At 45.7% G+C, this 51143-nt stretch carries 47 protein-coding genes and 10 tRNA genes; 31 read left to right on the plus strand and 26 right to left on the minus strand.

The window, feature by feature from the left end; all coding sequences use genetic code 11:
- Positions 1-23: 23 nt before the first annotated feature.
- The 14 genes from ACF8CV_RS07735 to lolB all read right to left on the minus strand — a co-directional run bounded on the left by ACF8CV_RS07735 (position 24) and on the right by lolB (position 5613).
- A tRNA-Leu gene (locus tag ACF8CV_RS07735) sits at positions 24-108 on the minus strand.
- A gap of 35 nt (positions 109-143) precedes the next feature.
- A tRNA-Gln gene (locus ACF8CV_RS07740) sits at positions 144-218 on the minus strand.
- Between the two features lie 48 nt (positions 219-266).
- Positions 267-351, minus strand: a tRNA-Leu gene (locus tag ACF8CV_RS07745).
- A 30-nt stretch (positions 352-381) separates the two neighbouring features.
- Positions 382-466: transfer RNA gene (locus tag ACF8CV_RS07750), tRNA-Leu, on the minus strand.
- A gap of 76 nt (positions 467-542) precedes the next feature.
- Positions 543-619 (minus strand) — tRNA-Met (locus ACF8CV_RS07755).
- Positions 620-696: 77 nt separating this feature from the next.
- Positions 697-771: transfer RNA gene (locus tag ACF8CV_RS07760), tRNA-Gln, on the minus strand.
- Between the two features lie 31 nt (positions 772-802).
- Positions 803-887, minus strand: a tRNA-Leu gene (locus ACF8CV_RS07765).
- A 40-nt stretch (positions 888-927) separates the two neighbouring features.
- A tRNA-Met gene (locus tag ACF8CV_RS07770) sits at positions 928-1004 on the minus strand.
- A gap of 19 nt (positions 1005-1023) precedes the next feature.
- Positions 1024-1284 (minus strand): hypothetical protein, encoded by a 261-nt coding sequence (locus tag ACF8CV_RS07775; protein ID WP_011105709.1) that lies wholly within the window; start codon positions 1282-1284, stop codon positions 1024-1026.
- 4 nt (positions 1285-1288) lie between these two features.
- Positions 1289-2380, minus strand: a complete 1092-nt coding sequence (gene ychF, locus ACF8CV_RS07780; protein ID WP_005496175.1) for a redox-regulated ATPase YchF — start codon at positions 2378-2380, stop codon at positions 1289-1291.
- A gap of 10 nt (positions 2381-2390) precedes the next feature.
- The gene (gene pth, locus ACF8CV_RS07785) at positions 2391-2981 is read right to left on the minus strand and encodes an aminoacyl-tRNA hydrolase (protein WP_005496173.1); all 591 of its coding nucleotides are present in this window, start codon (positions 2979-2981) and stop codon (positions 2391-2393) included.
- Between the two features lie 151 nt (positions 2982-3132).
- Positions 3133-4077 (minus strand): ribose-phosphate pyrophosphokinase, encoded by a 945-nt coding sequence (locus ACF8CV_RS07790; protein ID WP_005496171.1) that lies wholly within the window; start codon positions 4075-4077, stop codon positions 3133-3135.
- Positions 4078-4105: 28 nt separating this feature from the next.
- Complete coding sequence (gene ispE, locus ACF8CV_RS07795) at positions 4106-4978, minus strand: 4-(cytidine 5'-diphospho)-2-C-methyl-D-erythritol kinase (protein ID WP_025627146.1); 873 nt, start codon at positions 4976-4978, stop codon at positions 4106-4108.
- The gene (gene lolB / locus ACF8CV_RS07800; RefSeq protein WP_025510284.1) at positions 4975-5613 is read right to left on the minus strand and encodes a lipoprotein insertase outer membrane protein LolB; all 639 of its coding nucleotides are present in this window, start codon (positions 5611-5613) and stop codon (positions 4975-4977) included. Before lolB ends, ispE begins: the two co-directional genes overlap by 4 nt.
- A gap of 134 nt (positions 5614-5747) precedes the next feature.
- Here lolB and hemA point away from each other — a divergent pair, with 134 nt between their 5' ends.
- From hemA to ybaK, 8 genes are all read left to right on the plus strand, one after another.
- Positions 5748-7004, plus strand: a complete 1257-nt coding sequence (gene hemA / locus ACF8CV_RS07805; RefSeq protein WP_015296356.1) for a glutamyl-tRNA reductase — start codon at positions 5748-5750, stop codon at positions 7002-7004.
- Between the two features lie 29 nt (positions 7005-7033).
- Complete coding sequence (gene prfA, locus ACF8CV_RS07810; RefSeq protein WP_005456867.1) at positions 7034-8122, plus strand: peptide chain release factor 1; 1089 nt, start codon at positions 7034-7036, stop codon at positions 8120-8122.
- Positions 8123-8125: 3 nt separating this feature from the next.
- A complete protein-coding gene (gene prmC / locus ACF8CV_RS07815; protein ID WP_025526595.1) occupies positions 8126-8983 on the plus strand; it encodes a peptide chain release factor N(5)-glutamine methyltransferase in 858 nt (285 codons plus the stop codon).
- Between the two features lie 41 nt (positions 8984-9024).
- Positions 9025-9408, plus strand: coding sequence for a SirB2 family protein (locus ACF8CV_RS07820; RefSeq protein WP_005468486.1), 384 nt, complete (start codon positions 9025-9027; stop codon positions 9406-9408).
- 5 nt (positions 9409-9413) lie between these two features.
- A complete protein-coding gene (locus ACF8CV_RS07825; protein WP_005481357.1) occupies positions 9414-10223 on the plus strand; it encodes a SirB1 family protein in 810 nt (269 codons plus the stop codon).
- Between the two features lie 54 nt (positions 10224-10277).
- Entirely contained in the window at positions 10278-11129 is an 852-nt protein-coding gene (kdsA, locus tag ACF8CV_RS07830; protein ID WP_005457350.1) for a 3-deoxy-8-phosphooctulonate synthase, read from the plus strand.
- Between the two features lie 223 nt (positions 11130-11352).
- Positions 11353-13035 carry a bifunctional UDP-sugar hydrolase/5'-nucleotidase UshA gene (gene ushA / locus ACF8CV_RS07835; protein WP_005457348.1) on the plus strand — a complete coding sequence of 561 codons (1683 nt, stop codon included), beginning with the start codon at positions 11353-11355 and terminating at the stop codon, positions 13033-13035.
- A gap of 108 nt (positions 13036-13143) precedes the next feature.
- Positions 13144-13617 carry a Cys-tRNA(Pro) deacylase gene (gene ybaK / locus ACF8CV_RS07840; RefSeq protein WP_005481362.1) on the plus strand — a complete coding sequence of 158 codons (474 nt, stop codon included), beginning with the start codon at positions 13144-13146 and terminating at the stop codon, positions 13615-13617.
- A gap of 56 nt (positions 13618-13673) precedes the next feature.
- On the opposite strand, the gene rluF is transcribed toward ybaK, so the two are convergent.
- The 3 genes from rluF to ACF8CV_RS07855 form a co-directional block, all read right to left on the minus strand.
- The gene (rluF, locus tag ACF8CV_RS07845) at positions 13674-14789 is read right to left on the minus strand and encodes a 23S rRNA pseudouridine(2604) synthase RluF (protein ID WP_005496155.1); all 1116 of its coding nucleotides are present in this window, start codon (positions 14787-14789) and stop codon (positions 13674-13676) included.
- Between the two features lie 99 nt (positions 14790-14888).
- A complete protein-coding gene (gene smrA / locus ACF8CV_RS07850) occupies positions 14889-15470 on the minus strand; it encodes a DNA endonuclease SmrA (RefSeq protein ID WP_005481355.1) in 582 nt (193 codons plus the stop codon).
- Between the two features lie 131 nt (positions 15471-15601).
- Positions 15602-15742, minus strand: a complete 141-nt coding sequence (locus tag ACF8CV_RS07855) for a DUF3149 domain-containing protein (protein ID WP_005489851.1) — start codon at positions 15740-15742, stop codon at positions 15602-15604.
- A 259-nt stretch (positions 15743-16001) separates the two neighbouring features.
- Between ACF8CV_RS07855 and ACF8CV_RS07860 the strand changes: the two genes are divergently transcribed.
- Positions 16002-16078: transfer RNA gene (locus ACF8CV_RS07860), tRNA-Pro, on the plus strand.
- A 290-nt stretch (positions 16079-16368) separates the two neighbouring features.
- Here the strand turns inward: ACF8CV_RS07860 and ACF8CV_RS07865 are convergent.
- Positions 16369-17241: a TraB/GumN family protein gene (locus ACF8CV_RS07865; protein WP_138938605.1), complete on the minus strand. Its 873-nt coding sequence runs from the start codon at positions 17239-17241 to the stop codon at positions 16369-16371.
- Positions 17242-17801: 560 nt separating this feature from the next.
- On the opposite strand from ACF8CV_RS07865, the gene ACF8CV_RS07870 reads away from it, so the two are divergent.
- Positions 17802-20453 carry a beta-N-acetylhexosaminidase gene (locus ACF8CV_RS07870; protein ID WP_138938604.1) on the plus strand — a complete coding sequence of 884 codons (2652 nt, stop codon included), beginning with the start codon at positions 17802-17804 and terminating at the stop codon, positions 20451-20453.
- Positions 20454-20889: 436 nt separating this feature from the next.
- The gene (locus tag ACF8CV_RS07875; RefSeq protein WP_005453980.1) at positions 20890-21582 is read left to right on the plus strand and encodes an oligogalacturonate-specific porin KdgM family protein; all 693 of its coding nucleotides are present in this window, start codon (positions 20890-20892) and stop codon (positions 21580-21582) included.
- 64 nt (positions 21583-21646) lie between these two features.
- On the opposite strand, the gene ACF8CV_RS07880 is transcribed toward ACF8CV_RS07875, so the two are convergent.
- Both ACF8CV_RS07880 and ACF8CV_RS07885 read right to left on the minus strand, forming a co-directional pair.
- The gene (locus ACF8CV_RS07880) at positions 21647-22096 is read right to left on the minus strand and encodes a DUF411 domain-containing protein (RefSeq protein ID WP_005454003.1); all 450 of its coding nucleotides are present in this window, start codon (positions 22094-22096) and stop codon (positions 21647-21649) included.
- A 21-nt stretch (positions 22097-22117) separates the two neighbouring features.
- Entirely contained in the window at positions 22118-24853 is a 2736-nt protein-coding gene (locus ACF8CV_RS07885; RefSeq protein ID WP_155007045.1) for a heavy metal translocating P-type ATPase, read from the minus strand.
- 475 nt (positions 24854-25328) lie between these two features.
- On the opposite strand from ACF8CV_RS07885, the gene chiP reads away from it, so the two are divergent.
- The 4 genes from chiP to ACF8CV_RS07905 all read left to right on the plus strand — a co-directional run bounded on the left by chiP (position 25329) and on the right by ACF8CV_RS07905 (position 30369).
- Positions 25329-26450: a chitoporin gene (gene chiP / locus ACF8CV_RS07890; protein ID WP_005454008.1), complete on the plus strand. Its 1122-nt coding sequence runs from the start codon at positions 25329-25331 to the stop codon at positions 26448-26450.
- Positions 26451-26572: 122 nt separating this feature from the next.
- Complete coding sequence (locus ACF8CV_RS07895; RefSeq protein ID WP_020840215.1) at positions 26573-27169, plus strand: DUF2057 domain-containing protein; 597 nt, start codon at positions 26573-26575, stop codon at positions 27167-27169.
- 178 nt (positions 27170-27347) lie between these two features.
- Positions 27348-28772 (plus strand): glutamate--tRNA ligase, encoded by a 1425-nt coding sequence (gene gltX / locus ACF8CV_RS07900; RefSeq protein ID WP_005482241.1) that lies wholly within the window; start codon positions 27348-27350, stop codon positions 28770-28772.
- 637 nt (positions 28773-29409) lie between these two features.
- The gene (locus tag ACF8CV_RS07905; RefSeq protein WP_025500673.1) at positions 29410-30369 is read left to right on the plus strand and encodes an OmpA family protein; all 960 of its coding nucleotides are present in this window, start codon (positions 29410-29412) and stop codon (positions 30367-30369) included.
- A gap of 245 nt (positions 30370-30614) precedes the next feature.
- Here the strand turns inward: ACF8CV_RS07905 and ACF8CV_RS07910 are convergent, their stop codons facing one another.
- The 3 genes from ACF8CV_RS07910 to ACF8CV_RS07920 form a co-directional block, all read right to left on the minus strand.
- Entirely contained in the window at positions 30615-31121 is a 507-nt protein-coding gene (locus tag ACF8CV_RS07910; protein WP_005482262.1) for a hypothetical protein, read from the minus strand.
- A gap of 269 nt (positions 31122-31390) precedes the next feature.
- Positions 31391-31467: transfer RNA gene (locus ACF8CV_RS07915), tRNA-Arg, on the minus strand.
- Between the two features lie 179 nt (positions 31468-31646).
- The gene (locus ACF8CV_RS07920) at positions 31647-32780 is read right to left on the minus strand and encodes a flagellar assembly protein FlgT (protein WP_005496141.1); all 1134 of its coding nucleotides are present in this window, start codon (positions 32778-32780) and stop codon (positions 31647-31649) included.
- 170 nt (positions 32781-32950) lie between these two features.
- On the opposite strand from ACF8CV_RS07920, the gene ACF8CV_RS07925 reads away from it, so the two are divergent.
- Both ACF8CV_RS07925 and flgP read left to right on the plus strand, forming a co-directional pair.
- On the plus strand, positions 32951-33589 hold the full coding sequence (locus ACF8CV_RS07925; protein WP_005382013.1) for a FlgO family outer membrane protein: 639 nt from the start codon (positions 32951-32953) through the stop codon (positions 33587-33589).
- 9 nt (positions 33590-33598) lie between these two features.
- On the plus strand, positions 33599-34030 hold the full coding sequence (flgP, locus tag ACF8CV_RS07930; RefSeq protein ID WP_005453982.1) for a flagellar assembly lipoprotein FlgP: 432 nt from the start codon (positions 33599-33601) through the stop codon (positions 34028-34030).
- 117 nt (positions 34031-34147) lie between these two features.
- On the opposite strand, the gene ACF8CV_RS07935 is transcribed toward flgP, so the two are convergent.
- The 3 genes from ACF8CV_RS07935 to flgA all read right to left on the minus strand — a co-directional run bounded on the left by ACF8CV_RS07935 (position 34148) and on the right by flgA (position 35791).
- Entirely contained in the window at positions 34148-34573 is a 426-nt protein-coding gene (locus ACF8CV_RS07935; RefSeq protein ID WP_005454011.1) for a flagella synthesis protein FlgN, read from the minus strand.
- A gap of 26 nt (positions 34574-34599) precedes the next feature.
- A complete protein-coding gene (gene flgM, locus ACF8CV_RS07940; RefSeq protein ID WP_005453996.1) occupies positions 34600-34917 on the minus strand; it encodes a flagellar biosynthesis anti-sigma factor FlgM in 318 nt (105 codons plus the stop codon).
- 127 nt (positions 34918-35044) lie between these two features.
- Positions 35045-35791 carry a flagellar basal body P-ring formation chaperone FlgA gene (gene flgA / locus ACF8CV_RS07945; protein WP_005486752.1) on the minus strand — a complete coding sequence of 249 codons (747 nt, stop codon included), beginning with the start codon at positions 35789-35791 and terminating at the stop codon, positions 35045-35047.
- Positions 35792-35867: 76 nt separating this feature from the next.
- Between flgA and ACF8CV_RS07950 the strand changes: the two genes are divergently transcribed.
- From ACF8CV_RS07950 to ACF8CV_RS08015, 14 genes are all read left to right on the plus strand, one after another.
- Positions 35868-36794, plus strand: coding sequence for a chemotaxis protein CheV (locus ACF8CV_RS07950; protein ID WP_208870986.1), 927 nt, complete (start codon positions 35868-35870; stop codon positions 36792-36794).
- A gap of 11 nt (positions 36795-36805) precedes the next feature.
- On the plus strand, positions 36806-37633 hold the full coding sequence (locus ACF8CV_RS07955; RefSeq protein ID WP_208870985.1) for a protein-glutamate O-methyltransferase: 828 nt from the start codon (positions 36806-36808) through the stop codon (positions 37631-37633).
- Between the two features lie 367 nt (positions 37634-38000).
- Complete coding sequence (gene flgB, locus ACF8CV_RS07960; RefSeq protein ID WP_005425594.1) at positions 38001-38396, plus strand: flagellar basal body rod protein FlgB; 396 nt, start codon at positions 38001-38003, stop codon at positions 38394-38396.
- 5 nt (positions 38397-38401) lie between these two features.
- Entirely contained in the window at positions 38402-38815 is a 414-nt protein-coding gene (flgC, locus tag ACF8CV_RS07965; protein WP_005425613.1) for a flagellar basal body rod protein FlgC, read from the plus strand.
- 17 nt (positions 38816-38832) lie between these two features.
- Positions 38833-39540, plus strand: a complete 708-nt coding sequence (flgD, locus tag ACF8CV_RS07970) for a flagellar hook assembly protein FlgD (protein WP_005425626.1) — start codon at positions 38833-38835, stop codon at positions 39538-39540.
- Positions 39541-39572: 32 nt separating this feature from the next.
- Positions 39573-40886 (plus strand): flagellar hook protein FlgE, encoded by a 1314-nt coding sequence (flgE, locus tag ACF8CV_RS07975; protein ID WP_009705674.1) that lies wholly within the window; start codon positions 39573-39575, stop codon positions 40884-40886.
- 315 nt (positions 40887-41201) lie between these two features.
- On the plus strand, positions 41202-41951 hold the full coding sequence (locus ACF8CV_RS07980) for a flagellar basal body rod protein FlgF (RefSeq protein ID WP_005425588.1): 750 nt from the start codon (positions 41202-41204) through the stop codon (positions 41949-41951).
- Between the two features lie 18 nt (positions 41952-41969).
- Positions 41970-42758 carry a flagellar basal-body rod protein FlgG gene (gene flgG / locus ACF8CV_RS07985; RefSeq protein WP_005425600.1) on the plus strand — a complete coding sequence of 263 codons (789 nt, stop codon included), beginning with the start codon at positions 41970-41972 and terminating at the stop codon, positions 42756-42758.
- A 30-nt stretch (positions 42759-42788) separates the two neighbouring features.
- Complete coding sequence (gene flgH / locus ACF8CV_RS07990) at positions 42789-43568, plus strand: flagellar basal body L-ring protein FlgH (RefSeq protein WP_208870984.1); 780 nt, start codon at positions 42789-42791, stop codon at positions 43566-43568.
- Positions 43569-43612: 44 nt separating this feature from the next.
- Positions 43613-44704 carry a flagellar basal body P-ring protein FlgI gene (locus ACF8CV_RS07995; RefSeq protein ID WP_005454020.1) on the plus strand — a complete coding sequence of 364 codons (1092 nt, stop codon included), beginning with the start codon at positions 43613-43615 and terminating at the stop codon, positions 44702-44704.
- Positions 44705-44720: 16 nt separating this feature from the next.
- A complete protein-coding gene (gene flgJ / locus ACF8CV_RS08000) occupies positions 44721-45647 on the plus strand; it encodes a flagellar assembly peptidoglycan hydrolase FlgJ (protein ID WP_005454015.1) in 927 nt (308 codons plus the stop codon).
- Between the two features lie 161 nt (positions 45648-45808).
- Positions 45809-47749, plus strand: coding sequence for a flagellar hook-associated protein FlgK (gene flgK / locus ACF8CV_RS08005; protein ID WP_005482264.1), 1941 nt, complete (start codon positions 45809-45811; stop codon positions 47747-47749).
- A 13-nt stretch (positions 47750-47762) separates the two neighbouring features.
- Positions 47763-48956 (plus strand): flagellar hook-associated protein FlgL, encoded by a 1194-nt coding sequence (gene flgL, locus ACF8CV_RS08010; RefSeq protein ID WP_017448764.1) that lies wholly within the window; start codon positions 47763-47765, stop codon positions 48954-48956.
- A gap of 440 nt (positions 48957-49396) precedes the next feature.
- The gene (locus tag ACF8CV_RS08015; RefSeq protein WP_005462278.1) at positions 49397-50551 is read left to right on the plus strand and encodes a flagellin; all 1155 of its coding nucleotides are present in this window, start codon (positions 49397-49399) and stop codon (positions 50549-50551) included.
- Positions 50552-51143 lie beyond the last annotated feature (592 nt).

A 51143-nucleotide genomic window follows, 5' to 3' on the forward strand; every position in this document is an offset into this window, starting at 1 on the left:
AGTAGTTTTCACTACTTGAAATATGGTGCGGAAGGAGAGACTTGAACTCTCACACCTTACGGCGCCAGAACCTAAATCTGGTGCGTCTACCAATTCCGCCACTTCCGCATAGTTACTGAGTAAAACTCAATAACGTTAAATAATGGCAGGTCTACCTGGATTCGAACCAGGGAATGGCGGCATCAAAAGCCGCTGCCTTACCGCTTGGCGATAGACCTGCAGACAATAGTCATGAGACTATATCATCTCTATTTCTAGAGAAAGAATGGTGCGGAAAGAGAGACTTGAACTCTCACACCTTGCGGCGCCAGAACCTAAATCTGGTGCGTCTACCAATTCCGCCATTTCCGCATATATTCTTTATATAGAGTTGAATCAAGATGGTGCGGAAGGAGAGACTTGAACTCTCACACCTTGCGGCGCCAGAACCTAAATCTGGTGCGTCTACCAATTCCGCCACTTCCGCGTCTTGAACTCTATAAACTATCAGTTAATTGGTAAAAACTAACAGTTATATTTTTGCTTCTTTCATTAAGAAAGAATGGTGGCTACGACGGGATTCGAACCTGTGACCCCATCATTATGAGTGATGTGCTCTAACCAGCTGAGCTACGTAGCCATCTTTTGGAGCGAGACAATATAAACCTTCGCGCTCTCAGTGACAACCCTTTTATCAAGGAATCTCACTTTGAATAATGGCAGGTCTACCTGGATTCGAACCAGGGAATGGCGGCATCAAAAGCCGCTGCCTTACCGCTTGGCGATAGACCTGCAGGCAGTAGTTTTTCAACTACTTAAAATATGGTGCGGAAGGAGAGACTTGAACTCTCACACCTTGCGGCGCCAGAACCTAAATCTGGTGCGTCTACCAATTCCGCCACTTCCGCATCTATTCCTAAGTGCTCTTAATTAAAGAACGTTTAGGAATGGTGGCTACGACGGGATTCGAACCTGTGACCCCATCATTATGAGTGATGTGCTCTAACCAGCTGAGCTACGTAGCCAAAACCATATTTTTTGCTCTCAACGCTTTGTTGCCTTGTCGTTGGGAACGGCGCGCATTATGCGAAGTTGAGTGAGATCCGTCAATAGTTTTTTTAAATAAATCCCCCAAAAAACATCGTTCGCTTTCTTTTTAAACAAAGAGGCGTGTTTATGATCTAAAACTGGAAATAAATTAGCTTGAAGCAAGGAACTTAACTTTGTGGCGTTTATTGCAGACATAAAAAAAGCCAGCATTACTGCTGGCTTTTTATGTAAATGAAGTGTTTGAATTTCATTCACTTAATTATACGTTGAAGCGGAAGTGTACAACGTCACCATCTTTTACGATGTAGTCTTTACCTTCTAGACGCCATTTACCTGCGTCTTTTGCTCCGTTTTCACCGTTGTATTGGATGAAGTCTTCGTAACCAACGACTTCTGCACGGATGAAGCCTTTTTCAAAGTCAGTGTGGATCTTCGCTGCTGCCTTTGGTGCTGTTGCGCCAACAGGAATTGTCCATGCACGAACTTCTTTAACGCCAGCTGTGAAGTACGTCTGTAGACTTAGCAGTTCGTAACCAGCACGAATTACGCGGTTTAGACCAGGTTCTTCGATGCCTAGATCCGCTAGAAACTCTTCGCGTTCGTCGTCTTCTAGTTCAGCCATTTCTGATTCGATCGCTGCACATACAGGAACAACCACGTTGTTTTCTTTTGCTGCGAACTCACGTACTGCGTCTAGGTACGGGTTGTCTTCAAAACCATCTTCATTTACGTTTGCAATGTACATGGTTGGTTTTAGCGTTAGGAAGTTTAGGTAACCTACAGCTGCTAGTTCTTCTTTAGAAAGCTCAACGGTACGCGCTGAACCACCTTCTGTTAGTACAGGAAGCAGCTTTTCTAGAACTGTCAGCTCGAACTTCGCGTCTTTGTCGCCGCCTTTTGCTTTCTTCGCGTTACGCTGAATCGCGCGCTCACAAGAATCAAGGTCAGCCATAGCTAGTTCAAGGTTGATTACTTCAATATCTTCGATTGGAGATACTTTACCTGCAACGTGAACGATATTTTCGTTTTCGAAACAGCGTACAACGTGACCGATAGCGTCTGTTTCACGGATGTTCGCTAGGAATTTGTTACCTAGGCCTTCACCACGAGATGCGCCCGCAACCAAACCAGCGATGTCTACGAATTCCATTGTAGTAGGTAGAACTTTCTGTGGGTTAACGATCTTTGCTAGTGCGTCTAGACGTAGATCTGGCACAGGAACCACACCAGTGTTTGGTTCGATGGTACAGAACGGGAAGTTTGCTGCTTCAATACCCGCTTTAGTTAGTGCGTTAAACAGAGTTGATTTACCAACGTTAGGTAGACCAACGATGCCACATTTAAAACCCATGATAGTAACCTTATTCAGCTTTGAACGTGTGGAGGCGGTTTTGTGCTTTGGATAGGCCATCCTTAATCAGGATGTCTAGACAACGAACAGCTTCATCTGCTGCGGCATCTAGTAGCTCTTGCTCTTTCGCTGGAGCTTTACCTAATACAAAACCTGCCACTTTATCTTTGTGTCCCGGATGGCCAATGCCGATACGAAGACGATAAAAATCTTTGTTATTGCCCAGTTTGCTTATTGTGTCACGTAGTCCGTTGTGGCCCCCGTGGCCACCACCTTTCTTAAACTTAGCGACACCTGGCGGTAAGTCTAGCTCGTCGTGAGCAACCATGATCTCTTCTGGCTTAATTTGGTAAAACTTCGCCAAAGCAGCGATCGCTTTTCCAGAGAGGTTCATGAAAGTGGTAGGGATAAGCAAACGGAGATCCTGGCCGTTGACCATGATGCGTCCGGTTAGGCCAAAGAACTTTGGTTCGTTCTTCAGGGTAACGTTATGGACGCGTGCTAATTCTTCTACAACCCAAGCGCCCGCATTATGGCGAGTTTTGGCATATTCTGGTCCCGGATTAGCAAGACCAACAAGAAGTTTGATTGGTTGAGTCAAGGTTAGGATCTCTCTGGAATCTCAAAAAGCGCAGTATAATAGCACAGAATTCTCACAGTGGGCGACCAAGGGATTTTCTGCCTATCGATACAAATAAAAAAACACCCCATAGAGGGGTGCTTTTGAAATCAGTCTAACTGAAATGTTCGGATTAGTTGAACATTGCAGAGATTGACTCTTCGTTGCTGATGCGACGGATTGCTTCAGCTAGCATACGAGATAGGCTTAGTGTGGTTACTTTGCCTGTCGCCGCCATCTCTTTAGAAAGAGAGATAGAGTCAGTTACGATAACTTGGTCAAGAACAGAGTTCTTAATGTTGTCTGCAGCGTTACCAGAGAATACAGCGTGAGTTGCGTAAGCGAATACACGCTTAGCACCGCGCTCTTTTAGCGCTTCAGCTGCTTTACATAGAGTGCCACCTGTATCGATCATGTCATCAACGATCACACAGTCGCGACCTTCAACATCACCGATTAGGTTCATCACTTCAGAAACGTTTGCACGTGGACGACGCTTATCAACGATAGCAATATCGATGTCGCCTAGCGCTTTCGCCGTTGCGCGAGCTCGAACCACACCACCTAGGTCAGGAGAAACCACTACTGGGTTATCTAGACCGCGAGATTGCATGTCTTCGAGTAGTACAGGAGTACCGAAGATGTTATCTACAGGAACATCGAAGAAGCCTTGGATTTGCTCTGCGTGTAGGTCGATAGTAAGAACGCGGTCAACACCAACGTTAGATAGGAAATCAGCAACAACTTTTGCAGTAATTGGCACACGAGCAGAACGTACACGACGATCTTGACGGGCGTAACCAAAGTAAGGGATAACTGCAGTGATACGGCCTGCTGAAGCACGGCGCATTGCATCAATCATAACAACCAATTCCATTAGGTTGTCGTTAGTCGGTGCACAAGTGGATTGAATGATGAAAACATCGCTACCACGAACATTCTCATTGATTTGAACTGCAACTTCGCCATCAGAAAAGCGAGAAACAGATGCATCACCAAGAGAGATGTAAAGACGATCAGCAATACGTTGGGCTAGTTCAGGTGTTGCGTTACCAGCAAATAGCTTCATATCAGGCACGGTGGAAACCTCGGGTTTGCGTCCAGTTTTAAATAGGTCGGTGTGAGGCTGATTGGTATTCAGCCAAAGTCTCTTTTAGTGGCGAAATATTGCGCCCTTGAGCGACAAATGCCGAGACTTTATCAGAGAGTTGTGCAAGGATAGTTTCTGCTTCCGATTTGCTCGAAAATTCAGCAAAAACGCAAGATCCTGTCCCCGTCAATCTTGACGGCGCGTATTGTAGCAGCCATGAAAGTTGCTTATCAACCTCTGGGTAGAGCATTCGTACAATTTTTTCGCAATCGTTTACGCTCGGCGCGTTCAAAAGTGTTTCTAGATCTCGTTTTGGTGTGTTTCGTGTCAGATCTGGATGACGGAATATATCCGCTGTCGCAATAGAAACATTTGGTCTCACGACGAGATACCACTTTTCTTCCGGGTTGGCTGGAGAAAGTTTTTCACCCACACCTTCAGCAAAAGCGGAAAAACCGCGCACAAAAACAGGCACGTCAGCGCCCAGTTTTAGGCCAATCTCGGCCAATTCATCATCATTTAAATTGAGCTGCCACAAGTAGTTGAGTGCCACAAGTGTCGTAGCGGCATTTGAAGAGCCGCCGCCAATTCCACCACCCATTGGTAAAATTTTGTGCAGTTCGATATGCGCGCCAAAAGAGCAGTGAGCGTAATTTTGCAGCGCAGTTGCAGCTTTCCAAATTAAATTGTCTTGAAGAGGCACACCCTCTATCTCTGGAGAAATCGTAATATCACCAGAATGGTTTGCTTGAATGGTGAGCTCATCGCCGTGATCGACGAATTGGAATAAGGTTTGTAACTCGTGATAGCCGTTTTCTGTGCGGCCATTGATGTATAGAAAGAGATTCAATTTCGCCGGAGACGGCCAGCGGGTTGAAGTTTCGATCATTGGGTGATGTTCCATTTTGTGATCACTAGATTGATTTTTACGTCTGATGTCGTCAGCTTTAGTTTATTCGGTAATGGAAGCGTCTGTTCGTGCCATTCTACGTCGCCATAACGTTCGTAAGCGATTTTCCAGTCGTTAAGACCTATCTGTTTGTCTAAGGTTTGCAGTGTGTTGGCCGGAGAAAGCTGGAATGTATCTGCATCGGTAGGTAAACCGAGTAACCAGTCGGGCATGTGGTCAACTGGCATCATCAAGCCTGTGAGGCGATAAATCAGTTGATTAGCGTTGCGTGCTGAAAGGACTTGGTCATCATACGTTTCAACCGTTGCCCCTTGTGGGGTAATCGTCAGTTTTAATGCGGTTTGTCCCAAGACAGTGGTTAATCGAAGTTGGCTTAAAACGGTGGAGTGCTTCCAAAAAAAGTTCAGACTTTGTCTTTGGTCGGGGCCGATGTAGCCTAATTTCCCGGTCGCTTGAAAATCATGGATGGTTTCAAGACGTTGTTCATGAGCTTGCCATTCGACGCTGGTGACGCTTTCAGGAACGGAACTACACCCCGCGAGAATAAGGCTCGACAAGAGAAAGATGAGAAAGGAACGTAAGGTCATGTTTGATGGCTTATTAATCAGTTTCATCGGGAATCGCTCACAACTATAGCATTGAAAAGACGGACTTAGGAAAACAAATCCGGCTTACCCTTTCAATAAATGCGTGCTTACAGTAAAATTCTGAACCTATTTTATAACCGATCTCAGAGATACCACGTTAGATGTCCTTGCTTGCTATTGGAATTAATCACAATACAGCGTCTGTTGACTTGCGAGAGAAAGTGGCGTTCGGGCCTGATAAGCTCGGCCCTGCACTTGAGCAACTCAGAGAGCACGAAGCGGTTAACGGCAGTGTGATTGTTTCAACCTGTAACCGTACTGAGTTGTACTGCGACGTTAAGCAAGGAGCGCGAAACAAGCTGATCGATTGGCTCGCTCAATTTCACCAAGTGAGCCGTGAAGACTTGATGCCAAGTTTGTATGTACACGAAGAACAAGCGGCAATTAAACACTTGATGCGCGTCTCGTGTGGCCTTGATTCACTGGTACTTGGTGAGCCGCAGATCTTAGGTCAAGTGAAACAGGCATTTTCTGATTCACGTGATCATCAAGCTGTAGACTCGTCGATTGATAAGCTGTTCCAAAAAACGTTTTCTGTTGCAAAACGAGTTCGTACGGAAACTGATATCGGTGGCAATGCTGTGTCGGTGGCTTACGCCGCATGTACATTAGCAAAACACATTTTCGAATCGTTATCTGACTCGACAGTCTTACTTGTCGGGGCCGGTGAAACCATCGAACTGGTCGCGAAGCACTTAGCGTCGAACGGCTGCACAAAAATGATAGTCGCAAACCGCACCAAAGAGCGTGCTCAAGGGTTAGCTGAGCAGTTTGGTGCAGAAGTAATCAGCCTGAACGAAATCCCAGACCACCTCGCAAGAGCGGACATCGTGATTAGCTCAACAGCGAGTCCGTTACCTATTATTGGTAAAGGCATGGTCGAAACGGCGCTGAAACAACGTCGTCATCAACCTATTCTGTTAGTCGATATTGCTGTACCACGTGATGTGGAAGCGCAAGTTGGCGAATTGAGCGATGCTTATCTGTATTCGGTGGACGACTTGCAGTCGATCATCGATAGCAATATTGAGCAACGTAAAGTTGAAGCGATTCAGGCCGAAGCTATTGTTAGTGAAGAAAGTGCATCGTTTATGACGTGGCTACGCTCACTGCAAGCGGTTGATAGTATTCGCGATTATCGTAAGTCGGCGAACGAAATACGTGAAGAGTTACTGAGTAAAAGCCTGCAATCATTGGCAGCTGGCGCAGATCCGGAGAAAGTACTGCGCGAACTTAGTAATAAACTCACCAACAAACTGATTCACGCCCCAACACGCGCACTACAAAGTGCGGCGGAACAAGGCGAACCAGCAAAATTAACGATTATCCGCCAAACGCTTGGCTTAGATGATCTGTAACTCACGCTTTTTATTAAGAAAACGACACTATGAAAGCCTCTATTCTGACTAAGCTAGAAACGCTAGTAGAACGTTACGAAGAAGTTCAACATCTTCTTGGTGATCCTGATGTAATTGGAGATCAGGACAAATTCCGTGCTCTATCAAAAGAGTACTCTCAGCTAGAAGAAGTAACTAAGTGCTTCCAAGCTTACCAACAAGCTCAAGACGATCTTGCTGCCGCTGAAGAGATGGCAAAAGAAGACGACGAAGAAATGCGTGAAATGGCTCAAGAAGAGATCAAAGACGCGAAAGAAGCGATTGAACGTCTTGCTGATGAGTTGCAAATTCTTCTTCTTCCAAAAGATCCAAATGATGATCGTAACTGTTTCCTTGAAATCCGCGCTGGTGCTGGCGGTGATGAAGCGGGTATCTTCGCTGGCGACCTATTCCGTATGTACAGCAAATACGCAGAAAAGCGTGGCTGGCGCATTGAAGTGATGTCTTCAAACGAAGCGGAGCACGGTGGTTACAAAGAGATGATCGCGAAAGTGAGCGGCGATGGTGCATACGGCGTACTGAAGTTTGAATCTGGCGGTCACCGTGTACAACGTGTACCAGCGACAGAATCTCAAGGTCGTGTGCATACTTCTGCGTGTACAGTAGCGGTTATGGCGGAAATCCCAGAGGCGGATCTGCCAGAAATCAAAGCGGCAGACCTAAAAATCGATACGTTCCGTGCATCTGGCGCGGGTGGTCAGCACGTTAACACTACGGATTCTGCAATCCGTATTACCCACTTACCAACGGGTACAGTGGTAGAGTGTCAAGACGAGCGTTCACAGCATAAGAACAAAGCGAAAGCGATGGCAGTACTGGCTGCTCGTATCGTTCAAGCGGAACAAGAGCGTCGTGCGGCAGAAGTGTCTGACACGCGTCGTAACCTACTAGGTTCTGGTGACCGCAGTGACCGTATCCGTACTTACAACTACCCGCAAGGCCGTGTTTCTGACCACCGAATCAACCTAACCATCTACCGTTTGAATGAAGTGATGGAAGGCGACCTACAAAGCTTGATTGACCCAGTGGTTCAAGAACACCAAGCAGACCAACTAGCGGCGCTAGCTGAGAACGCTTAATCGATGAGCCAAGTTCAATCCATTGAGCAAGCACTGAAAAGTGCGACGGCAAAACTGACAGAAGGCGGCAAAGAGTCGCCTTCTCTCGATGCAGCTGTCCTTCTTTGCCATGTTCTTGGCAAACCGCGAACCTATTTACTAACGTGGCCAGAAAAAGCATTGGAACCTGAGCAACAAGCGCAGTTTGATGCTTTACTCGCAAGGCGCTTAGCAGGCGAACCCGTTGCTTACATTATTGGTGAGCGCGAGTTTTGGTCTCTACCTCTCAAAGTTTCTCCTACTACCTTGATCCCAAGACCAGACACCGAGCGTTTGGTGGAAGTTGCTTTGGATAAAACCTATGGGCAGACCGGATCGATTCTAGATCTAGGCACGGGGACAGGAGCAATTGCGTTGGCATTAGCGTCTGAGCTACCGAATCGTCAGGTAATGGGAGTTGACCTCAAACAAGAGGCCAAAGAGCTTGCTGAGTACAATGCCGCGCAGCTAAACATCAAAAATGTGATGTTTGACCAAGGTAGCTGGTTCGAGCCTATTGCAGAGGGAACAAAGTTTGCTTTAATTGTTTCCAATCCGCCGTATATTGACGAGAAAGATCCGCATTTATCCCAAGGTGACGTTCGTTTTGAGCCAAAATCCGCGCTGGTCGCTGATGAAAATGGCTTAGCGGATATTCGCCATATCTCCGATTTGGCTCGTCAGTATCTTGAAGAGGGCGGTTGGCTTGCCTTCGAACACGGTTACGACCAAGGCGAGGCGGTTCGCGAGATCATGAGTGGCTTTGGTTATCAGCAAGTTGTCACCGAAAAAGATTATGGTGGGAATGATCGAGTGACCCTCGGTTGCTACCAGCCTTCATAAGAACGAGCAAGTCAGCAGTAATTTATTAAAAGAGAAGAAAAATGTACGTAGCTCTAAAACATATTCACCTTGTCACCATCGCACTGAGTGCCACATTGTTGTCGATTCGATTCGCGTTAATGATGATGAACTCTCCAAAGCGCAACCATCGTTTTCTGAAAGTTTTTCCACATATTGTTGATACCGCGCTGTTGTTGTCAGGTGTTGCTTTGATCTTTGTTACTGGCTTCATTCCATTTACAGACTCAGCACCTTGGCTAACCAACAAGATCACGTGTGTGTTGGCGTACATTGCTCTGGGCTTCTTCGCTCTAAAATTAGCTAAAAATAAATTGCTGCAAATTTTCGGTTTCTTTGGCGCACTCGGTTGGTTGGTCATGGCGGCTAACATCGCCGTGTCTAAGAGTCCAACTTTATTTGGGTAATCGTCATGCTTGAGTTTTTTGACGAAGATTTTGACAACATGGCGCTGGTGGAAGGAGCGTTAGAGCTCAATAAATCCGTTAATCCAGAAACCAACGTCCATTGGGCTAAGCAAGAGCTAGAGCGTCTGTACCAAGAAGCAGAAGCAACGCTTATCCATGAAACAGATGAAGAGCAGCGTTTCGACTCTTTCCTACGTCTGTTTTTCCATGAGTGGGGCTTCAAAGGTGACGACCAAGAGTACTTTATCTCTGACAACAGCTTTATCGATAAAGTACTAGAGCGTAAAAAAGGTATTCCGGTTAGCTTAGGTGCAATTTTATTGTACTTAGGCAATCGCCTTGGCTTCCCTATGAAAGGTGTGACATTCCCAACTCAGTTCCTAATTAAAGTGGATTGGATGCACAAAACACCAGACTACATTAACCCGTTCAACGGGGAGTATGTTGGTGAGAAAATCCTTCAAGCTTGGTTAATCGGTCAAGAAGGGCCGTTAGCGCAGCTTAAACCGGAACATTTTGACGAAGCGGATAATCCGACAGTGATTGGTCGCTGGTTGGCGTTGATTAAAAGCGCGATGCTGAGAGAAGAGCGTTACACACTGGCGCTGCGCTGTACTAATCTGGCGTTGACCTTTGTGCCAGATGACCCATACGAGATTCGTGATCGCGGTTTTATCTTCCAACAGCTTGAGTGTCATCAGGTCGCGGTATCTGACTTTCAGTACTTTATTGACCAATGTCCCGACGATCCTGCGTCTGAGCTACTAAAATCACAAGTTAATGCGATGAGTGAAAAACACGTCACGCTTCACTAATTTTATCGGAGTGCCCAAGCGTGGCATACCGTGGACAGAAAAAAGAGAATCATAATGGAACAGAAAATCGTTAATATCGGCGACATCCAGGTTGCTAACGACAAGCCATTCACCCTATTTGCAGGCATGAACGTTCTTGAGTCTCGTGATCTTGCTATGCAGATCTGTGAGCATTACGTAAAAGTAACAGACAAACTGGGCATTCCTTACGTATTCAAGGCGTCGTTCGACAAAGCAAACCGCAGTTCTGTTCATTCATACCGTGGCCCAGGCCTTGAAGAAGGTATGAAAATCTTCCAAGAGCTAAAAGACACTTTTGGCGTTAAGATCATCACTGACGTTCACACAGAAGCACAAGCTCAACCTGTCGCTGACGTGGTAGACGTTATTCAGCTTCCTGCATTTCTAGCTCGTCAAACGGACCTTGTTGAAGCAATGGCAAAAACAGGTGCGGTTATCAACGTGAAGAAACCTCAATTTATGAGCCCTGGTCAAGTGGGTAACATCGTTGAGAAATTCGCGGAATGCGGTAACGACAAGATCATCCTATGTGAGCGCGGTTCTTGCCACGGTTACGATAACCTAGTTGTAGACATGCTTGGCTTTGGTGTAATGAAGAACGCGTCGAAAGGTAGCCCAATCATCTTTGACGTAACGCACTCACTACAAATGCGTGACCCATCAGGCGCAGCATCTGGCGGCCGTCGTGAGCAGACAGTTGAGCTTGCAAAAGCGGGTCTAGCGACAGGCATTGCGGGTCTATTTATCGAAGCGCACCCGAACCCAGATCAAGCACGTTGTGATGGCCCATCTGCATTGCCTCTAGACAAGCTAGAGCCATTCTTGGCGCAAATGAAGTCACTAGATGACTTGATTAAGAGCTTTGAAAACATCGATATCAAGTAATGATTCGTTACTGTTCATGATGAAAAATAAAATAGCCAACCAAGAGTTGGCTATTTTTTTATCTGATAAACCGTAAATTCTCAAACTTGTTACTGATGAATTTGTTATTGCTAAACAATGCATCATAATTATGAAATCAATGTGTTAGGGTGCGCGTGGTTTTCAAATAGCTCTAATGTTTGAAAATGTGCATCAGTAATCCCGATAAGAAAAAGGAAAAAAAATGAATCAGCGTCTGATTATCAAAACTGCTTTGAGTGCCGCTATTTTGGCCTCGCTGGCTGGATGTGCTTCGCAACCTGCTCATGAATGGAATGCAGATACCACTTATAAATTGACTGTCTTACACACCAACGATCACCACGGTCGTTTTTGGCAGAATAAACACGGTGAGTACGGCATGGCCGCGCGCAAGACGTTGATCGATGATCTGCGTGATGAAATTCAAGCAGAAGGAGGCAGCGTGCTGTTGCTGTCTGGTGGTGATATTAATACCGGCGTTCCTGAATCTGATTTACAAGACGCTGAACCAGATTTCAAAGGCATGAGTAAGATTGGCTACGACGCGATGGCGTTAGGCAATCACGAATTTGATAATCCGCTAGACGTGCTATTCAAACAGCAAGATTGGGCTAACTTCCCAATGCTGTCAGCCAACATCTACGACAAAAAAACGGGTAAGCGCTTATTCCAACCTTACGCGATGTTCAATAAGCAAGGCATTAAAATTGCGGTTATTGGTCTGACAACAGAAGATACCGCGAAGTTGGGAAATCCTGAGTTTATCGGTCAAGTGGACTTCCGCGACCCGAAAGCGGAAGCGAAAGAGCTGATTGCAGAACTGAAAAAAACAGAAAATCCGGATCTGATTTTCGCTGTTACGCACATGGGTCACTACGAAAATGGCAACCGTGGCATCAATGCGCCGGGTGATGTAGCTTTGGCGCGTTACCTTAATGAAGGCGATTTGGACATGATTGTGGGTGGTCACTCACAAGAGCCCGTTTGTATGGAAGGTCCTAACGTTATCAAAAAGAACTTTAAACCGGGTGATGAGTGTCAGCCAGACCAACAAAACGGTACTTACATTGTTCAGGCGCATGAGTGGGGTAAATATGTTGGCCGTGCCGATTACGAATTCCGTAACGGCGAACTATCAATGGTGAGCTACGATCTTATTCCGGTAAACTTGAAGAAAAAAATCAACGTGGATGGTCAATCACAACGTGTGTTTGTTCAAGATGAAATTACTCAAGACAAAGCAATGTTGGACTTCCTTCGTCCTTTCCAAGAAAAAGGCCAAAGCCAGCTGAATGTGAAAATTGCGGAATCAAACGGTAAGCTAGAAGGTGACCGTGATGTCGTGCGATTCCAACAGACGAATCTAGGTCGTTTAATTGCAACGGCTCATATGGAACGTGCAAAAGCAGATTTCGCAGTGATGAACTCAGGCGGTGTGCGTGATTCTATTGAAGCCGGTGACATCACATACAAAGATGTGTTGACCGTGCAGCCATTTGGCAACATGGTTTCTTACGTCGATATGTCTGGGCAAGAAGTCTTGGATTACCTAAACATTGTTGCAACCAAGCCAGTTGATTCAGGTGCTTACGCGCAGTTTGCGGGTATCTCTATGCGTATTGAAAATGACAAAGTCACCAATGTATTTATCGGTAACAAGCAACTGCGTTTAGATGGCCGCTACCGCTTCACAGTACCAAGTTACAACGCTTCTGGTGGCGATGGTTACCCTAAAATTGATACGCACCCTGGCTACGTCAACACAGGTTTTACCGATGCAGAAGTCTTGAAAGACTATCTAGAAAGCCATAGCCCAATTGACGTTAACGAATACGCACCTTCTGGTGAGGTGATGTACCAAACAAACAATGTGGTCAATCAATAGAGTTTGATTGCGAAAAAGCGTTTGACTCAAACTCGCTGATATCATTAACTAAAAGCGCAGCTCCCATTGATGGGGGCTGCGTTTTTTATTTTTATAAGGAGAATCTTGATGACTCCGGCCATTAATCTTGCGAAAAAGAAAAAAGTTCCTCACACCATTCACCAGTATGAACATGACCCGAGAGCAGACAGCTATGGGTTAGAAGCGGCTGAAGTGTTGGGGCAAGATCCTAAAAAAGTATTCAAAACCCTGTTGTTTTGCCTTAATGGCGAGCCAAAAAACTTGGCAGTAGCCATCATTCCTGTGGATCAAAAACTGAATCTAAAATTGGCAGCCAAAGCAGCAAAGGGTAAAAAAGCCGACATGGCAGACCCAGACATCGCTCAAAAGACAACGGGTTATGTAGTTGGCGGCATTAGTCCACTTGGACAAAAGAAAGCGTTGCCAACCTTTCTACATGAAAGTGCAAAAGAACAAGAGACGATTTGTGTGAGCGCGGGTAAACGAGGCTTAGAAATTGAGCTTGCTCCGCAAGATCTTGTTGCTTTGACTAGAGGGCAGTTTGCCCCATTATGCTTGTAAGCCAGTTTGGGTTGAATGACCAACAAAGAAAAAGGACGCGAAAGCGTCCTTTATTGTTATTTTTTGAGGCTTAATGTGCCACTAGTGCGTTTTGCCGGTTTACTTGTCGTATTCGGATTGACGTAATGCTGCTTCGGTTTGCTCGGTGTTTGAGGCTTGTTTTGCGGTCTGCCATGCTCACCTTGTGGCTTCGCGCGTTCACCTTGAGGTTTCGCTTTGTAATGCTCTTTCGCAGGGCGTGAGTTCTCATCATCACGTTGACGGCGCTTTTGCTGGCCTTTTTTAGAGTTAGGTGCATGACGGAACTCGTCAGCGTTATTACCACGGAAGGTGCGCGTTTTTTGATTGCGACGAGCAGTCGAACCTTGGTTCTCTTCTCGGCTATCAAACAGTTTCGCATCAGTCGCTTTACGAATATTACGACCTCGAGAATCTGTCTTTGACGCTTCCTCGGTACCAACTGAGCCATCGCACATTGCTAAAATTTCTGCGACTTCGTCATCGGTTAGGTAACGCCATTTACCATTTGGAATACCATCTAGAGAGATGTTCATGATGCGTACGCGGCGAAGTTTAAATACTTCGTAGCCGAGTGCTTCACACATACGGCGGATCTGACGGTTTAGGCCTTGAGTCAAAACAATACGGAAAGAGAACTTGGTTTCTTTCGTGACTTTACAAGGGAGTGTTACGGTATCGAGGATTCGAACACCGCTCGACATCTGTTTTAGGAATTCGTCCGTAATCGGCTTGTCGACACGCACCACGTATTCTTTTTCGTGGTTGTTACCAGCGCGCAGAATCTTGTTCACGATGTCGCCATCGTTAGTCAAGAAGATCAAACCATCCGAAGGTTTGTCGAGTCGACCAATTGGGAAAATACGCTTTTTGTGACCGATGAAATCGACGATATTGCCGGGGATATCACGCTCAGTCGTACAGGTGATGCCTGTTGGCTTGTTGAGGGCGATATAAATCGGCTTTTCTTTTGAAGCGACGGGCTTGCCATCAACACAAACGTCGTCACCAGGTAGTACTTTGGTGCCCATTTCTGGCTGTTTGCCGTTAATGGTCACTCGACCTTCTTCGATCAGTTTATCGGCAGCGCGACGTGAGCAAAAGCCCGTTTCGCTGATGAATTTATTTAAGCGTTTCGCGTTGTCTTGTGACATATCGGTCTCCTAACGTTTCACAACGGCGGTGAATTTGATGACCCTTCCCGCGAGTGGGAAGGGGAAATAAGGTCGGGCATTCTAGCACCGAGGAGAAACTTAACCTAACCGTTTTTGATGACGTTCGCGGTTTTCTAGTTTCTTGTCTGCGCTTTTTCTTAGCAATACATAAACAGCACCACTGCCACCGTGAAAGCGTTGTGCACTGTGCACGCATTGCACTTCTTTTATTTGTTGTAACCAACTGCTGACGAAGCTTTTCATTAATGCTGGTGGATTCGAACGTTCGCCGCGGCCGTGCACAATCACAACAGTACGAATATCCATTGAGATACATTGCTTTAAGAACTTCACTACTTCATCACGTGCTTCTTTCAGCGTTTTACGATGCAAGTCTAAACGGGCTTGGATAGGGTACTTCCCAAGGCGAAGTTTGCGAAATACACCATCTTGAACACCATCTCGTTTGAACTCGACGAAGTCATCGGGTTTGAGCATTTCTGCATGATCGAGAGAAAGGTATTCTGGGTCATCTTCGGTGAGCCAAATCGCTGCTTCGCGTTTGGCAATATGTGCATCAGTCACTTGGTGGACTTTTTTGTGTTCAGCAGTGTCTTGGTTGATTGGCTTAACATCGCCCATCATCTGTTGAAACAGTTCAAAATCGTCATCGTGAGACATAGTGGCAATCTCATAAGAACAGGATAGGTAGATAGGATTATATCAACGAGATGTGGCAGAAGATCAAATAAAAAACCGGAGCAGGCAAGTAACCGGCTCCGGTGCAAAGCGTTTCTAGAGCTAAGCGAGATCTAGTGAGGAGATTTGTCGTTCATGATCTTATAGATGAAGAAACCGCCGTAAAACAGCATCAGACCAAATGCCCCAAAGATTACTATCATTGACGATAGACCCACTGCATTACCAAATAGGAGATCAAGCCAAAAGTCCATATGTTTCCTCCAAGATATTCCCGACAGGCATAAAACTAAATGGCGGTGTTTTTTTGCACACTGATCTGGATCAATTATGTTGCTAAGGTTAATAAACTGTGTTTTATTGTGGGTTATCAATCACATTTTACGTGCTAGTGTTCAGTTATTCATCAAACGAATTAAGACATTACGTTTTTTTGCAAAAAGCACTTGCGTCTCCGATCAGAATCCGTAATATACGCATCGTTGACGGGGACAAGACCCCAGTTAAACATCTCGGTGAATAGCGCAGCTTGGTAGCGCATCTGGTTTGGGACCAGAGGGTCGGGGGTTCGAATCCCTCTTCACCGACCACTTTCAAAGAAGCCGCAGCAGAAATGCTGCGGCTTTTTGCATTCGAACATCGGGTCGGGGTCTGGGAGCCCAGCCGCGTCGAATCTCTCTTCACCGACCATTTTTAGAAAGCCTGCTCAATGAGCAGGCTTTCGTCGTTCTAGCGCTAGCAATTTGAGAGGTCAATGGTATAGAGCTAAATAGGGTTTGCCTGAAGTTAGAACATGGCTCTTCATCGACCATATTAAGAAAAAGGCTCTACAGAAATGTAGAGCCTTTTTCGCATGTGTAATGATGGTTTTGGCTGGGTTTTAAATATTGCACTTTGCTTTGCGTGTTTTACCAAGCGAGGTAATTTCAAATCCTCGTTGTGCGAGCAAATCGATAAGGTTGTCTTTACCCACCAGATGTAGACTTCCAACCACAACGGTGTAGCGACCTGACTTTTTAGGCAGCACACTACCAGTATCGAGTTTTTTCGCCCAATCACGGTTGCGAGAATATAAGAACGCTTCGTTAAAATCTTCCGTCGCTTTGTCTGTTAAAGATGCCTCTTCCAGCATACTTCCATCACCACTTTTCCAGCTTTCTATCAAACACTGTACAAGCTTGTCACCACCTTCGTATTCGTCTATCGAGGACAGCAGCATTTCTTGCCCACCATTTGGCTGACCAGCAATAAGATCAATTTGAAACTGCACCGATTCTAACGAGAGGACAGGGAGGTGCTTTTTCTCTGCTAAACCAATTAGATGCATGTCTACACCTTTGTCTGATACGTAGCCAAGCTTATTGACTAGCGCGAGTTGGATGGTCAGAGCTGCGGTCCAAGGTGGCGCATTGAGAAGTTGCGCTTCCGCCATGCCTAGATCTTTGGCGATGTTCACTAACAGCTGGCGTTGAGTTTTGTCGAGCACGTCTTTAGAGAGAATCGAACTCATTGGGTACACCACACCTTCAGAGCTTCTTACATCGGCCTCAATAATTAAGCCCGAGCTTTGTTCCAAAAACTTAGTGATGTTTTTCGGAAGTGGATACATGCTTTTATCACCGACATGTACGGAGCCGATAATCATGTATTCCGTGTCGCCTTTTTTAGCTCGCCAGTGTTGAGGCTCAGCGTAGGACGAAAAGGAGGTAAAGATAACAATAAGAGATGACATCAGTGTCATTAGGCGAAACATAGTTTTTATCCTCGGCTGAATCTTATGGTGAGACTCTGATTTCAGCATCTACAACTCACAGGGGATATTACTTTATACCCAAATAAAGCTTAGACACCAGAGCTCACTTTAAAACTCTTTTTTGCAACGATTGGATAGACCAACCAATCGACAAAAACGTCATTTCAAACAATATTGACGAGTTTTGACACGCTAAAAATGAGATTGACTTCACGAAAGCTAAATTGGTGAGTTTGTTATTAATGGTTCACAAAATAATCAGATGTGATCCGAATCCTACAAAGTCATACCAAATCAATCGGAATCGGTGATTTAGATCGCAACAAACTCGTCAAAATAAGTTGTTCGATTTTGACGTTGGTTGTAAGTGCATGAAATAAATGTGTTTATATTTTTTCTTGGTGAGTGGAGTTTGAGCTGGATCACTTCTTACTTTTATTTATTTTACGCTTAGAAATAACTGCTTGTATGTTGAATGACATTGTTGAGCACCACAGATTTGGGTGCTTTTAAATTGCGTAATTGTCGTTTTGAACCACTGACTTTTTGGGGAAAGTAAGATGTTGAAACCTAGTTTGATTGCTGCTTCTGTTATCGCAACACTAGCAGGTTGTTCTGCTCTGCAAAACTCTGAGCAACAAGTTGTAAATTCACTGGCTGATAACCTTGATATCCAGTATCAAGTGCTCACTAACCATGGTGCTAATGAGGGGCTGGCATGTCAGGATTTGGGCGCTGAGTGGGCATCTTGTAACAAGGTCAACATGACGCTAGTAAACCAAGGCGAAGCAGTTAACTCAAAAGATTGGGCGATCTACTTTCACAGCATTCGTTTGATCCTAGATGTCGACAATGAACAGTTTAAAATCTCTCGCGTAACGGGTGATCTACACAAACTTGAACCAACTGATAAGTTTGATGGTTTTGCAGCGGGTGAAGAGGTGGTTCTTCCTCTGATCGGTGAATACTGGCAGCTTTTTGAAACAGACTTTATGCCGGGTGCATTTGTTGCAGCGCCAAACGCTGAACCTAAAATGATCGCTTCTCTCAATACTGAAGATGTGGTTTCTTTTGTCACTGGTCTTGAGGGTAATAACCTAAAACGTACACCAGATGACAACAACATCTTTGCCAGTGCGGTATCGCGTTTCGAGAAGAACGACGACTTAGTGAAACAAGACGTCTCCACGACGTTGTTGCCAACGCCAATGTACGTTGAGGCGGGCAAAGGCAAAGTCGATATTACAGAAGGTATTGCGCTGCCTAAAGACGTATTTGATGCGGCTCAGTTCGCAGCGATTCAAGATCGTGCAGAAGTGGTAGGTGTGGATGTTCGTGGTGATCTTCCTGTAAGCATCACTGTTGTTCCTGCAGACTTCACCGGTGAATTAGCAAAATCGGGTGCTTACGAAATGAGCATCAACGGCGACGGTATCGCGATTAAAGCATTTGATAAAGTGGGTGCTTTCTACGCGGTACAATCTATCTTTGGCCTGGTAGATAGCCAAAATGCTGATTCTCTACCACAACTGTCCATCCAAGATGCACCACGTTTTGACTACCGTGGCGTGATGGTGGATGTGGCTCGTAACTTCCACTCTAAAGATGCCATCCTTGCAACGCTAGACCAAATGGCGGCGTACAAGATGAACAAACTGCACCTTCACCTAACGGATGATGAGGGTTGGCGTCTTGAAATTCCGGGTCTGCCAGAGCTGACTGAAGTAGGTTCTAACCGCTGTTTTGACCTTGAAGAAAAAAGTTGCTTGTTGCCACAACTAGGTTCTGGCTCAACTTCTGACAACTTCGGTTCGGGTTACTTCAGCAAAGCAGATTACGTGGAAATCTTGAAGTATGCGAAAGCACGTAACATTGAAGTAATTCCTGAAATTGATATGCCAGCACACGCTCGAGCAGCAGTTATCTCAATGGAAGCACGTTACAACCGCCTAATCGAAGAGGGTAAAGAGGCGGAAGCGAACGAGTACCGTCTGATGGATCCTCAAGATACATCGAACGTAACAACGGTTCAGTTCTACAACAAGCAGAGCTTTATCAACCCATGTATGGAATCTTCCACTCGCTTCGTAGATAAAGTGATTTCAGAAGTGGCAGCAATGCACACGGAAGCAGGCGCGCCGCTAACAACATGGCACTTTGGTGGTGATGAAGCGAAGAACATTAAGTTAGGTGCGGGTTTCCAAGACGTTAACGCGCAAGACAAAGTTAGCTGGAAGGGCACGATTGATCTGTCGAAACAAGACAAGCCATTCGCGCAGTCTCCACAATGTCAGACGCTAATCGCAGACGGTACAGTAAGCGACTTTGGTCACCTTCCAAGTCATTTTGCAGAACAAGTGTCGAAGATCGTAGCAGAGAAGGGCATTCCAAGCTTCCAAGCATGGCAAGATGGCTTGAAGTACAGCGAAGGTGAGAAGGCATTTGCAACCGAAAACACACGTGTTAACTTCTGGGACGTTCTGTACTGGGGCGGTACTTCATCAGTGTACGAGTGGTCTAAGAAAGGTTATGACGTGATCGTTTCTAACCCTGATTACGTGTACATGGACATGCCATACGAAGTAGACCCGAAAGAGCGTGGTTACTACTGGGCAACGCGTGCAACAGATACTCGTAAGATGTTCGGTTTTGCGCCAGAGAACATGCCTCAGAACGCGGAAACCTCAGTTGACCGCGATGGCAATGGCTTTACTGGTAAAGGTGAAATCGCAGCGAAACCTTTCTACGGTCTATCTGCACAGCTTTGGTCTGAAACCGTACGTAACGATGAACAGTTCGAGTACATGGTATTCCCACGCGTACTTGCTGCAGCAGAGCGTGCATGGCACCGTGCTGAGTGGGAAAACGACTACAAAGTGGGTGTTGAATACTCGCAAAACTCTAACCTAGTTGATAAAGCATCGCTAAACCAAGACTACAACCGCTTTGCAAACGTGCTTGGTCAACGTGAACTGGCTAAGTTAGAGAAATCTGGTATCGACTACCGCCTGCCTGTACCAGGTGCGAAAGTAGAAGATGGTAAGCTAGCAATGAACGTTCAGTTTCCTGGCGTGAAGCTTCAATACTCTCTAGACGGCAAAAACTGGCTGAATTACGTAGACAATGCTCGTCCAAATGTGAAAGGTGAAGTGTTCATCCGATCTGTATCGGCAACAGGTGAGAAAACAAGTCGTGTGACTAGCGTAAAATAACACGATTCTTGTAAGTTAATTTTTGGCAAAGCCTCAACGCATGTTGAGGCTTTCTTTATTTTTAAAGGAAATTAAGTGTGATCGAAGTCTTAATATTTTGCATTGATAAATAAGTTTTGGTGTTAAAGATAGAAATTAAATGTGAAGTGAGTCTGGTTATTTCGCCATTTATTAAATCGTTAGTTGTTGATGATCACATTTTATTTTTTTGACGAATTTTTATAAATCAACACAAGTGTCTGTAATTACCAGTGTTTTTGTTATGGTTATAGAGTCGGGTTTGAACGAGATCACTTTTTAAACGGATTTATTTTCCATTGCGAATTAATTATTTCAGTATGGCCACCGCCACGGAGGCACATTCCAAGGCTTGCGATGATCGGGAAAAGAAGCCCATGGAACCATCGCATAACGTGAATAATTAAAGGCAGTAATTATGAAAAACATCTTTGCACTGAGTGCTCTTTCACTCGCTTTCGCTTCTAGCGCTTTTGCTGGTTCTTCTTACGTAACGGGTAACGTTCAATTCCACGATGATGGTCGAATTCATGGCTCTGACGTGACGTCTACCCTTGAAGCTGGTCATACTTTTGATAACCAATTTGGTGGCTTTACGGTTTACACTGAGTTTGATGGTATTCAACTGGGTAAGTTGGAAACTGAAAATGGCGGTGCAGGCAATACGACTCCTGCAATTACCGTGGGTGGTGAGCAGTCATTCAACATTACCGATCATCTATGGGTTGCGGCGGGTTACCAACACCTGTTTTCTGCCGGTGAGAACGTGCAATATCGCCCACTGGTTAAGATCGGCTACAACTTCGATAACGGCATCTCATTAAGTAACCGTACTCGTGCTCACATCGACGCGACAGACGCAGATGCGGATACAGATTACCGCATGGATAACCGCATCGGTTACGTGATGAATGAAGATGTGACGCTGAGCTACAACAACGTTTACATGATTGAAGCAGAAACTATGGATCACGAGTTCCGTGCGACATGGACGCGTAAAGGTGTTCAGCCTTACTTTGAATTACGCTCTCAAGCTCATGGCGCAGAAAACGCGAGTGGTGACAGCCTAGTGAATAACGCTTTTGTATTTGGTGCTTCTTACGGCTTCTAATTTTATATTTGTCTTAACTGTCCATTAAGAAAAAGCCCAGCAATTGGTTTGCTGGGCTTTCTTATTACTTGTCGTTACCTTCGTGGCGGCGGTATTCGAAAACTTGGCCTTTTTCGTTAAAGGCGTAGACCGTGTAGCTGTCTTTTTTGTCGCCATATTCCATACCTGGAGAGCCCATTGGCATACCTGGTACAGTTAAACCTTTCGCGTTACGTGGTGGATTTTCTAAGAACGCTTTAATGTCTTCGGCTGGAATGTGACCTTCGAACACATAGCCGTTGATCTCTGCCGTGTGGCAAGAGTAAAGCTGTTCGTTCTTGATGCCTAGATCGCGTTTGATGGCGTTCATGTCATCGTGCAATTTTTCTTCGACCGTAAAGCCGTTCTCTTCCATGTGTTTTGTCCATTCTCCACAACAGCCACAGTATGGCGATTTGTGGTTAATGACATCGGCTGCCAATACGTTGGCGGACACGGTCGCAAGCATTGCAAAGGTCAATAGTTTCAACTTCATATTACCCTCAAAAAGAAGTGGTTATTTTACTGAAAACAGTCGTAGTCGATTTGCATTACTAACGACAGTAATTGAAGACAGTGCCATTGCCGCTCCCGCGACAACAGGACTGAGCAAAAATCCAAACGCTGGGTAAAGCACGCCAGCGGCAACTGGAATACCCAACGAGTTGTAAACAAAGGCACCAAATAGGTTTTGCTTCATATTTTTAAGTGTAGCGCGAGACAGTTCAATCGCATGTACTACCGCCATTGGTGACGTGTTCAGGATGGTCATTTGCGAACTTTCAATGGCGACATCACTGCCGCTACCCATGGCAATACCAAGGTTGGCTAACGCGAGAGCAGGGGCGTCGTTAATGCCATCCCCCACCATTGCCACGACATGTCCTTGAGATTGAAGTTGCTCAATGTGCTGAGCTTTTTCATCTGGCATTACTTGGGCGATCACTTCATCAATACCAAGTTCTTGGCCGATAGCATTGGCAACGTGTTGGTTATCACCCGTCAGCATTACCGTTTTGATGCCTTGCGATTTTAATGCAGAGAGCGCTTGTTTCGCATCTGATTTGATCGGGTCGGCAATGGCAATCAGACCGATCAGTTCGCCGTTCAATGCCACAGCTACCGGAGTCCACGCATTTTTTGCGCATTCATCGATGTCTGGTTTCAGTGCGCTGGTCTCTACGTTTTCTGCTTGCATGAACTGCAGCGAACCAATAAGCAGCGGTTTATCTTGATACGTCGCCAAAATGCCGCGTCCGCGAACGTTCTCAAACTTGTCTAATGAGACGTCTTTTGCGTTGTGTTGTTTGGCATAATCACACACCGCTTTTGCCAGTGGGTGCTCAGACTGACGCTCTGCCGCATACGCTAAAGCCAATAGATCTTCTTGACTGGTGGCGTGAGTAAACACTTGCTGAACGCTCGGTTTTCCTTGGGTCAGTGTGCCCGTTTTGTCGAACACAACCGTGTCGACTTTGCTTGCCAATTGCAGAGCATCGGCGTCTTTGATCAAAATGCCGAGTTCAGCGGCCTTACCCACTCCCACCGTGACAGAAAGTGGGGTTGCTAAGCCTAGAGCACAAGGGCAGGCGATGATCAGTACCGTTGTGGTGACCACAAGCATATAACTCGCTTTTGGCTCTGGGCCAACGGCAAACCAAACGAGCGCGGCCAGTATTGCTATACCAACAACGACAGGGACAAACACCGATGAAATCTGGTCTGCCAATTTCGCGATGGCAGGCTTACTGCTTTGCGCTGTGCGCACCATGCGGATGATTCGAGCCAGCATGGTATTTGCGCCAATGCCCGTTGCCTCAATGATTAAGGCTCCATCTGTGTTCAAAGTACCTGCGGAGACTTGAGCCTCTTGCGCTTTTAATACAGGAACAGGTTCACCAGTGAGCATAGATTCATCAATGTACGATTCACCTTGAGTCACAACGCCATCAACAGGCACTTTTTCGCCGGGTTTGATACGCAGTTTCATGCCCAACGTGATTTGCTCAACCGTTATTTGTTGGTCGCCTTGTTCCGTGATTACCGTAGCTTGCTGAGGTTGTAAGTTAATCAACGCTTGTAAGGAACGCGTTGTGTTCGCCTTAGCTTTAGCTTCTATATAGTGACCAAGTGAAATCAAACCAATGATCATCGCGCTGGCTTCAAAATAGACATGACGAGAAGCCATTGGGAACCAGTCAGGAAAAATCACCACCAACATCGAGTAAAACCATGCCGCACCCGTACCGAGTGCAACCAAGGTATCCATTGTGGCGCGTTTGTGAGTGGCCGCTAACCAAGCGTTACTAAAGAAGTGTTTACCCGCCGTGGCAAGAAGGAGCAAACATACGATACCGATCGCGCCCCAAGCTAATTGGTCGTTGGTGTTGCGAATCATCATATTGCCGCCAGCAACGCCCCAAATCATTAAAGGGGCACCGACGACAAGGCCAGCAATAGCATCCAGTTTGAAGCGTTTTTGCTGCTGACGTTGTTGCTGCGCTTGTTTTTCTTGCTGGGTTGCGGAGTCTTGTAGAATTTCACCCTGATACCCGGCTTGTTTAACCGATTCTAAAATCTCGGCGTGCAAGTCGTCAGAATCGTTATCGACAAAGACCAACGCACTTTGCTCAGCCAGGTTGACTTGCGCTTTTTCAACGCCTTGGACTTGAGTCAGCGCTTTTTCAACAGAGGCAACACAGCTGGCACACGTCATCCCTTGAATCAGCATTTGTAATTGTGTCGCGCCTGCTGGTGGTAGCTCTTCAATTTTAACTTCAGGCTCACCGTGATGCTGCTGCTCAACTTGAGTTGACGTTTCTGCCTTTTGGGGAGCTGATACATTTGTTTCTGTATTTGCTTCTGTGATCACTTCGGCACTCGCGCTATAGCCTAAGCTTGCCACCAAATCGATGACTTGCTCTTGTGTCAGCAGAGTATGAATGCGTAAGTGCGTTGTCGAAGCTTCGAAAGAGACAATATCTTGATTGGACTCTAATAAAGAAGAGAGTTTTTTCACGCAGCCACCGCAGCTTAGCCCCGATAGTTGGAGCTCATAATGGGTGCCAGCTTGGTAACCAAGGGATTCAATTGAGGCGACCACGTCAGATAAAGACGCATCCGTCTTTAATTCTACAGAGGTCGGAGACAAATTGATGATTTCAACATCGTGATTAGCGTGTAACGCTTTCTCTACTTTCCTTGCACAACCCATGCAGTTGAGCCCCGATAACGGTACAACAAACTGGTTCATAAACTTGTCCTCAATAATAGCGATGTAAAGAGCTTAAACCTTACATCAAGGGGAAGGTCAAGCATTTCATTGGCGAAACAATTTCGTCAAAACTGTCAGTAAAACTCCGTTTCTTCCTCTGTTGTGTTGCGAGTGATCTCAAGGTTTTTTCTCTCTGAATATAAAGTTCCGTTAAAACTCCTAAAACATGAATGAAGTCACTCACGAATTTGAAGCTTTTCTTATGTCAGAACAGCGTAAAAACTCACTTTTGACGTTTTTATGTTTTTATTTATCCATGTAAGTGATTGAAAAATAAGGATTGATATTGTTTTTGATCTTCTCATTTTGAACTTGCTCAGATTGCTGCTGGGAAAGTTTTTTACTGCGAAAAAAGTTTGTCATATTTGCCCCGTCCAAACATTGTTTCAAGTTCCTGCAATGTCCTAGTTAGCGAATTTGAAAATGGAAAAAACTAAAAATATAGGGGTTAAAAATGTCTTACCTAAAGAAAAGCCTACTTGCTACGGCAATCACAGGCATGATGTTCAGTGGTGCAGCTCTTGCTGATGGCGCAAACAGCGATGCTGCGAAAGAGTACCTAACAAAAGATTCTTTCTCTTATGAAGTTTACGGGATCATCGCGATGCAGGCCGCGTACCGCGATTACGATTCTGGCAGCAAAGCAACGGATGACGACCTAGGTGGCATGCAGCTAAACAACGAATCTCGTATCGGTTTCCGTGGTAAAAAACAATTTGCTAACTTCGGTCCTACCTTTATTTGGCAAATCGAAGGTGGTTACGTAGACCCTAGCTTTGGTGGCGAGGGTGCTGGTCTTGGTGAGCGTGACACATTCGTCGGTTTTGAAAGTGCTTCTTGGGGTCAAGTTCGTCTAGGTCGTGTTTTGACACCTATGTACGAGTTGGTTGACTGGCCAGCATCTAACCCAGGTCTAGGCGATGTTTACGACTGGGGTGGTGCAATCGGTGGTGCTAAGTACCAAGATCGTCAATCAAACACCATTCGTTGGGACTCTCCAATGTACGCAGACAAGTTCTCTCTAGACATCGCAGCGGGTGCTGGTGATAAAGCGGGTCTGGGTGCTGGTGATGATTACTGGGGTGGCATCGCGGCTCACTACAAGTTAGGTCCACTACAATTGGATGCTGCTTACGAAGGTAACCGTAACATTGAATCTGAAGGTCAAACTTGGGAAAACAACACGTACCTAGTTGGTGTTCAAGGTTGGTTTGATAACGGTATTTCGTTCTTCGCTCAATACAAATACATGGAAGCGGACGCAAGCAACGGCGTGAACGAGAAGCAAGATGCAATGTCTGCAGGTCTGATGTACACAACAGGTGACTGGCAGTACAAGCTAGGTTACGCAGCGAACTTCGACCTAGAACGTGACGGTAAGACAATTAACGATACAGCAGACGATGTACTATCTGCACAAGTTATGTACTTCGTAGACCCATCTGCAGTGCTTTACGTACGTGCTCGTACTCTAGACTTCGGTGACGGTGCGTCTCAACTAGATAAACCAGCAGAAGCGCGTTGGAAGTCAGCTGACTACGATGAGTTCTCTGTAGGTGTTGAATACTACTTCTAATAAAGAAGCAGCTTAAAGGGCGGAAACGCCCTTTTTATCTTGATACTTATTCATATAAGTCATTGAAATAACTGGCCTGTAAGTTTCAGTGGCTTATCTAAATTGGTATAAAGTGAGAAACCATGATGAAAAAAACAACGACACTTCTTGGAATTTGCGCAATCCTTTCTGCGCCTGCCTTCGCTGCTCAGTTGACTCTGCAAAAGGAATTAGTGCCTCGCGTTATTAATGGTGAGTTCGTTTACCCTGAGTGGATCTCTGACAACAACAGTATCGAGCTAAAAGACGGTGAAAACCAGTTAGCGGTGACTGTTGGTCAAATTGTGTTTGAAGATGGAAAGCGCCGTAAGTTTGATTCGCAGCCTCTTTTATTAGAGTTTGATGCAGAAAAAGATGCTGAACTTTCTCTGACTTACAAAACCTTCCGCACCATTGAAGAAGCGAAAGCCTTCGAACTCGATCCAAAAGTGATACTAAAGGATAAGAACGGAAAAGAAGTGGATTTCTCTATGGTTCAGCTCCGTAAAGGTGGTTTGCAAGGTTTTCGTGATTACGAGCGAGAAGTGGCCGACTACAACAACGCAATGAACAAACAAGCGACTAAGAGCAGTATCGCACAATCTCCTGCGGTGACGAAAACATTGAAAGAGTCGTTCAATGAACTCAGCCGTGAAGAGCAACAAGAGTTCATGCAATGGGCGATGCGTAACCTGAAGTAATTTCGTCTCGCGCTTAAACAATAAATAAGAGGGCAGTACCTATATTGGTGCTGCCCTGTTTGTATTTCTGGTGTCAAACCGATTGTAGAATTGACTTACGGTGGTAAAATGTCGCCACTTTTATCCTTGACATCACAACGAGAGCCCTCTCGTTGCTCATTACCCCTAAGGAACTCAAATGACGGTTAAAACTCGTTTTGCTCCTAGCCCAACTGGCTATCTACACGTTGGTGGTGCGCGTACTGCACTTTACTCTTGGCTATACGCTAAAAACCAAGGTGGCGAATTCGTTCTACGTATCGAAGATACAGACCTTGAACGTAACTCTCAGGAAGCCGTTGATGCGATTCTAGAAGGCATGGAATGGCTAGGCTTGGAGTGGGATGAAGGTCCTTACTACCAAACTCAACGTTTTGATCGTTACAACGAAATGGTTGATAAGCTTCTTGCTGAAGACAAAGCGTACAAGTGTTACGCGTCTAAAGAGCTGCTAGATGAAATCCGTGCAGAGCAAGAAGCAAACAAAGAAATGCCTCGTTACGATGCAAACCATCCAAAAATCAAAGCGGCAAACGAAGCGGCAAAAGACGGTGACCCATGCGTTATCCGTTTCCGTAACCCAAAAGAGGGTAGCGTAGTATTCGAAGACCAAATTCGTGGCCGTATCGAAATCCGCAACGATCAAATGGATGACCTAATCATTCGTCGTACTGACGGTTCACCTACTTACAACTTCTGTGTAGTAGTGGATGACTGGGACATGGGTATCACTCACGTTGTTCGTGGCGAAGACCACATCAACAACACGCCTCGTCAAATCAACATCTACGAAGCACTAGGTGCGCCAGTACCAACGTTTGCACACTGTGCAATGATCTTGGGTGATGACGGTGCGAAACTGTCTAAGCGTCATGGTGCAGTATCAGTAATGCAATACCGTGATATGGGTTACCTGCCTGCGGCACTAAACAACTACTTAGTGCGTCTAGGTTGGTCTCATGGCGACCAAGAAATCTTCTCTCAAGAAGAGATGATCAACTTGTTCAGCCTAAACGCAGTATCTAAGTCAGCGTCTGCTTTCAACACGGATAAACTGCAATGGTTGAACAACCACTATATCAAGAACTCAGATCCTGCGTATGTTGCAGAGCATCTACAATGGCATCTAGATCAGCAAAAACTGGACGTAACAAACGGCCCTGCGATCACTGACGTGATCAAGCTAGTCGGTGAGCGTTGTCATACTCTTGTTGAGCTTGCTGAGCAAATTCGTTACTTCTACGAAGATTTCTCTGAGTTTGAAGCGGGCGCAGCGAAGAAGCACCTACGTGGCGTAGCGAAAGAACCTCTAGAAGTAGCACTTGCGAAAGTGGAAGCGATCACAGAGTGGACGACAGAAAATCTACACCAAATGATCGCTGACGTATGTGCAGAGCTTGAAATTGGCATGGGTAAAATCGGTATGCCACTTCGTGTTGCAGTAACAGGCGGCGGTCAATCACCTTCTGTTGATGCTGTAATGGCGTTGATCGGCAAAGAACGTTGTGTTGCTCGCATCAAAATGGCGCTAGAGTTCATTGCTGAGCGTGAAGCAAACGCATAATTAGACTGAATAAATAGTCATTCTAAGCCGCGATATTTGTCGCGGCTTTTTTGTATCTGAAGGTTCACAGCACTATAAAGCTTAATCTTGCTAAGGATATAAACTGCTCGTTTTGCTTTTTAGTTGTTCAAAAATGGATAAGTTTTTGTAATCCATATATGCCTAATATGAATGAAAATTAACCGTTCGCATTCAAAATATCTCTCTGATTTATATTTATAAATCCTAAAGTTCCCTAATTATTGTCTCAATATTGAGAAATAAACTTGCTTTAGCTGTCTGGTTTTAAAAAGTGACGCAAACGTTTGCGTGGTTGACGGGGTGGGTCTTGGAGTGCTTAAGATCACATAATGTAGAACTTTTTGATGACACGAAATTGACAGTTTTGGGATTTGTCTCGTGATTTCTTAGCGTTATAGTTCAACCCGTCAGTGAGAACTCGATAACGATATGCATCACTGCACTGGAAATATACCCAAGTGACTTTCCATAAATTTTTTGCATGTGCATAAAGCGGAAGTTGCTTCGGTATCCACTCAAGGAATGAATAAAAAGAATTGAAATACAACGTCAGTGTTATTAGGCGGCGCATTTCGTCATCGAATTAAAAAAAAGTACTTCTTTAGAGGAATCAATAATGAAAAAACTAGCAGCGGTAATTTCAGCGTCTTTACTTATGGCTTCAGCAGCTCAAGCAGAAGTATACGTGGGCGGTAAAATGGGTAAATCTTGGTTGGAAGATGCTTGTGTAGCAGGTCAATCTTGTGACAAAGATGGCTCAACTCTTGGTGCTTTCGTTGGTTACGAATTCAATGACTACATTGCACTAGAAGCTGGTTTCGACAACGTTGGTGATTTCGATCAAACTTCTTTCGGTGGCCACGTAGAAGCAATCACTCTTGCTCCTAAATTCAGCCTACCAATCACTCAAGACATCGCACTTTACGGTAAAGTTGGTGGTGCTTACGTAATGTTCGACGGTAAAGATGATTACTCTTACCTAGGCGCAGCTGGTGTTGAATTCAACCTAAGCCAAAACGTTACAGCACGTGCGGAATACCAAACAATTACTGACATTAGCAACAACGTAAGCAAAGCAGCTGGTAACTCTGCAACTCTAGGTGTTTCTTTCAAATTCGGCGGCAACGATGAGCCAGTAGTAGTTGAAGAAGAGCCAGTAGTTGAAGAAGTAGTTGTAGAAGAAGTTGTTGAGCCAGTAGTGGTTACTAAAACTTTCGAAACTCAAACTATCGGTACTGGTAGCTTTGACCTAAACAGCACAACACTTAAACCAGAAAGCGCTTCTAAACTAGACAACCTAGTTGCTTTCCTAAACGAGCACCCACAAGCGAAGGTTGAAGTAATTGGTTACACAGATACTTCAGGCGCTGCAGCATACAACCAAAAAGTTTCTGAGAAACGTGCTGAGTCTGTAGCAAACGCGCTAGTTGAAAAAGGCATCGATGCATCACGCATCCAAGCTCGCGGTGAAGGTGAAAACAACCCAATCGCATCAAACGATACTCGTGAAGGTCGTCAACAAAACCGTCGTGTAGAAATCGTTGTACCTGAGTTCGAATACCAAGTTCAGCAATAAGCTCCTATCCGACCGTAGAATAGCAGCCTAAAGCTGAATGCCCCGAAGAGTTCGCTCTTCGGGGCTTTTTTTTATCTGTTCATTTTGTATCGCTTAATTTGTGAATGGTGGACACAAAAAAAGAGAACCGGTTGATGACGGGTTCTCTTTTTTCGTTCGATAGAGGTTCAACTCTCGAAATCATTTTTAGCAGTGAAGCGAAATTTGTCTGAAGCGCTTTTAAGCTGTGTAAGTACGAGAGTGGATTACTTCAGATCGATGCTGTTGAGTCGGCCCATAAAAGTGAGGATTTCTAAGTTCTCTTTGTGGGCTTCTAGTAGTGCCTTTTTCGTTTGCATGTAAGCGGCAAGTTTGCCGTATTTGTTAATCGAACGTACTACCGTCTTGTATTTGTATTCACCCTTATCGTTAAACTCGCGCCATTTCGCAATGTAACAAGTGTCTCGGTTGTCTGGGTTCTCTAGGGTAGGGTTAGGCTTATGAACGATTTTAGGCTCCACGCTGTGCGGCAGACGCGTCATTAAGTACGGGTCTTTTAATAGACGTCGCCAAAACTTGCCCCACATTTCTCTACCCAACTCATTTCTTAGTTTGATGGCTTTCTTCAAGCCCTTTTTCTCTCCAATACGAACAAAACCCACTGAGCGATGCAAAACAGTATCGTCAGGAGTATGAATGTGGATCTTAAAGGCAGTCTTGCCTTTCGAAATAAAGCGGTGTCCAGTGTTAGTAATTAAATTGCTCTTAGACATAGTGCTAACTAATATTTTTATTAATAGTCGAGAGGGTAAGCAAAACTCATAAATAATTAAAGTAATAAAATACAAAACTGTAAATAGTAACTGTGAAGTAATTAAGGGCGACGGCGAGCGTTTTCAACCCGCATGAGGTTTGACCAGAAGCGGCAATATGCTGCTGGTGGGCGTTTGGATTATCGGGAAGAGAACGTTGTGTGTGGGAAATGAGCCCGATAAACGCGTATAAAAAAGCCTTAGCTCAACGGTGAGCTAAGGCTATGATATGGCGCCCCCAGTAGGATTCGAACCTACGACCTGTCCCTTAGGAGGGGACTGCGCTATCCAGCTGTGCCATGAGGGCGTAATACCAATCACAGTAACTATTGGGTTATTGCTACAGGTGAAACAAATTCACAGCCATGCTGCTGATTTCTTTAACCCTAGTGCTAACTTGTTAGTTACTTAGACAGGCATAATCAAATAAGATGCGTTGTCTATGATATTCAAAAGTAAGCATATCTCAAGGCTTAATGTGACCTTTTATAAGATCTTGTTCATTACATCGCCAATTTGAACGCTGGACGCCAAATTCGGCTGATCAATCGTCAATTCTGCTTCTTGTTCATAGATGCGAGAGACCGTCAGCGTGATCTCGCTTTGCGACACTTTATTACGTGGCAAACCCTTTTGATCGATGAATGATGCCGTGTGCCACAGTTGCAGTTTGTCACCTTCTTTTACGCCGTGCATGCGGCCCAGATCCATCGTGACGGTGTTGCCAAAAACGGCCACCACTTCCGGTAGGGTAATCTTGCAAGACAGTTCGGACTCGAGGTCTAACATGATGTTGCGGCTGACGCGTAGCATCATTTCGCCATAGGTCGATGCCCAGAAACGTGCACTACGAGTATCAACTTGGCTGGTTTTGGCGAATGGCCAACGCGCGACTTCGCGGTAGGCTTTGTTGAAGACTTCATGGCCTGTCTTGCCATCGAAGACTTTCATCTCTAAAGCAAACTGACGGTTAATGATGTCGTCTTTTAAGAGTTGAGATTCAATCGTTGCCGTTAAGTCAGTAATCACGCCGCCAATAATGTATTGTGCGCCGTTGTCCTGCGCAATCATTTGAGTGCGAGCTGGATAATTGCTGCTGATTGAGTAGTCTGTCGTGCCAACAGAAACGAAGCTGCGCGAGGTTTGATCCAATTGGCGATTAACGACTTTGCTGAAATCGTCACCCACTTGGTAGATTTGCCCCATGACAGCTTGTTGGGGAGAGGCAACGTCAATGTTACCGACCAAAATAGTCTTTTTGTATTGATCCGTGTGGCAACCCGTTGCCGATGGATAGATGTCCACTCGGATCTTCATTTCCATTTTACCACCGCGTTTGCGCTCAGATTCCACGAGAATGTAGCGCACCTCATGGTTAGTAAACTGATATTCTTTGCGGTTTTCTTCCAATAGCGGCATCAAATTACTGATGCTGCCAATGTCTGCGCCCGAAAAGTTGACGGCTTTGAATAGAGCGTCTTCCAACGCATGGAGCCTTGCCGCATCTTCAGAAGAAACGATCGTGGCAACGCCTGTCACTTCGTACCAAGACGCCACTGCACGAAATGGCAGAAGCATAACGAAAGTGATTGAAAGTAGGCTAAATAATATTTTTTTCATTGGGTATGACCGTTCGGGTATAAATATTGCTATATCAATTTCAGTGAAGTTTGGTGGCGTTTTCTTAGTTCGACAAACAAAGAAAAGCAAAGACTGTTCCAATATTACCTTTACTCAGTAAGGAATTGTGAAAGAACAGTGCCACCCAAGATTATCTGGAGAATCAAACCATGAAAAAGTGGCTTGTCGCCGCATCGATGATGACGCTTTTGACATCGTGCGCGTACTCACCGATTTATAATGGTAAAGAACCGTATTCAGGCAGCCAGTTCATGTTGATGGACAGTCCGCGTCATACGATGGACTTCTTTATTGAGAGCATGACAGAAGATTTGATGGTATCTAACGTTGCCGTTTCTGCACGTACACCAATTGCTATCACATCGTTTGTTGACCTGCAAAACATGGATGCGACCAACTGGTTGGGCAACTCTGTATCTGAAGGATTTATCCATCAGTTCCAACGTCGCGGTTTTAAAGTCGTCGATTTTAAAACGACAGGATCTATCCAAGTGACGCAGCAAGGCGACTTTGCCTTAAGCCGTGACTGGCAAGATCTGGCGCAAGAGCAGCAAATTCAGTATGTGTTAACGGGAACCATGCTTCGTCAAGAAGGTGGCGTATTGGTTAATGCTCGCGTTGTTGGTATGCAAAGCCGTGTTGTGGTTGCCACAGCGCAAGGATTCTTGCCTGCAGACCGAATCGGCCGTGATTTGGATACGCTAAATAGCATCCGTACCCAAGATGGCGTGTTGATTCGTTCAGACCCAACCATTCGCCAGCCATACACTGTGATTCTCCGCCCATAGGATAGAACCATGAAGAAGTTATTATTTATTATTGCCACCTTGGTGCTTGTGGGATGTCAGCCGTTACAACAGATGCGCCAAGATGAAATTTTAGTGGCGGTAGGTTATGCAAGCGTAAGCGAACAAACTGGCCGCACGGTAGAAGAAAAACGTGTGCGCGCGATGCGAGCATCAAAAATTGATGCGTATCGTGAGTTAGCAGAGCAAGTTTACGGCATGCGAGTAAGCGGTCGTGCCGAACTTGAAGATCAGCGTCTTGGCATTGAAAGCACGAGTGGCGCGGTCGATGGCGTGATTCGCGGTGCAGAGGTCGTGCGCAGTTACTTAGTTGAAGACAGTTACGTAACAGAGTTACGTTTGGATATCCGTAAGATGGATAAGCTACGCGATTACGGTGAAGTTCAACAAGTGCCTGAGAAGCGTCAGCAAACCTTGTTCTAAAACCACTTCACTAAATAAACAGATAATCTTTTCGAGCGGCTGATTGGCAACAATTGGTCGCTTTTTTATGGGTTCGATTTGATGGTTTTGCCTAATGAGGAAGGAGAGGCTAGAGCGTTAGGCTTTAATATTGGTGCCTAGCGTTGAAATGGTGTGGGTTTTGCCGCCGGCATTGTAGGTCATACCGATCTTGCCGTGAGTGTGTTGAAGCATGTTATTGAGCTTGTTAAAACTCAATTGAGCACGGCTGAGGGATTCTCCATTCACGCGATTGACTTGTTGACAGTCCAGCACGATGGATTGGATTTGGGCTACAACCTGACTTAGGTGCTCATCTTCGGTAAGTTGATTGACATGCGGGTGAGAGGCAATTCGCTGATCAGTGGTTCTTAGCTGATCAATGAGTGTCATTTTTTGTTTGGCGATGCTTTCGATTTCAGAAGAGACACGCGCAGTAATCGCCTGTGTTTCCTGACGTAAAACAGTAGAAAGTGCCTTAGCATTTTCTAGTTGAAAGTTTACGAGATCGACTAATGCTGCCATAAATACTTACCTTGGGCCTAAGTCAGTTAGCTTTTGCCTTGCAATTCGTTTTCAAACTTGATCATATTGTCGGCCAGTTTTTCTGGGTCAACGCGGTATGAACCGTTTGCGATTGCTTCTTTGATTGCCGCTACTTTCGCACTGTCGTAAGCCGGAGAAGCTGCCATATCCTTTTGGAGTTTGCTGACGGCTTTACTTTGTTGGCTTAGCGATACAGCGTCTTGTTGAGCTGGCGCCTTTTTCGATTCAGTTGCGCTTGATGTCGCACTTGAATCGTTACGTGCAGGCGCGCGACTGGTCGTCGACATCATTTGCCCTGAACGTATATTATCTATACCTGCCATGTTTAACCTTTGCCTTGTATCGTAATACTGGTATCCAGACTATCGACCAACTAAACGATAACTTTAATCATTTTTTGCATTTTTATTGATCAATTTTCACAATGCGGTTGTGCTACCTAAATAAAGGTTAAAAGGTGACGGTAATTTCCGCAATGTCAGTCACTATGCCCTCTATTATACGTTGTGACTTGTCATTTTTCACTCTTACTTGATCGCCCGTGGCTCCATCTTGCAATGCTGTGCCTTGTGTTGTGATCGTCATGCCTGATTTTACGGCTTTTATTGTCACTTTTTCATTACGGCAAACCACGCAAACATCGTTGCGCTCAACCACGTCACCAAGACGAACGCTACGTTTTAACTTCGCACCGACCACTTGTTCGAAGCTGGAAAAGCCATCTTTGCGAAAGCGTTGAAGCTCAATCATGGACGTCGTGACGTCGGATGCGCTGATGATCTCACCTCGGCCAAGTTGTCGAGTTGCGACGATCATCGGTACTGAAGAGGAGACACGAACAGGGACATACACTTTCCAGTCATCGGCAGGACATTCTACCAACACATTGATATTGCTGCGGGTGCTGCTGGTGGAAGAGGCCGAAGTGTCGAGTGGTTCAGGGCAATCTGTTGCCTTGATTCGAGAGTCAATGTCTGCCGCATTCACAGTCAATTCACCTCCGGCTGGCTGCTCTACCGTGGCAAGAATATGTTGTTCTGCTGCCAATTTTATTTGTTCTATCTGATTATCTGTTGCCGAATGAACAAAAAAACTAAACATACTGAGCAAAATGCCGATAGACTTAGCGTACTTTGTAAATAGCGCTCTACATATTGTCATAGTCAATGTTGTCGAAGTTATAGTGAAATACGCCATACTGTCTCCCTGGTATCATGCTTGCCAGTGGTAGAGTATCATTTAAAAACAAAAAGTTTGAGATGGAGATGAGCATATGACGGGGATTCTTGACTCGGTGAATCAGCGTACGCAACTCGTCGGTCAGAACCGATTGGAATTATTGACCTTTCGACTGATGGGGCGACAGCGTTACGGCATCAACGTATTCAAAGTAAAAGAAGTACTTCAGTGCCCTAAGCTGACTTCTATGCCAAATCTACACCCTCTGGTAAAAGGTATTGCTCATATCCGTGGCCATACCGTGTCAGTAATTGATTTGAGCCTGGCAATTGGTGGCCGCCCAACCACCGATATTGATAAATGTTTTGTTGTTATCGCTGAATTTAACCGTACGATCCAAGCATTTTTGGTATCATCGGTTGAGCGTATTATCAACATGCACTGGGAAGCGATTTTGCCGCCGCCAGATGGCGCAGGTAAAGCGCACTACCTAACTGCTGTGACGAATATCGATAACGAACTTGTTGAAATCCTAGACGTGGAAAAAATCCTGGCTGAAATCGCGCCAGTTGATGAAACCATGGATTCAACCATCGGTGAAGAAATCGCACAAGCGGAGCAAGAAAAGCCTATCGTACGTCGCATTCTGATTGCTGATGACTCAACGGTGGCACGTAAGCAGGTTGAACGTGCAATTACTTCAATTGGTTTTGAAGTTGTCTCTGTGAAAGATGGTAAAGAAGCGTACAATAAGCTGCTTGAAATGGCACAAGAAGGTAGCATCTACGATCAGATTTCTTTGGTCATTTCAGATATCGAAATGCCAGAGATGGATGGCTACACACTAACGGCCGAAATTCGCCGAAATGCAGATTTGAAGAACCTTTATGTTATCCTGCACTCCTCATTGAGTGGCGTCTTCAACCAAGCCATGGTTGAGCGCGTAGGTGCTAACACCTTCATTGCGAAATTTAACCCAGATGAATTGGGTAACGCGGTTAAATCTGCATTAACACAATAAAAGAGACATTAATGACTGCTATTACAATCAGTGATCAAGAGTATCGTGACTTTAGCCGTTTTCTAGAATCACAATGTGGCATCGTATTAGGTGACAGTAAGCAATACCTAGTACGCAGCCGACTGAGCCCGCTTGTGACAAAGTTCAAGCTGGCGTCGCTGTCGGATTTGCTACGTGATGTCGTGACAGGCCGTAACCGTGAACTACGAGTTGCCGCTGTTGATGCGATGACGACTAACGAAACATTGTGGTTCCGAGATACTTATCCGTTCACGGTATTAGCTGACAAACTATTGCCGGAGATGGCGGCAAACAAGCGTCCAATCAAAATTTGGTCAGCAGCCAGCTCGTCAGGTCAAGAACCTTACTCAATGGCAATGACCATTTTGGAAACTCAGCAGCGTAAACCAGGTTTATTGCCAAGCGTGTCGATCACCGCAACAGACATTTCTGCAAGCATGCTAGATATGTGTCGTGCTGGTGTTTACGACAACCTAGCGCTAGGGCGTGGGCTTTCGCCTGAGCGTCGTCGCACCTTCTTTGAAGATGCAGGCGATGGCCGCATGAAAGTGAAAGACAACGTTAAACGCCTAGTGAACTTCCGTCCTCAAAACTTGATGGACAGCTACGCGTTGATGGGTAAATTCGACATCATTTTCTGTCGTAACGTACTGATTTACTTCTCACCAGAGATGAAGTCTAAAGTACTAAACCAAATGGCAAGCAGCCTAAACCCAGGCGGTTACTTGCTGCTGGGGGCGTCAGAGTCACTGACGGGTTTAACGGACAAATTTGAAATGGTGCGCTGCAACCCGGGCATTATTTATAAGCTAAAGTAGCAACACGCTTACTAGCTGACTCTTTTAATGATTTAAAAAGCCTGACCTCGTGTCAGGCTTTTCTTTTCTCACTATTCTTTATTCGCTTGGTTTCACTCTCGCCCCTGTTTCCCAACTGTTGCTGTCGTTTTCCCATCTCTGTTGTAAAAGCCACGACCATTTTTGCCTGCGCACAAGCATAGGGTGTATATTTTTAGTGAGCCGAGCTGATTACTCGGTTCGATATGACACTCCATCAATCACTTTGGCTTGTTTATTGCAATCCATGACGTCGGTAACTGAAGCGGCAAAACGGCATGCTCTATTTTTGGCACGCTAATTGCTTTTTAGTTATTAATAACGGTCAGTTCTTACTGTAGAGGCAAACATGGCTATATCTTTTGACAATGCATTAGGCATCCACCAGTACACGGTGGGCGTACGTGAGCGCAACGCGGAGGTGATTTCCACTAACATCGCGCAAGCAAACACGCCTGGCTACAAATCAAGAGGTTTAGACTTTGCTAAGGAATTGCAGGCGGCAACATCCGGGGCAAGCATTGGTCTTAGCCGCACAGATGGTCGGCACATTCCTGCCACTACAACCTTGGTCGGGGACAAGCTATATCGTCTTCCTACGCAACCAGATACGGGCGATGGCAACACGGTAGATTTGGATTTAGAGCGTAACTTGTTTATGCAAAACCAAATCAGACACCAAGCATCACTCGACTTTCTAGGCAGTAAATTCAAGAACTTAACCAAAGCAATCAAAGGGGAATAATTTAGATGAGCTTATTTAACGTTTTCAATGTGACAGGTTCCGCAATGAGCGCTGAATCCGTTCGTCTGAATACTACCTCAAGCAACTTGGCGAACGCCGACAGTGTCAGCAGCTCTGCGAAAGACACTTACAAAGCGCGTCATGCTGTATTTGGTGCAGAGTTAAGTAACGCCATGCGTGGCGGTGATACGGTGCCAGTAAAAGTGATGGGTATTGTAGAAAGCGACAAACCGCTGAATGCGGAGTACAACCCAGACCATCCCCTTGCAAACGACGAAGGCTACATCTACAAGCCTAACGTGAATGTAATGGAAGAAATGGCAAACATGATTTCGGCTTCTCGCGCATACCAAACCAATGTGCAAGTAGCGGATTCTAGTAAACAAATGCTGCTGCGTACGCTGCAGATGGGTCAATAAGGATAAGGGGGTAGCGTATGGCCGGAATTAACAACGTTGGTCAAAGCGGCTTGTCCTATATCGACCAGCTTAAAAGCCTACAAGAGAACAAGAAGACTGAAGAGAGCACAGGTAAGCAGGACCTGAAACAGGAAGACTTCCTATCTTTGCTCACCAAGCAATTGTCTCAGCAGGACCCTTTTAAGCCGGTAGGTAATGACCAGATGATTGCGCAAATGGCGTCATTTGCGACCGTAGATGGCATCGGCAAGATGAACTCTCAGTTCGAGAGTTTGAACTCGTCAATGACATCAAACCAAGCGTTACAAGCTTCCTCTTTGGTTGGTCGTGACGTATTGGTCCCAGGCGCGGCGGGTGTAAAGCAAGACAATGCAACAATGGCGGCAATGGTTAAGCTTGCACAACCTCTCGACAACCTGTTTGTTCGAGTGGAAAACGAAGCGGGCCAATTGGTGCGTACTTTTGAGGTAGGTGCGAAACCAGCCGGCGACACTCGTGTGCTTTGGGACGGTAATGATGAAAACGGAAATCCAATGCCTGCTGGCAAATACAATGTGAAAGCGTCTGGCTTGGTAGATGGGGAGTCGCAAGAGTTCCCAGTGTCTACTTACGCAAACGTGAACAGTGTATTGCTAGGTAAGGGCGACGGAAACGTATTACTCAATCTGGCAGGTTTTGAATCGCCAGTTCGACTTGCAGAAGTATTGGAAGTCGGCAAAGCGTAATTCAATAGCGCGTCAGGTTAGGAGATTTTGGAATGTCATATGTATCTTTAAGCGGTTTGTCCTCCGCTCAACTGGATTTGAACACCACCAGTAACAACATTGCGAACGCCAACACGTACGGCTTTAAAGAGTCTCGTGCGGAATTCAGCGATGTGTACTCAAACTCTTTGTTCACTAACGCAAAAACCACTCCGGGTGGCGGTGCACAAGCGAACCAAGTGGCGCAACAGTTCCACGAAGGTTCAAGCATTTACACCAACAACCCAATGGATTTGCGTGTATCGGGTACAGGTTTCTTCGCGGTAGCGAAAGATCGCCTTATCCCACAACAAAATGAAATGACACGTAACGGTGCGTTCCATTTGAACAAAGAAAACTACATGGTAACGGCGAACGATGAGTTCCTACTTGGTTACCAAGTAAACCCTGAGTCTGGTGAGGTTTCATCTTACGAGCCACAGCCAATCAATATTCCTGCAGAATTTGGTAAGCCAAAGCAAACAGCGAACATTGAAGTGGGTGTGAACTTACCGGCTAATGGTGATTTGAAAGATCCGACTCAGTTTGATTTCTCAGATCCAGATACATACAACCGTTCGACTTCTTCAACGATTTATGACTCGATGGGTCAGTCTTACAAGCTAACGACTTACTACTTGAAAGACCAAACTCAGCCGAACACGTGGCAAACTTACTACACAGTGACAGACAAAGGCGGTGAGAAGCCATTGAACGTTGCTAACGGTGATGCTGCAACGCCAACGGGTCACGTTGGTCACACGATGAAGTTCAACAACGATGGTACATTGGCAAGCCTAAATAACGGTCAGCCAATCACATCGGTAGCGTTGGGCGATCCTGCGACAAACACTAACCCAGTGGATTTAAACGGTGCGGATCCTGCGCAAACACTTAACTTTGGTTTAGGCTCAGCGACTCAGTTTGCTGCACCATTTGAACTGACTAAGTTCGATGAAGATGGAGCGACAACGGGCTTCCTGACTAAAGTAGACTTTGATGAAAACGGCAGCGTATTGGGTACTTACTCAAACGGTGAAAACGTAACATTGGGTCGTGTGGCGCTAGTGCGTGTTCCAAACGAGCAAGGTCTGGATAAGAAAGGCGGTACTCAATGGGATTCAACTCAGTTCTCTGGTGACAAGATCTGGGGTGAATCAAACAAAGGCTCTTTCGGTACTATTAACAACGGTATGCTAGAGCAATCAAACATTGATATGACTCAAGAGCTGGTGGATCTGATCTCTGCTCAGCGTAACTTCCAAGCGAACTCACGTGCGCTAGAAGTACACAACCAGCTACAACAAAATATCCTGCAGATTCGTTAGAGCGCTCGTTAGATAGCTCTATCATCTGTTTAATCAAACGCTGCGTGCACTGGCCGTATCGTTTGATGACATCATGACATTCATCTGGTGCTCAACCTGAAAATACCTCAGTTCAGGTTGGGCATGCTTTGATCTCTGGCTTGCCGCTGTTGCCGCTAGGCGGATCAAAACATTGCCTCTCTCTTGGCTGATTCATCCTGAATTGCCATCTGAAAACCCTCAATTTATATTCAAGCTTTTGATTAATAATATTATTTTAATGTTGGCATAACTATTGCTTTTACTCCCTTGTACAGAGAACTTTTGGAGTAATTTATGGATCGCGCACTGTTTCTCGCAATGAGCGGCGCCAAGCAAAATATGCAGGCCCTGCAATTGCGTGCCAACAACCTGGCAAACGTGAGTACAACTGGCTTCCGTGCTGATTTAGCACAAGCTCGCTCTATGCAAGCTTATGGTGAAGGTTTGCCTTCACGTGTATTCAGTATGACGGAACGTCCAGGACATAACTTTGCGCAAGGTAGTGTGATCACAACCGGTCGTGACCTCGATATTACGGTAGAAGGCAGCGGCTGGATTTCTGTTATGGATCAAACTGGCAAAGAAGGTTTGACGCGTAACGGTAACCTAAAAGTGGATCAAAACGGCTTGTTAACGAATGCAAGCGGTCATGTGGTGTTGGGCGAAAACGATGCGCCAATTACCTTGCCAATCCCAGTCTCCAAAATCGAAATCGGTCGTGACGGCACCATCTCTGTACTGCCTCAAGGTGCGCCGGCTGAAGAATTAGAAGTGGTTGATCGTATTAAGCTTGTGCGCACAGACGATCAAAACTTGTTTAAAGATACCAATGGCTTATTCCGCCATAAAACTCCAAACCAGCCTTACGAAGCAGACGGCTCTATCAGCATCCAAACCGGTGCGATTGAAGGTAGTAACGTGAATGCCGTAGGTGAAATGACCGCTTTGATTGACCTTCAACGTCAGTTTGAAATGCAGGTCAAAATGATGAGCACCGCTGAAGAGATGGATAAGTCTTCAGATTCATTGCTTCGTATGAGTTAACAGAGTTAGAGGTTCACAATGCATCCAGCACTATGGGTAAGTAAAACAGGTCTAGACGCCCAACAGACCAACATCGCAACAATTTCGAACAACTTGGCGAACGCCTCAACCGTAGGTTACAAAAAGAGCCGTGCGGTATTTGAAGATTTGTTCTACCAAAACATCAACCAGCCAGGCGGCCAATCTTCTCAGAACACGGAACTGCCAAGTGGTTTGATGCTGGGTGCCGGTTCTAAAGTGGTTGCGACGCAAAAAGTGCACACGCACGGTAACGCGCAAACCACCACTAACGCACTCGATATGATGGTGGAAGGCGATGGTTTCTTCCAAGTAACTTTGCCAGACGGCAACATCGGTTACACCCGTAACGGCCAGTTCACGTTGGATGGTGAAGGTACGTTAGTGACTTCTGGCTCTGGCTACCCTGTAGAGCCGGAGATTGTGATTCCTGAAGACGCAATTTCTATCACGGTTGGTACAGACGGTGAAGTCTCAGTGCGTATTCGTGGTGAGCAAAACAACGTTGTAGTGGGCCAGCTAACCATTACTGATTTTGTAAACCCTGGTGGTCTTGAGCCAATCGGTCAGAACCTTTACCTACCAACTGGCGCAAGCGGTGACCCACAAGAAGGTGTCCCTGGTCTTGATGGTTTGGGCGAAATTCGTCAATCCATGCTTGAAGCATCTAACGTGAACGTAACGGAAGAGCTGGTCAACATGATCGAAGCTCAACGTGTTTACGAAATGAACTCAAAAGTTATCTCATCAGTCGACAAGATGATGAGCTTCGTTAACCAGCAGTTGTAATCACTAAGATCGGGATTTAGGGAGCCAATGATGAAACGTATTTGTCTACTTGCACTTATCACGACCATGTCTGGTTGTGCGATGCTAGAGCCGATTGAAACCGACGAAGTCAGCCAAGCGACAACGGTGGTGGATGCGGTTGAAGGCGATAAGTCGAAAGAAGAGAGCAGCGGCATCATTGATACTTTGCGCGGCAGAACCGATCCGGTGGCAGGCGATCCGGCATGGGCCCCGATTCACCCTAAGCAAAAACCTGAGCACTATGCGGCGGCAACGGGCTCTTTGTTTAGCACCGAGCACATTACCGACCTATACGACGATTCTAAGCCACGTGGCATCGGCGACATCATTACCGTAACGCTCGACGAAACGACTCGTGCGACTAAGAGTGCCAACGCCGATCTATCAAAAACCAACGATGCGAAGATGGAACCTCTGTCTGTCGGTGGTCAAGAGCTGCAAATTGGCGGCAAATACAACTTCTCGTACGATCTGAACAACACCAACACCTTTGCCGGCGACTCTTCTGCGAAGCAGAGTAACAGCATCAGTGGTTACATTACGGTCGAAGTGATCGAAGTGCTGGCAAACGGCAACCTCGTGATCCGTGGTGAGAAGTGGATGACGCTAAATACGGGTGACGAGTACATTCGCTTGAGCGGCACAATTCGTCCTGATGACATCAACTTCGACAACACAATTGCGTCAAATCGCGTGTCTAACGCAAGAATTCAATACTCAGGAACCGGTTTGTCACAAGATATGCAAGAGCCTGGCTTCTTGGCACGATTCTTTAATGTAGCGCTATAAGACGCCGCACTGACGGCAAATTGACTGCAAGAGATTAAGTAAGCATGAAAAGAATCGTTTTATTACTGATGAGCGTTGCTCTGTTTTCTACAGCCGCCCAAGCCGCACGAATCAAAGACGTCGCGCAAGTGGCAGGCGTGCGAAGCAACCAACTCGTGGGTTATGGTTTGGTTTCAGGCTTACCAGGTACGGGCGAAGCGAACCCATTTACTGAGCAAAGTTTCGCAGCCATGCTGCAAAATTTCGGCATTCAGCTGCCGCCGGGTACCAAGCCAAAAATCAAAAACGTTGCCGCGGTTATGGTCACGGCAGAGTTGCCGCCATTTTCTAAGCCGGGTCAACAAGTGGACGTGACTGTATCGTCAATCGGCAGTGCGAAAAGCCTACGTGGTGGTACGCTTCTACAAACGTTCCTTAAAGGTCTAGACGGTCAAGTTTACGCGGTTGCCCAAGGTAACTTAGTGGTGAGCGGTTTCAGTGCTGAAGGCGCTGACGGTTCAAAAATTGTTGGTAACAACCCAACCGTTGGTCTTATCTCTAGTGGTGCGACGGTAGAGCGCGAAATTCCAAACCCATTCGGTCGTGGTGATTACATTACTTTCAACTTGCTTGAATCTGATTTCACGACCGCACAACGCATGGCGGATGCGGTAAACAACTTCCTTGGCCCACAAATGGCTAGTGCAGTCGATGCGACGTCGGTACGCGTGCGTGCCCCGCGTGATGTCAGCCAGCGTGTGGCGTTTTTGTCCGCGATTGAAAACCTAGAGTTTGACCCAGCTGATGGCGCGGCGAAGATCATTGTTAACTCCCGTACTGGCACGATTGTCGTTGGCAAACACGTGCGTCTTAAGCCTGCGGCAGTGACGCATGGTGGCATGACTGTCGCCATCAAAGAAAATCTAAACGTTAGCCAACCAAACAGCTTCTCTGGCGGCCAAACGGTCGTGGTGCCCGATTCAGATATCGAAGTGACGGAAGAAAAAGGCAAGATGTTCAAATTCGAGCCGGGTTTGACGCTGGATGACCTCGTACGTGCGGTGAATGAAGTGGGCGCAGCACCTTCTGATTTGATGGCCATCTTACAAGCATTGAAACAAGCTGGTGCCATCGAAGGCCAGTTGATCATCATTTAATGGTTAGGAGGTTGCGATGATGAAGAATCCTAACGATATCGGTTTTATTCACGACATTAGCTCACTCGATAGCCTGCGTCAGAAAGCGGTGAAAGAGGGCAAAGATGGCGAGCAAGAAGCACTGCATGCGGCTGCTCGTCAGTTTGAGTCTATCTTTACATCCATGATGCTGAAGTCGATGCGCGAAGCGAACGAAGGCTTCGAGTCGAACATCATGAATAGCCAAAATGAGAAGTTTTACCGCCAGATGCTTGATGAGCAGATGGCGAGTGAACTGAGCGCAAATGGCTCTATGGGCTTGGCAGATATGATTGTGGCACAGCTGACGGCTGGCCAAGGCAATGATAAGAGCGAAACGGCAATGCGCGATGCGGCAAACAGCGCCGTAGAATATCGTCGCGTGGACCCTAAAAAAGCGCGTGAAATTGAAAAGCGTTTGATTGAGTCCGGCGAACTTTCCCGTACCAGCCATACTCCCGCTAAGTTTGATTCGCCAGAATCTTTTGTGAACTCCATGAAGCCATACGCTGAAAAGGCGGCGAAAGCGTTGGGTGTCGAACCATCATTGCTTCTTGCTCAAGCAGCTCTGGAAACTGGCTGGGGACAAAAAGTGGTGCAAAATGCTCGTGGTAGCAGTAACAACTTGTTCAACATCAAAGCAGACAGAAGCTGGCAAGGTGATAAAGTCACCACGCAAACATTGGAATTTCATGACAATACGCCAGTGAAAGAGACGGCAGCGTTTCGTTCTTACTCGAACTATCAAGATAGTTTCAACGACTACGTCCGTTTCTTGAATGACAATCCACGTTACGAGACGGCATTGCAGCAACGCGGAGATTCTGAATCCTTTATTCGCGGTATTCATCGAGCAGGTTATGCGACGGATCCAACCTACGCCGACAAAGTTCTGCAAGTGAAGCAGAAAATCGAAAGTATGTAACCTTTTGGGGTTGCCGCGTACGCGAATCATTGAGGCTTGCCATCGTGCAAGCCTTTATTTTACCTGAATTTACTACTCTAAATTTCACTTGGCACATCTTTTGCTTTTACTTGTCTAGGTGATCGGTATTTACCGATCTTATTTCGTTTTTGGGGGCAGGTATGGCGTCAGATCTTCTGAATGTAGGTACTCAAAGTGTGCTTACTGCTCAGAGGCAGTTAAATACTACTGGTCATAACATTTCTAATGTTAATACAGAAGGTTACAGCCGTCAGTCAGTGATTCAGGGTACTAACGATCCACGCATGTTTGGTGGTTCGACCTACGGCATGGGCGTGCATGTGGAAAATGTTCGCCGCTCGTGGGACCAATTTGCCGTTAATGAACTCAACCTGTCCTCTACAAGTAATGCGAATAAAACGGATACCCAAGATAACTTAGACATGCTTTCTAGCATGTTGAGCTCTGTTGCATCGAAGAAGATCCCAGAAAACCTCAACGAGTGGTTTGATGCTGTGAAAACCATGGCAGACACACCAAACGATTTAGGTGCGCGTAAAGTTGTGTTGGAAAAGGCAAAAATCTTTTCAGACACATTAAACGACTTTCACGAAACGGTGCGACTGCAGTCAGACGTGACCAATAAAAAATTGGACATGGGCATTGAGCGCATTAACCAACTGGCGCTAGAAATTCGTGACATCCACCGCTTGATGATGCGCACTCCTGGTCCACATAACGATTTGATGGATCAGCATGAAAAGCTGATTACCGAGCTGTCGGAATACACTAAGGTCACTGTGACCCCACGTAAAAACGCTGAAGGTTTCAACGTGCACATCGGCAATGGTCATACCTTGGTGTCGGGCACAGAGGCAAGCCAATTAAAAATGATTGATGGCTACCCAGACGTGCACCAACGACGTCTAGCGATGGTCGAAGGCGATGGCATTAAAGCGATTAAGGCCGACGACATGGACGGCAAAATTGGCGCTCTACTCGACATGCGTGACAAACACATTCCGCAACTGCTGGATGAAATGGGGCGCTTAGCTACCGGATTCTCTTACAAGGTCAACCAACTGCAATCGCAAGGTTTGGATCTCAACGGCAAAATCGGTAAAGACGTTTTCACCGATGTGAATTCTGAACTGGTGGCTAAATCACGAGTCTTTACCGCACCAAACTCGAAAGCGGATGTTGCCGTTTATGTCGATGATATTTCAGCGTTGAAAGGTGGCGAATATGCGTTGCGCTTCGACGGTGATCGCTACAGTGTGACAACACCGAAAGGCGAGCAAGTTCAGATAGATATAGACCAGTCGGATTCTACCTTCGTATTGGATGGCATGAGAGTGCAAATCGGTGAAGGCCTTGCCGCTGGCGAACGAGTGCTGCTGCGTCCTACACGCAGTGGTGCTGCCATCATCAAGATGGAAACCAACGACGCTAAATCCATTGCCGCACAAAGTTATGAAGCGTCTACGACGTTTGCTCAAGGCAGTGCGAAATTCAATATTCGTGAAGCGGGTGATGTAAAAGAGTTTGAAGTAACGGTTCAGCCACCCGATGAAAAGCACGACAAAGCGTGGCTAAAGATTACCGATAACAAAGGTAACTTACTGTCCGATAAATACTCTTATCCGTTAGACAAAGATGATCCGCTGATTGAAATCTCAGTGCCGAAAAGTCATCCGCTATACAAAAATGGCGATGCAACCATCTTTGAACTGACAGAAGGCGCACTGCTGAACGACAAATTTACGGCCAACTTGGTGCCGTCAGAAGGTGGTAACGGCAACTTGAGAAAGATGCAGCAATTACAAACCAACAAAATGATGGATGGTAAATCGAGTACCTTGATTGACGTTTACCACAATCTTAATACTGAAGTGGGTTTGAAATCGGCAACGGCTAACCGCTTAGCATCGGTTGCGCGTTTAGAGCATGAAGCCGCACAAGAACGTGTAGCATCGATTGCGGGTGTGAACCTCGATGAAGAGGCCGCCAACATGATGAAGTTTCAACAAGCTTACATGGCTTCATCACGCGTGATGCAGGCGGCAAATGACACCTTCAACACCATTTTGCAACTGAGGTAAGGAGAAGAGATAAGTGTTAACCCGAATTTCTAGTTTCCATAACTATCAGTCTGTACAAAATGACTTGCGTCGCCAAGAGAACAAGATCCATCACAACCAAGAGCAACTTGCCTCAGGTAAGAAGCTGCTTAAACCAAGTGATGATCCGCTGGCTGCGCATTACATTCAGAATATTGGCCAGCAGCAAGAGCAGTTAAAGCAATATTTAAGCTCGATTGTGTTGGTGCGTAACCGTTTAGAAAACCACGAAGTGAATATCGCGAACGCAGAAAGCTTCGCTGATGAATCGAAACGTCTCACCATGGAAATGATCAACGGTGCGTTTTCTGCCGAAGACCGACAAGCGAAAAAGCGTGAGTTGGAAGAAATTGCAAATAACTTCCTTAACTTAGTGAATGCGCAAGATGAATCGGGCAACTACGTGTTTGCGGGGACAAAGCCGAAAAGCCAGCCATTTTATCGTGATAAAGATGGCAGCGTGCAATACGCTGGTGATGATTACCAACGCAAAATGAAAGTGTCCAGCATGCTGGATATGCCGATGAACGATCCTGGTAGCAAACTGTTCATGGAAATCCCAAACCCGTTTGGTGATTACCAGCCTAATTACGATTTACAAAGCGGCTCTGACTTACTGCTAAGCAAAGCAACCAATGTGGATGCGAAGGACACCGCTTCTTATCGCGTGACGTTTGTCGATATGAATAACGGCAAGTTTGGCTACCAATTGGAGCGAAACGGCAAAGTGGTGGACGCTGACGAATTTTCGCCAGAAAAAGGCATCGAGTACAAAGGGCTTAAAGTGCATGTGAAAGGGCAAATTACCCCTGGAGACAGCATCGGCATCGAAAAACGTGAGTCCTTCAGTATTTTCGATACCTTTAAGGAAGCGATGTCTTGGTCGGATAAATCCGTTTCCGATACATCAGCGACCGCGAAGTTGCACCAAATGACTGAGGAATTTCAAGCCGCGTTCATCCATTTGAACAAAGCTCGAACCGACGTGGGTGCAAGGCTGAGCACGCTCGATATTCAAGAGCAAAACCACGAAGACTTCAACTTGTCTTTGGCAAAAGCAAAGAGCAATTTTGAGGATTTGGATTACTCCAAAGCCGTGATCGAGTTCAGTGAGAACTCGCGTGCATTGCAGGCCTCGCAACAAGCTTTTGGCAAAACAAAAGACCTGACATTGTTTAACTACATTTAATGATTTGACGGCCAGCGGCGAATAACGACAACGAGAGATTTTGATGCCTTATGTGCCAAGCCTTAAGTGCGAGAAATATCAAAAGTCGTTTAGCTGAGGTGAGTGAGCGGCATGTTTTTACCGAATGCGGCAAAGGCACCGGTGGTAATGTGAGCGGCAAGCTTCTCTTGGTGTGAAAATATCTTCATCGCATAGAGAAAGAGGTCGAAAACAGCGAGTGTGTTATCTAACTTATTGTTTATTTATCTATTTTAATTTGGAATCGATATCTTAAATAAGTTGGCACACAAATTGTATTGAATAATGTCAGAACAGATTTCGAGATTCTAAACCCTGCGTTAAAGGCAGATTTAGCAAGTAATTTTTACGGTCAGTGCTTATCCAAATGAGAGTAAAGCTGGCCGCTTCGCAAAAGCTTGCGAACTCAAAAGGAGAGCAAAATGGCTGTAACAGTTAGTACTAACGTCTCCGCGATGACCGCGCAGCGTTACTTAAATAAAGCGACCAACGAGCTGAATACTTCGATGGAGCGTCTATCATCAGGTCACAAAATTAACAGTGCAAAAGACGATGCAGCAGGTCTGCAGATCTCTAACCGTCTAACGGCACAGTCTCGTGGTCTTGATGTGGCAATGCGTAACGCGAACGATGGTATCTCTATCGCTCAAACGGCTGAAGGTGCGATGAACGAAGCAACGTCAGTAATGCAGCGTATGCGTGACTTGGCTATCCAGTCATCAAACGGTACTAACTCTCCTGCTGAGCGTCAGGCAATCAACGAAGAATCAATGGCGTTGGTTGACGAACTGAACCGTATCGCAGAAACCACATCATTCGGTGGCCGTCGTCTATTGAACGGCTCATTCGGTGAAGCGGCATTCCAAATCGGTGCGAGCTCTGGTGAAGCGATGATCATGGGTCTAACCAGTATTCGTGCAGATGACACTCGTATGGGAGGTGTGACATTCTTCTCTGAAGTAGGAAAAGGTAAAGATTGGGGTGTTGATCCAACTAAAGCCGATCTAAAAATCACGCTTCCTGGCATGGGTGAAGACGAAGATGGTAATGTTGATGATCTAGAAATAAATATCAACGCGAAAGCGGGTGATGACATCGAAGAGCTAGCAACGTACATCAATGGTCAATCAGACATGATCAACGCGTCTGTAAGCGAAGATGGCAAGCTGCAAATTTTTGTTGCTCATCCAAACGTTCAGGGTGACATCTCGATCTCTGGTGGTCTTGCTTCTGAGCTAGGCCTAAGCGATGAGCCAGTAAGAACATCAGTACAAGATATTGATATGACAACGGTTCAAGGCTCTCAGAACGCGATTTCTGTACTGGACTCTGCACTGAAATACGTGGATTCACAACGTGCGGATCTTGGTGCGAAACAAAACCGTCTGAGCCACAGCATCAACAACTTGGCAAATATCCAAGAAAACGTTGACGCGTCGAACAGCCGAATTAAAGACACGGACTTTGCGAAAGAAACAACGCAAATGACCAAAGCACAAATTTTGCAACAAGCAGGTACTTCGATTCTTGCTCAAGCGAAACAGTTGCCAAACTCTGCAATGTCACTATTGCAGTAGTTTATACCAATTACAGTGAATAAAAGTTCAGAAATAGCGTAGATTCAATGCTTGAGAATGAGGCAAAGTTTTTCGATAAGTAGTCATTCTACAGTCAAAAACTTTAACATAGTTATCGAGCATTTGAGCAAGCTAGTGTGAGCAGTTATTTACTACGATTGGTATCCTCTAGCCTGTATTCAATACATTCAGACGTGGATGGGAATGCGGGCTTTTGGCAAGCAACTTTATAACAGAATGAATGGCTCTCTCATCTCTCACCTGCCAATCATTTTCAATGTAGAGTTGCACCCGGTATGCCGGAAATGTGTTCATTTCTCTTGATCTCCACATAGGCTCTGGCGACCAACCTAGCCCCAGTTCTCTCAAAGGAAAAGGGGCTTTTTCTTTTCTGCATTTTCCTTCTTTTATTTTCTCTATTCATTTCCTTATCTCTTATTTTTGATGCTTTTCTATACAATTTGACCCTCTCGGCTCAATTTGTAGAAACTTGAGCACTTTCTCTGACTTTTCTTCAATTTTTTTAGCCAAATCTCGCAAAGTTATTTTTTTAAATTTTTTTCTAAAGCTTCTGAATTTGGTGTCGTTAATA

Origin of the sequence: Vibrio sp. zbq_1 (assembly GCF_043102935.1) — a bacterium.
Classification (GTDB): Bacteria; Pseudomonadota; Gammaproteobacteria; order Enterobacterales; family Vibrionaceae; genus Vibrio; species Vibrio parahaemolyticus.

Excerpts from the sequence above, each read along its gene's own strand:
- hemA (WP_015296356.1), top strand. The coding sequence starts at position 5,748 with ATGTCCTTGCTTGCTATTGGAATTAATCACAATACAGCGTCTGTTGAC.
- ACF8CV_RS07995 (WP_005454020.1), top strand. The coding sequence starts at position 43,613 with ATGAAAAGAATCGTTTTATTACTGATGAGCGTTGCTCTGTTTTCTACA.
- ACF8CV_RS07980 (WP_005425588.1), top strand. The coding sequence starts at position 41,202 with ATGGATCGCGCACTGTTTCTCGCAATGAGCGGCGCCAAGCAAAATATG.
- ACF8CV_RS08015 (WP_005462278.1), top strand. The coding sequence starts at position 49,397 with ATGGCTGTAACAGTTAGTACTAACGTCTCCGCGATGACCGCGCAGCGT.
- chiP (WP_005454008.1), top strand. The coding sequence starts at position 25,329 with ATGTCTTACCTAAAGAAAAGCCTACTTGCTACGGCAATCACAGGCATG.
- ybaK (WP_005481362.1), top strand. The coding sequence starts at position 13,144 with ATGACTCCGGCCATTAATCTTGCGAAAAAGAAAAAAGTTCCTCACACC.
- flgE (WP_009705674.1), top strand. The coding sequence starts at position 39,573 with ATGTCATATGTATCTTTAAGCGGTTTGTCCTCCGCTCAACTGGATTTG.
- ACF8CV_RS07955 (WP_208870985.1), top strand. The coding sequence starts at position 36,806 with ATGACTGCTATTACAATCAGTGATCAAGAGTATCGTGACTTTAGCCGT.
- flgA (WP_005486752.1), bottom strand. The coding sequence starts at position 35,791 with ATGGCGTATTTCACTATAACTTCGACAACATTGACTATGACAATATGT.
- smrA (WP_005481355.1), bottom strand. The coding sequence starts at position 15,470 with ATGTCTCACGATGACGATTTTGAACTGTTTCAACAGATGATGGGCGAT.
- ACF8CV_RS07925 (WP_005382013.1), top strand. The coding sequence starts at position 32,951 with ATGAAAAAGTGGCTTGTCGCCGCATCGATGATGACGCTTTTGACATCG.
- ACF8CV_RS07865 (WP_138938605.1), bottom strand. The coding sequence starts at position 17,241 with ATGTTTCGCCTAATGACACTGATGTCATCTCTTATTGTTATCTTTACC.
- ACF8CV_RS07855 (WP_005489851.1), bottom strand. The coding sequence starts at position 15,742 with ATGGACTTTTGGCTTGATCTCCTATTTGGTAATGCAGTGGGTCTATCG.
- flgJ (WP_005454015.1), top strand. The coding sequence starts at position 44,721 with ATGATGAAGAATCCTAACGATATCGGTTTTATTCACGACATTAGCTCA.
- ACF8CV_RS07895 (WP_020840215.1), top strand. The coding sequence starts at position 26,573 with ATGATGAAAAAAACAACGACACTTCTTGGAATTTGCGCAATCCTTTCT.
- lolB (WP_025510284.1), bottom strand. The coding sequence starts at position 5,613 with ATGAAACTGATTAATAAGCCATCAAACATGACCTTACGTTCCTTTCTC.
- gltX (WP_005482241.1), top strand. The coding sequence starts at position 27,348 with ATGACGGTTAAAACTCGTTTTGCTCCTAGCCCAACTGGCTATCTACAC.
- ACF8CV_RS07910 (WP_005482262.1), bottom strand. The coding sequence starts at position 31,121 with ATGTCTAAGAGCAATTTAATTACTAACACTGGACACCGCTTTATTTCG.
- kdsA (WP_005457350.1), top strand. The coding sequence starts at position 10,278 with ATGGAACAGAAAATCGTTAATATCGGCGACATCCAGGTTGCTAACGAC.
- ACF8CV_RS07950 (WP_208870986.1), top strand. The coding sequence starts at position 35,868 with ATGACGGGGATTCTTGACTCGGTGAATCAGCGTACGCAACTCGTCGGT.
- ACF8CV_RS07825 (WP_005481357.1), top strand. The coding sequence starts at position 9,414 with ATGCTTGAGTTTTTTGACGAAGATTTTGACAACATGGCGCTGGTGGAA.
- ACF8CV_RS07935 (WP_005454011.1), bottom strand. The coding sequence starts at position 34,573 with ATGGCAGCATTAGTCGATCTCGTAAACTTTCAACTAGAAAATGCTAAG.
- ACF8CV_RS07885 (WP_155007045.1), bottom strand. The coding sequence starts at position 24,853 with ATGAACCAGTTTGTTGTACCGTTATCGGGGCTCAACTGCATGGGTTGT.
- ispE (WP_025627146.1), bottom strand. The coding sequence starts at position 4,978 with ATGATCGAAACTTCAACCCGCTGGCCGTCTCCGGCGAAATTGAATCTC.
- ACF8CV_RS07870 (WP_138938604.1), top strand. The coding sequence starts at position 17,802 with ATGTTGAAACCTAGTTTGATTGCTGCTTCTGTTATCGCAACACTAGCA.
- flgC (WP_005425613.1), top strand. The coding sequence starts at position 38,402 with ATGAGCTTATTTAACGTTTTCAATGTGACAGGTTCCGCAATGAGCGCT.
- ushA (WP_005457348.1), top strand. The coding sequence starts at position 11,353 with ATGAATCAGCGTCTGATTATCAAAACTGCTTTGAGTGCCGCTATTTTG.
- ACF8CV_RS07875 (WP_005453980.1), top strand. The coding sequence starts at position 20,890 with ATGAAAAACATCTTTGCACTGAGTGCTCTTTCACTCGCTTTCGCTTCT.
- ACF8CV_RS07920 (WP_005496141.1), bottom strand. The coding sequence starts at position 32,780 with ATGAAAAAAATATTATTTAGCCTACTTTCAATCACTTTCGTTATGCTT.
- flgD (WP_005425626.1), top strand. The coding sequence starts at position 38,833 with ATGGCCGGAATTAACAACGTTGGTCAAAGCGGCTTGTCCTATATCGAC.
- flgB (WP_005425594.1), top strand. The coding sequence starts at position 38,001 with ATGGCTATATCTTTTGACAATGCATTAGGCATCCACCAGTACACGGTG.
- ACF8CV_RS07820 (WP_005468486.1), top strand. The coding sequence starts at position 9,025 with ATGTACGTAGCTCTAAAACATATTCACCTTGTCACCATCGCACTGAGT.
- flgK (WP_005482264.1), top strand. The coding sequence starts at position 45,809 with ATGGCGTCAGATCTTCTGAATGTAGGTACTCAAAGTGTGCTTACTGCT.
- rluF (WP_005496155.1), bottom strand. The coding sequence starts at position 14,789 with ATGTCACAAGACAACGCGAAACGCTTAAATAAATTCATCAGCGAAACG.
- ACF8CV_RS07905 (WP_025500673.1), top strand. The coding sequence starts at position 29,410 with ATGAAAAAACTAGCAGCGGTAATTTCAGCGTCTTTACTTATGGCTTCA.
- flgP (WP_005453982.1), top strand. The coding sequence starts at position 33,599 with ATGAAGAAGTTATTATTTATTATTGCCACCTTGGTGCTTGTGGGATGT.
- prmC (WP_025526595.1), top strand. The coding sequence starts at position 8,126 with ATGAGCCAAGTTCAATCCATTGAGCAAGCACTGAAAAGTGCGACGGCA.
- ychF (WP_005496175.1), bottom strand. The coding sequence starts at position 2,380 with ATGGGTTTTAAATGTGGCATCGTTGGTCTACCTAACGTTGGTAAATCA.
- flgG (WP_005425600.1), top strand. The coding sequence starts at position 41,970 with ATGCATCCAGCACTATGGGTAAGTAAAACAGGTCTAGACGCCCAACAG.
- ACF8CV_RS07880 (WP_005454003.1), bottom strand. The coding sequence starts at position 22,096 with ATGAAGTTGAAACTATTGACCTTTGCAATGCTTGCGACCGTGTCCGCC.
- flgH (WP_208870984.1), top strand. The coding sequence starts at position 42,789 with ATGAAACGTATTTGTCTACTTGCACTTATCACGACCATGTCTGGTTGT.
- flgM (WP_005453996.1), bottom strand. The coding sequence starts at position 34,917 with ATGGCAGGTATAGATAATATACGTTCAGGGCAAATGATGTCGACGACC.
- prfA (WP_005456867.1), top strand. The coding sequence starts at position 7,034 with ATGAAAGCCTCTATTCTGACTAAGCTAGAAACGCTAGTAGAACGTTAC.